The sequence below is a fragment of the Vibrio sp. MOR3 genome, from assembly GCF_001557775.1.
Lineage (GTDB): Bacteria > Pseudomonadota > Gammaproteobacteria > Enterobacterales > Vibrionaceae > Vibrio > Vibrio jasicida.
The window spans coordinates 1-53,068 of sequence record NZ_LNRD01000025.1 but is presented as its reverse complement, the minus strand read 5'-3'; the positions used below and the strand labels follow the sequence as shown (position 1 = coordinate 53,068).

Below are 53,068 nucleotides of genomic sequence, written 5' to 3'. Positions count from 1 at the left end.
TGGTAATGCCTGGCGACAACATCCAAATGGTTGTTGAACTAATCGCTCCTATCGCAATGGACGAAGGTCTACGTTTCGCTATCCGTGAAGGTGGCCGTACTGTAGGTGCTGGTGTTGTTGCTAAGATCTTCGCATAATTCTTAACGAATTGAGCAAAATCTTGCACTCTTCTTCTTCTTGAAGAAAGCGCTAGAAAAAGGGAAGCTAAGGCTTCCCTTTTTTATATCTGCTATTCCTCTTTTCAATATGGTTATAAGCCAGTCATTCTTAGTCATGCGTTTTGTTTATGAAAAACATGACCTTATTTTTACCTAACTTCCTCTTCTTTTTTAGTACCCCTCTAAGTCACTGAAAGCCGCCAAAATCGTTCAAATCGTTATAACAAAACGTTCTGTAATTCGCTTTAATACAACTGGTAACAAGAACGATTCTTGTTTATATTTCATTCCATAGTGAAATTTAAAGGTAGTGAATATGTACGTTTGTCTTTGCCATGGCGTCTCTGACAAGAAAATTAGGAAGTTGGCGATAGATGAAGGCGTAACAGATATAAAAGGAATTAAAAGATGTACGGCATTGGGAAGTCAATGCGGCAAGTGCATCAAGCAAGCGAAAGAAATTTTAGCTGAAACTGAATACCTAATGCTGAAACAAGCTAGCTAAATATTAGCTGAGCCTTTTTGACACCTTCTCATTTGCTTCTACATTTAAATGAAGCCAAAGAGGAGGGCTTTGCCATGAAAGGCGATCCAATCATTATTCAACATCTCAATAAGATACTCGGTAACGAGCTCGTCGCGATCAACCAATATTTTCTGCATGCCCGTATGTATAAAGACTGGGGATTAAAGCATCTCGCAGATAAGGAATACCACGAGTCGATCGATGAAATGAAACATGCTGATCACTTGATCGAGCGTATTCTGTTCCTTGAGGGGTTACCTAATTTACAAGACCTCGGCAAACTTATGATCGGTGAAGATACCAAAGAAATGCTTGAGTGTGACCTTAAACTTGAGATGGCCGCCATTCCAGATTTGAAAGATGCCATCGCTTACGCTGAGGATATTCGCGATTATGTCTCTAGAGATCTGTTTCAAGATATTCTTGAAGACGAAGAAGAGCACGTTGACTGGCTTGAGACTCAACTCGGTTTGATCCAGATGTCAGGTATAGAAAATTACCTACAAGCACAATATGTCGATGAAGAGTGAGATTATATTTCGCTGTTTTCCTATCCAAACCAAGTGATAAAAAGAGCACCTGACCTGTAAACAGGGTGCTCATCACTAATATCTGGTCTAATCTCTTTTATTATCGGCCCTTTTAAGGATATCGCTCGCAATCTAGCCTATGAAGTTTGACTTCTATCCTTTAGAATTTATTCCCCCTTACCGAAAAATAACAAAGAGAAACGATCCATGTCTGAAGACAATCGCCAAGAAGTCACCCCAGAAGAAGAACGCCGCCAACAAGCATTGGATTACCATGCATATCCAACCCCAGGAAAAATTGCCGTAGAGCTAACTAAGCCTGCTGAAACTGCAAATGACCTTGCTCTTGCATACAGCCCTGGTGTTGCAGAACCTGTACGTGAAATCGCACAGAACGCTGACAACGTGTATAAGTACACAGCGAAGGGCAACATGGTTGCGGTTATTTCTAACGGCACGGCTATTCTTGGTCTTGGTAATCTTGGCCCGCTGGCTTCTAAACCAGTAATGGAAGGTAAAGCGCTATTGTTCAAACGCTTTGCTGGTTTAGACTCAATTGATATCGAAGTAAAACACCGCACGATCGATGAATTTGTCGACACAGTAGCAAACATTGCTGATACATTCGGTGGTATCAACCTAGAAGATATCAAAGCACCAGATTGTTTTGAGATTGAAAAGCGTCTGATTGAGCGCTGTGACGTGCCAGTATTCCATGACGATCAACACGGTACAGCGATCGTAACGGCAGCAGGTATGTTGAATGCAATCGAGCTGCAAGGTAAGAAGCTCGAAGACTCAACGATTGTTTGTTTAGGCGCGGGTGCGGCGGCAGTCGCGTGTATGGAGCTGTTGATCAAATGTGGCGCGATGCGCGAGAAGATCTACATGCTGGATCGTAAAGGGGTGATCCACACGCGTCGTGATGATCTCAATGAATACAAACAGCTGTTTGCTAACAACACAGATAAGCGCACGTTGGAAGATGTGATTGAAGGTGCAGATCTTTTCTTGGGTGTATCGGGTCCAAATCTACTACCTGCAGAAGCATTGAAGCTCATGGCAGACAAGCCAGTTGTGTTCGCATGTTCAAACCCAGATCCAGAAATCAAACCTGAATTGGCTCACGAAGTGCGTGATGACTTGATCATGGGTACAGGTCGCAGTGACTACCCGAACCAAGTAAACAACGTATTGTGTTTCCCATTCATCTTCCGTGGCGCATTGGATGTTCGTGCAAGCGAGATCAATGATGAAATGAAACTGGCTGCGGTTGACGCGATTCGTGAATTGGCGAAAGAGCCAGTACCGGAAGCGGTATTAAAAGCAGCTGGCGTCGATAAGCTAGAGTTCGGAACTGACTACATCATTCCAAAGCCAATGGATTCACGCCTACTACCACGCGTGGCAAAAGCGGTGGCTCAAGCTGCGGTTGACTCTGGTGTGGCACGTATTGAAATGCCAGAGAATTACATGGCTCAATAGTGGTAAAGTAAAATTTAAAAATAAAAAAGGGACGCTCTCGCGTCCCTTTTTTTGTTCTTGGAAACCGTCCCCAGCACAGCTTCTATCATCGACGAATTTGTAAGCAATTATTCTTCGTCGAATGCTTCGAATTCGATTCCCATCGCTGTCATGATTGCTTTTGCTTCGGTAGGAATATCGTCTGGACGGTCTTTACGCAAATCTTCATCAGTTGGCAGTGGTTGACCTGTGTAAGCGTGTAGGAACGCTTCACACAGTAGTTCACTGTTAGTCGCATGGCGTAAGTTGTTGATCTGGCGGCGTGTTCGCTCATCAGTCAGCACTTTTAAAACTTTTAGCGGGATTGAGACGGTAATCTTTTTCACTTGTTCGCTTTTTTTACCGTGCTCAGCATACGGGCTAATGTATTCGCCATTCCAGTCAGCCATTGCGCACCTTCATTAATGTAATAAGTTAGAAAAATAAATATAGGTGCTGATTTTAGCTGCATTTACTGCCATAAGCAAAGACATATAGACGTCTAGAAGTGTTGACGTCTCATTTTTAGACAAGTAAAGTGAGGTTAATAGTTAGGGAAGAGTGTTAATCAATTGAGCAATACAAGCTAGATATAGCGCATTCCCATTTAGATGTCACCACCCGTGAAAGGATACACCCATGAGCACCCGTAAGCCTGCGACCATTGCTGTACGCACTGGTATCGAGTCAGACAGCCAATACAACGCTGTTGTACCACCTATTTACCTTTCTACTAACTATGGCTTCCCTGCATTTGGTGAAGTGCCTCAATACGATTATACCCGTTCTGGTAACCCTAACCGAGGCTTACTAGAGCAAGCATTGTACGAGCTTGAATCAGGCAAAGGAGCGGTTGTTACTAACTGTGGTACATCAGCATTAAACCTTTGGGTATCGACGTTTCTTGGTCCTGATGATCTAATTGTAGCGCCGCACGATTGCTACGGCGGTACCTATCGTCTTTTCAATACTCGTGCGAGCAAGGGTGATTTTAAAGTGCAGTTTGTCGATCAGTCGGATCAGCAAGCTCTTGATGCGGCGATTGCGAAAAAACCAAAGCTTATCTTGCTAGAAACACCGTCAAACCCGCTTGTGCGCGTGGTCGATATTGCCGCTGTGTGTGAAAAGGCAAAACAAGTCGGTGCACTGGTTGCCGTGGACAATACCTTTTTGACACCTGTGTACCAAAAGCCTTTGGAGCTAGGTGCGGATTTTGTTATCCACTCTACGACGAAATACATTAACGGTCACTCCGACGTTATTGGTGGTGTGGTGATCACTAAGAGTGAAGAGCATGCAGAAGAGCTGGCGTGGTGGGGCAATTGCATTGGGGCGACGGGAACACCATTCGACAGTTACATGACATTAAGAGGAATTCGTACGCTGGGTGCGCGAATGCGAGTTCATGAAGAAAGTTCTCAAGATGTACTTGCTTACTTACAGACTCAATCGTTAGTTGCACAGATTTATCACCCAAGTTTGCCAGAGCATCCTGGACATGACATCGCCAAGAAGCAGCAATCCGGTTTTGGCTCTATGTTGAGCTTCGAATTCGCAGGATCATTTGAACAGCTCAAAGTGTTTGTAAAAGAGCTGGAATTGTTTTCGTTAGCTGAGTCCTTGGGTGGGGTTGAAAGCTTGATTTGTCATCCTGCATCGATGACACATCGCGCGATGGGGGAAGCGGCATTAGCTGAAGCTGGTGTTTCTCAACAGTTACTGCGCTTATCCGTTGGTCTTGAAGATGCACAGGATTTGATCGCCGATCTTGAGCAAGCATTTTTAAAAGCAGCACAGTAATCGGGAGAGAGAAAAGTCATGAGTGTACAACGTCAGCTGCATAAATTTGGCGGCAGCAGTTTAGCCAACCCCGAATGCTATTTACGTGTGGTTGAAATACTAAAAGAGTATTCAGCCGAAAATGATTTAGTCGTGGTGTCTGCGGCAGGGAAAACCACCAATCGCTTGATCGAGTTTCTTGAAGGTTTAGATAAAGACGGTCGTGTTGCGCATGAAGCATTACAAAGCTTGAGACACTTCCAAACTGAATTGGTAGAAGCTTTGTTAACAGGTGAGGCACAGACGCAACTGCTTGCTTCCCTTCAAGATGAATTCAGTACTCTAGCAGAGTTAACGGCTCCGTTAACAGAAGCTCAAAAAGCCGCAGTGCTTGGACATGGTGAGGTATGGTCTTCACGCTTACTTGCTGCATTGCTGTCGCAGCAGAGTTTGCCTGCGGTTGCACAAGACTCTCGTACCTTTTTACGTGCAGAAGTAGGTACACAGCCAGAAGTCGACCGCGCTCGTTCTTACGCTCTAATTAAAGAAGCATTGGCACAACATAATCATCAGCGAGTGATTATCACAGGTTTTATGGCACAGAATGAGGCGGGAGAGACAGTACTGTTAGGCCGTAATGGTTCTGATTACTCGGCTACGGTCATTGGTGCACTGGCAGAAGCTAGTACTGTTACTATTTGGAGTGATGTCGCAGGTGTGTATAGTGCGGATCCACGTTTAGTCTCTGATGCATGCTTGTTGCCCCTACTGCGTTTAGATGAAGCAAGTGAACTTGCTCGCTTAGCTGCTCCGGTATTGCACAGTCGCACGCTTCAACCTGTTGCTCAAAGTACGATGGATTTGAACCTCAAATGCAGCTATCAACCGGAGTCTGGCTCAACCCGAATTGAGCGTGTATTAGCATCTGGTCGTGGCGCTAAAATCATTACCTCTCTTGATGAAGTGTTACTCGTGCAACTTTCATTTGTGCATGGTCATGATTTTGAGCGAGCGCAGAAAGAAGTGTTGCAAGCGTTAAAGCGCGCTCAATTAGAGCCACTAGCATTTGAAGCGCAAGAAGACCAACAAACATTGCGCTTAGCGTACACGTCCGAGATAGCCGGTGGTGCATTGGCTTACCTTCAAGAGTTGGCGGTTGAAGCTGAAATTAAACTGAAAGAGGGTTACTCACTGCTCGCAGCGGTAGGTGCAGGGGTCACGAAAAACGCCAATCATTGCTTTGGTTTTTATCAGCAGTTAAAAGACTCTCCGGTTGAATTTATCTCAGAGGCACAATCAGGGCTGAGTCTCGTCGCAGTATTACGCCGAGCCGAAGTGGAAGAGTTAGTACAAAGTATTCATAGTCAGCTGTTTCAAGCGCAAAAGCGCGTAGCGGTTGCCTTGTGTGGTAAAGGTAATATTGGTTCAAGTTGGTTATCACTGTTCGCAGAGCAAAAAGAAGAGCTCGAAAAACGCCACGGCATGAGCTTTGATTTAGTGGCGGTGGTAGATAGCCAAACTTACTGGTTTGATGAAAACGGGATTGATGCAGCAACGGTTGCTCAGCGCTTTGATGATGAAAGCATAGAGAATGATAGCAATTGGCTAACTAAGCTCGGTGCGATTCAAAATTTCGACGAAGCGGTGGTACTGGATGTCACTGCGAGTAAAGATCTGGCGGCACGTTATGTAGAAATTGCACAGCAAGGTATTCATCTTATCTCGGCGAACAAGGTGGCAGGTTCAGCTGATAGTCAGTATTACCATCAAGTACAAGATGCTTTCGCTAAGATTGGCCGTCATTGGCTATACAACGCGACGGTTGGTGCGGGGCTACCAATAAATCACACCGTTCGAGATTTGCGTGAAAGCGGTGACGAGATTGTCGCACTGTCGGGTATCTTCTCAGGTACGCTATCTTGGCTATTCCAACAATTTGATGGTTCGGTACCATTTACTGAACTAGTCGACTTAGCATGGCAGCAAGGTTTGACTGAGCCCGATCCTCGCTCAGATTTAGATGGTTCTGATGTGATGCGAAAGTTGGTTATCTTAGCTCGTGAGTCTGGTTTGGATATTGAACCTGAAAGTGTGAAGGTCGAATCGTTGGTACCAGAAGAGTTGCGAGATTTGAGCCTAGACGCTTTCTTTGACCAAGGTGATACCTTAAGTGAAATCCTGCAAGAGCGCCTAACTAAAGCTCAAAGAAACGACCAAGTGCTACGTTATGTCGCCCGTCTCGAGCGTAACGGTAAAGCAACGGTAGGAGTTGAGGCACTATCACGAGAGCATGCTTTAGCGAACTTACTACCGTGTGACAACATTTTCGCAATTGAGAGTAAATGGTACAAAGATAACCCGTTAGTGATTCGTGGTCCAGGCGCAGGACGTGAAGTGACGGCCGGTGCGATTCAATCTGATCTTAATCGCCTAGCTGGCTTATTCTAAATCTTACTAAGCCCAATTTTGCGAACTACCACAAAACCTCGGATGGCTTCCGGGGTTTTTTATTGTCTTGATAATGCCATACTGAATCACAGAGTTAGGCGATGAGGTTGTCACTTAGGAACTTGAACTATCCTAATTATTAACTTGAGAAAAATTCATAATCACAAGGTTGACATTAAATCGTATTCAATACATTCTGGAGACATATAGACGTCTAAACGTCGATTTAAGGATTTTGATTTCGTGGTGGAGTTGCCACAGGGAGAGTAAGATGGGATACACACATGCAGGGCATATCGATGCCTTAAACCAGAATATCGCTGAACTATCAGACAATATCAACGTCTCATTTGAGTTTTTCCCACCAAGCAGTGAAAAGATGGAAGAAACACTGTGGAACTCAGTGCACCGCCTTAAAACTCTTCAACCGAAATTCGTTTCTGTTACTTATGGCGCAAATTCAGGCGAGCGTGACAGAACCCACTCTATCATCAAAGAAATCAAAGCAGCGACGGGTCTTGTTGCTGCGCCTCACCTAACGTGTATCGACGCAACTCGTGATGAATTGATCGACATTGCTGACGATTACTGGAATAACGGTATCAAGAACATTGTTGCGCTGCGCGGTGATATTCCACCAGGTGGTGGTGCGCCAGATATGTATGCGTCAGACTTGGTAGAGCTGCTTAAAGCACGCCATGATTTTGATATCTCAGTGGCAGCATTCCCAGAAGTACACCCAGAAGCGAAAAGCGCACAATCGGATCTGCTTAACTTAAAGCGTAAGGTTGAAGCAGGGGCAAACCGTGCAATTACCCAATTCTTCTTTGATGTGGAATCTTACCTACGCTTCCGTGATCGCTGTGTAGCGGCAGGGATTGATGTAGAAATCGTTCCGGGGATCTTGCCTGTATCAAACTTCAAACAAGCGTCTCGCTTTGCGGCGCAGAACAACGTGAAAGTGCCGGGTTGGATGAGCAAACAGTTTGAAGGTTTGGATGATGATCCTGTGACGCGTCAGCTTGTTGGTGCTAGCCAAGCGATTGATATGGTGCGTGTCTTAAGCCGTGAAGGCGTGAAGGACTTTCACTTCTACACACTTAACCGTGCAGAGATGACTTATGCACTATGCCACACGCTCGGTGTTCGCCCACAAGTCGCAGTAGGCGCTTAATACGTTTTCCCCAGATAGACAAAAGGCTTGCCCATCGGCAAGCCTTTTTCGTTTTATTCAAAGCGACGAATTAGCCAATCACTTCAAGTTCTGTTAGCACTTCTTCTGCCCAGTTAATCCACGCTTCACGTAGCATTAAGTTACGACGAAGTGTTAGACGCTCTAGTCGTGCTTGTTTGTCTAGTGTTGATGGTGTTGCGTAGTACGCGGCTTCAATCTCTTTGTAATGAGAAACCAGTTTACGAGACTCTTCCACAAGTTCAGAAAGTTGGTCACGAAACGGTGTCGCAGGTTGCACTGCACAAGCCATTAGCTTAGCAGAGAACTCATCACGTACTGTTGGGTGTGCTGTTGGTTGATCGAACCACTCACCTAATGCGCCACGGCCAGCGTCAGTAATTGAGTAAACCTTACGGTCAGGTTTGCCTTCTTGCGGTTCAAGTACGCAAGTAACCAGCTCTTTCTCAGCCATTTTGTTTAGTTCACGGTAAACTTGTTGGTGACTTGCTTTCCAGAAGTAACCGATGCTAGCTGAGAATTCTTTAGTGATGTCGTAACCGGTTGCGTCGCGAGTGCTAAGAACAGTTAAAATTACGTGTGGTAATGACATGTCTTCAATCCAAATGGTCAATAAACTTGTAAACAAGCTACTTACACTTTCATTTGCGCTCTTTCTGACGCTTGAGTTTTTTATGTGTAAATAGCACCAACAATGTTGGTCCTGTCACCTTAAAGCCGTTTATCACCTAGAGTGATGGGTGTTTCCATCGAGCTGGAGCCTATTTGATTGGATTTGTGAGCTTCCAGCAGGCAAGTAGTATATAAATAATAAGCATGAAGTGGAATAGTAGGACAAAATTACCCAAAAAAACTAATAAAATACTCAATAGTGTTTTTGTGTAGTGTTTTATGTTGTTTGGTGGGGACTTTTTGTTTTTTTCTTGGATTAAATATCTGGTTGCGTATTGCTCAAATAGTAGAAGTGATTGGTTAGTAGTAACAAAGGCTGAGTATTAACTCAGCCTTTGGTTCTTTATGCGTAGCTTGGTTAGCCTGTGTTACGCATACCAGCTGCAATACCTGCAATGGTTACCATCAGTGCTTCTTCTAAGTTTGCAGAAGATTCTTCAGTCTGGCGAGTACGGTACAGCAATTCAGCTTGAAGCATGTTCAATGGCTCTACGTAGATGTTACGTAGGCGAATGGATTCTAGGCCCCAAGGATCGCTTTGCATCAAGTTCTCGTTGTTTTCTACGTTCAGGACAGACTTAATGTCCTGTTGAAGTTGATCTCGTAAGCGATCACCCAGCGGTTGAAGCTGCTCCTCAACTAAGCGCTGATCATAGTAACGAGAGATATCCATGTTGCACTTGGTGTACACCATCTCAAGCATACCTAGGCGAGTCGAGAAGAATGGCCATTCACGACACATTTCTTCCAGTAGTGCCTGATGGCCTTTGTCTACTGAGTATTGAATCGCTTCACCAGCCCCTAGCCATGCTGGAAGAACCAAACGGTTTTGGCTCCAAGAGAAGATCCAAGGAATCGCACGTAAACTTTCCACGCCACCGTTCGGGTTACGTTTTGCAGGGCGAGAACCTAGAGGCAGTTTACCTAGCTCAAGTTCAGGTGTTGCTTGGCGGAAGTAAGGCACGAAGTCTGGCTCACCACGAACGACGCTACGGTAGGCTTCACAGCTCACCTCGGACAGCACATCCATTAAGTCACGCCACTCTTGTTTAGGCTCTGGTGGCGGCAGTAGGTTCGCTTCTAGGATTGCACTTGCATACAAGTTGAAGCTGTTGACTGCGACATCAGGTAGACCTAGCTTAAAGCGGATCATCTCACCTTGTTCGGTTACGCGCAGACCGCCTTTCAGGCTCTTAGGTGGTTGAGATAGTAGTGCAGCGTGAGCCGGCGCGCCACCACGACCAATTGTACCGCCGCGACCGTGGAATAGTGTGAGTTCAACGCCTTCTTCTTCTGCAACCTTAACCAGTGAGTCCATCGCATGGTATTGCGCCCAACCTGCTGACATTACGCCTGCATCTTTTGCAGAGTCAGAGTAGCCAATCATCACCATTTGGTGGTTTTGGATAAAGCCGCGGTATAGATCAATGCCCATCAGCTGCTTGATTACCGCTTCTGCGTTGTTCAAATCGTCTAGTGTTTCGAACAGTGGACATACGTCCATGCGGTAAGGGCACCCCGCTTCTTGTAGCAGTAGATGCACGGCAAGTACGTCAGAAGCGGTACGTGCCATTGAGATAACGTAAGCACCAAACGCTTCGCGAGGTTGTGCTGCCACAATCTTACAGGTATCCAAAACCTCTTTAACTGGCTCTGATGGCTCCCAGTCGCGAGGTAGAAGAGGGCGCTTAGATGCAAGTTCGTTGGTTAAGAAAGCAATCTTGTCTTGCTCGCTCCACTGCTCATAGTCGCCAATGCCTAGGTAACGAGTCAATTCAGAAAGCACATCAGCATGACGAGTACTTTCTTGACGAATATCGAGACGAACTAGGTGGATACCGAAGGCTTTAACGCGGCGCAGCGTATCCAGCAGTGAGCCGTTGGCAATCACGCCCATGCCACATTCGTTTAGCGATTGGTAACACGCGTAAAGTGGTTCCCAAAGCTGCTCTACTTTTTGCAGAGGTGCTTTGACTGCCAATTTCTGGCCGTGAACTTTCGCGTCTAGAATGTCTTTAGTTTCGTTCAATAGTGAGCGAAGTTGTTTCAGAATCGCACGGTATGGTTCGTGTTGATCTTCACCTGCAAGCTCACGAACTTTATCGTTGCACACTGTCATTGACAGTTCGCTGATCAGTTCGTTGATGTCGTTAAGATATAGGTCAGCTGCTTTCCAGCGAGATAGAAGCAGCACTTCACGAGTCACGCTGTGGGTTACAAATGGGTTACCGTCGCGGTCACCACCCATCCAAGAAGAGAAGTGCACTGGGCGAGCATCAATTGGCAGACCTTCGCCAAGGTAAGATTTCAGGCGGTCGTTCATTTCACGTAAGAAGTCAGGTACGGCTTCCCATAGTGAGTTTTCGACCACTGCAAAGCCCCATTTAGCTTCATCAAGCGGTGTCGGGCGCTGCTGACGGATAACGTCAGAGTGCCAGCTTTGAACGATAAGTTGCTCAAGGCGACGTTCAGTTTTCTTACGCTCTTTGAAAGAGAGATCGCTCAGCTCAAGCTTAGATAGACACTCGTTGATCTTCACCAGCTTATTGATCATGGTTCGACGAGTGATTTCGGTCGGGTGCGCAGTTAGAACCAATTCAATGTTCAGGTCGCGAACCGCTTGTGCCGTGTCTAGCTTGCTCACATCATTTTGCACCAGCTTTGAGAACAGCGAGTTAATTGCGTCAGGTTCGCAGATATGCTCTTCACAATGGCGTGAAATGGTGTGGTATTGCTCAGCAATATTGGTCAGGTTTAGAAATTGGTTGAACGCGCGGGTCACGGGCGTCAATTGCTCATCTGGCAAGCTTTTAATCTCTTCGATTAAGCTGTCTCTGTCAGCATTATTTCCAGCTTGAGCCGATTTGGATAATTTACGAATGGTTTCCACTTTCTCGAAGATTTCTTCGCCGTGGGCATCACGAATTGTGTTGCCCAGTAAGTGGCCCAGCATGCGCACATTGCTTTTGAGTGCGGCGTATTTCTCGTTCATTGTCATCCTGCCTCGTAAAAAAACTACATCCATTGTCCTTGTTAAGACTCCAATCTAGCGAAAAGCACCAGTTCTAGTCAAATAAAGCACGCATAGATTGCAATTATTCCACTTCTCTCCTGATTTAGAGCAAAAATAGGTCAGCTTATCGAAGGAGAAGTGAAAATTAATTACAAAATAACGCTCTAAAAGAAGGATATAGCGTGCTAGAGGGGGGCGTGGCGCAGATAACAAAATGCAACTCAATCGAGCTGCATTGTGAGGAAAGTACAGAATGCGACTAACAACAATATTTCACCATCGCACGTGACAGCACATCGATGGTTGGGTCAATAAAGTCGAAAGAGAGGAATTCATCTGGCTGGTGGGCTTGGTCAATCGAGCCGGGACCTAAAACCAGTGTTGGACACAACTGTTGAAGAAATGGTGCTTCAGTACAATAGTTAACGGTTTCTGAACTGGTTTGGCAGATCTCTTCTACACCACCGATAAATGGGTGGTCGTGTTGGCATTCGTACCCCGGAATTGGCTCGTGCAGGGGAATGATTTCTAATCGCCCTGGCCATTTCGCTTCCACTTCTTTCAAGGCTCCGCGCAGCATGTTCTCTAAACCATCAAGGCTAATACCAGGAAGAGGACGCACGTCATAATGCAGTTCGCAGCAACCGCAAATCCGGTTTGCACTGTCACCGCCATGAATATGACCGAGGTTTAGGGTAGGGCTTGGAATGGCAAAACCAGGGTGGTGGTACTCTTTCACTAGCTTGTCACGCAGTTGCATCATGGCAAACATGACCTCATGCATGATTTCAATGGCGTTGACACCAAGTGCCGGATCCGATGAGTGACCGGATTTACCTGTTACGCGAATAGCATTTGCCACATGTCCTTTGTGACCTCGAATGGGTACAAGGCTGGTGGGTTCACCAATGATGCAGTAATCCGGTTTAAAAGGTGCGTTCTCAGTGAAATGACGCGCACCCAGCATGGTGGTTTCTTCATCACAGGTCGCCAACACATACAGCGGCTTGGTTTGTTTACTCCAGTCGACTTTCTTTACCGCTTCATAAATAAAGGCAAAGAAGCCTTTCATATCCGCAGTACCTAAACCGTAAAAGCGGTTGTCTTTCTCGGTCAGCTTATGTGGGTCAAAACTCCAACGTCCTTCATCAAATGGAACGGTATCACTATGGCCTGCGAGAAGTAAGCCGCCTTCACCTTCACCCATACGTGCGATCATATTGTGTTTGCCTGGTTCCACTTCGATCACTTCAACACTAAAGCCAAGATCTTTAAACCAAGATGCCAGCTTCTCGATCACTTTGGCATTGCCTTGATCCCAACTTGGATCGGTTGAGCTTATCGAAGAGGTACTGATCAGTCCTTCATAGACCTCTAGAAAACTTGGTAATTGCATGGATTCTTCAATTCTCCTGTTGACAGACAGAGCACAAAAATGTAAAACACATATTAAATCATATTTATTGAATAAAAAATCAAAATAAAGCAAAAATTAAATATGAATAGTCATTTTCAGCCTTAAGTATATGGATGTCATGTAATGCTAAAAACCACGATTATCGGAGCCAGCGGCTACACCGGCGCAGAGTTGGCTTTAATGGTCAACAAACACCCTGAACTCACGCTATCAGGTTTATACGTTTCCGCCAATAGCGTAGATGCAGGAAAGAACATTGCTCAATTGCACGGCAAGTTAGCGGGTGTGATTGATATGCCAGTTTCGCCGCTGACTGACCCTGAGCAGGTTGCTCAAGCGTCAGATGTGGTCTTTCTGGCTACAGCACATGAAGTGAGCCACGACTTAGCCCCAATTTTCTTAGAGGCAGGCTGTCAGGTATTCGATTTATCCGGTGCATTCCGTGTGAAAAGCGAAGGCTTCTACAACACCTTTTATGGCTTCGAACATCAATATAACAACTGGCTAGATAAAGCTGCATACGGCTTAGCAGAGTGGAACCAAGAATCAATAAAAACCACTCCTTTGATTGCAGTGGCAGGTTGCTACCCAACCGCTTCACAGCTTGCAATCAAACCTTTATTAGAACACGAATTACTGGATACCAACCAATGGCCTGTGATTAACGCAACCAGTGGTGTATCAGGTGCAGGGCGTAAAGCTTCCATGGTTAACAGCTTCTGTGAAGTGAGCTTGCAACCTTACGGTGTCTTTAACCATCGTCACCAACCAGAGATTGCTCAGCATTTGGGCTGCGATGTGATTTTTACTCCACACCTAGGCAACTTTAAGCGCGGCATTCTTGCCACGATCACCATGAAACTTTCGCAAGGCGTGACGGAAGCACAAGTGGCGAAAGCGTTTGAACAAGCTTACCAAGGCAAGCCTGCGGTTCGTCTTAAAGGTGATGGTATTCCACGTATTCAGGATGTCGAAAATACCCCTTTCTGTGATATCGGCTGGAAGGTTCAAGGCGAACACATCATTGTGATTTCGGCTATCGACAACCTACTTAAAGGTGCATCGAGTCAAGCGATGCAATGTCTCAATATTCATTACGGTTACCCAGAACTGACAGCGTTGCTGTAGTCGTTGAAAGAGGGAAATGCGATGACGCAAACCAATCAAGCTCCTTTAGTCATTAAGCTCGGTGGTGCAGCTCTATCTTGCACTCAAACCTTAAGCCAACTGTTTGCTGCTATTGCGGCATACCAAAAATCAGCGCAGCGACAAATCGTCATCGTTCATGGCGGTGGCTACCTAGTTGATGAGTTGATGGCAAAGCTTCAGCTTGAAACCGTAAAGAAAAACGGTCTTCGCGTGACGCCTTATGAGCAAATTCCTGTGATTGCAGGCGCGCTTGCAGGCACAGCAAACAAATTGCTTCAAGGTCAAGCGATTGCGGATGGTCTGAATGCAGTGGGTCTTAGTCTCGCCGATGGTGGGTTATGTCATGTTGAAGAACTTGATCCAGAGCTAGGCGCTGTAGGCAAAGCATCACCAGGTGATTCAACCCTTTTACAAGCGGTGCTAAGCGCAGGTGCACTGCCGATCATCAGCTCAATTGGTCTGACTGAAAAAGGTCAGATGATGAATGTGAATGCTGACCAAGCTGCGGTTGCCGTAGCAGGTGCATTGGATGCGGAGTTAGTGCTTCTATCCGATGTGAGCGGTGTACTTGATGGCAAAGGGCATTTGATCAAAACGCTATCTGAGCAAGAAGCCGATGCGTTGATCAAAGGGCAAGTAATCACCGACGGTATGATCGTCAAAGTTAAAGCCGCTTTGGAGGCTGCCAATGATCTTGGTCGTCCTATCGAAGTCGCGACATGGCGTTACCCAGAGAAACTGACCCAGCTATTCGCGGGTGAAAGTATTGGAACGCAGTTTCTGCCGCAATAAAGCAGAAGCAAAACAGTTAAAGAATTCAACATTAGGAAGTGGTTGGCACTGACCGCCGAGAGCAGCGCCAGTTAAGTTTGGAGAAAAAACATGAGCAAAGTGAACGTAAATAAAGTGGTAGTCGCATACTCAGGCGGTCTAGATACTTCAGTAATCATCCCGTGGCTAAAAGAGAACTACGACTGTGAAGTGGTAGCTTTCGTTGCCGATGTTGGTCAAGGTGCAGAGGAGCTAGAAGGTATTGAAGCGAAAGCAAAAGCTTCAGGTGCTTCAGAGTGCTACATCGCTGACCTGAAAGAAGAAATGGTCGCAGACTACATTTACCCGACACTAAAAACAGGCGCTTACTACGAAGGTAAATACCTACTAGGAACATCAATGGCGCGTCCAATCATTGCTAAAGCGCAGGTTGAAGTTGCACGTAAAGTTGGCGCAGACGCTCTGTGTCATGGCTGTACCGGTAAAGGTAACGACCAAGTACGTTTTGAAGGTGCATTTGCAGCACTAGCACCAGATCTGCACGTTATTGCGCCTTGGCGTGAATGGGATCTAGTGAGCCGTGAAGAATGTCTGGACTACCTAGCAGAGCGTAACATTCCTTGTTCAGCATCTCTTACTAAGATTTACTCGCGTGATGCGAATGCATGGCACATTTCTACTGAAGGTGGCGTTCTAGAAGATACATGGAATGCGCCAAATGAAGATTGCTGGGCGTGGACTGTAGACCCAGAACAAGCACCGAATGAAGCGGAAACCGTGACCTTGAAAGTAGCGAAAGGTGAAGTCGTTGAGGTAGACGGCGAAGCGATGACACCATACAACGCGTTGGTTTACCTAAACGAAAAAGGTGCGAAGCACGGTGTTGGTCGTATCGATATTGTCGAAAACCGTCTAGTGGGTATGAAGTCTCGTGGTTGCTACGAAACTCCGGGTGGCACTATCATGATGGAAGCGCTGCGTGCAGTGGAGCAACTTGTGCTGGACAAAGCATCATTTGAATTCCGCGAGGAGCTTGGTCTGAAAGCATCGCACCTTGTTTACGATGGTCGTTGGTTCACGCCGCTATGTAAGTCTATTCTTGCGGCTTCTGAAGAGCTCGCGCAAGACGTGAATGGCGAAGTTGTTGTGAAGCTTTACAAAGGCCACGCAACGGTAACGCAAAAACGTTCGGATAACAGTTTGTACTCTGAAGAATTTGCTACTTTTGGTGAAGATGAAGTTTATGACCAAAGCCATGCTGAAGGCTTTATCCGTCTTTACTCGCTATCAAGCCGTATTCGTGCGTTGAACAGCCAGAAAAAATAAACCAATTTAGCGCCTTATAAGATAAGAGACCTGCCACTATTGGCGGGTCTTTTTCGTTTTTGCTGACCTCGTAGGCATAAAGATAAAATAATCATGAATAAATATGTAAAAATATTGAATTTCTACTTTATTTTTATCTGTGATTATCGTAACGTTGAGGCATAAGAAAAAGTGAGCAAATGACCACCGATTTGGTCAACACTTAATGAAGAATACGTTAGCGTAAGCAATAGTCATCAGGAGAAACGCAATGGCATTATGGGGCGGAAGATTTACCCAAGCGGCAGACACCAGATTTAAGGACTTCAACGATTCATTGCGTTTCGATTACCGATTGGCTGAGCAAGATATTGTTGGTTCAATTGCGTGGTCAAAAGCCTTGCTTTCTGTTGACGTATTATCAGCAGAAGAACAACAAAAGCTTGAGCTGGCACTGAATGAGCTCAAGCTTGAAGTCATGGAAGACCCTCAGCAAATCCTACGTTCGGATGCGGAAGATATCCACTCTTGGGTAGAGCAGCAACTGATCAACAAGGTCGGCGACCTAGGTAAAAAACTACACACGGGACGTTCACGTAACGACCAAGTGGCAACCGACCTTAAACTTTGGTGTCGTCAGCAAGGCCAACAGCTGTTGATTGCTTTAGACCGTCTGCAAACACAAATGGTAGGCGTAGCTAAGCAACATCAAGGTACGGTGCTTCCGGGCTACACGCATTTGCAACGTGCTCAGCCTGTTACGTTTGCTCACTGGTGTTTGGCTTATGTTGAAATGTTTGAACGTGACTACTCGCGTCTGAGTGACGCACTTAAGCGTTTGGACACGTGTCCACTTGGTTCTGGAGCGCTTGCGGGCACCGCTTACCCAATCGATCGTGAAGAGTTAGCTCACAATCTCGGTTTCCATCGCGCAACGCGTAACTCATTGGATTCAGTTTCCGATCGTGACCATGTGATGGAATTGATGTCTGTGGCGTCTATCTCGATGTTGCACCTTTCGCGTTTGGCAGAAGATATGATCTTCTACAACTCGGGTGAATCTAACTTTATTGAATTAGCCGATACGGTGACGTCAGGTTCTTCTCTGATGCCACAGAAGAAAAACCCAGATGCACTCGAGCTTATTCGTGGTAAGACGGGGCGTGTGTACGGCGCACTTGCTGGCATGATGATGACAGTGAAAGCGCTGCCACTGGCTTACAACAAAGACATGCAGGAAGATAAAGAAGGTCTGTTCGATGCGCTCGATACATGGAACGATTGCATGGAAATGGCGGCACTTTGTTTTGATGGCATCAAAGTCAATGGTGAGCGTACGCTAGAAGCGGCGAAACAAGGTTACGCAAACTCTACCGAATTGGCAGATTATCTAGTGGCGAAAGGCATCCCATTCCGTGAAGCGCACCATATTGTCGGTGTCGCTGTGGTCGGTGCTATTGCCAAAGGCTGTGCACTAGAAGAGCTGTCGATTGATGAGCTGAAAGCCTTCTCTGAAGTGATTGAAGCGGATGTGTATGACATCTTAACCATCGACTCGTGTCTTGAGAAGCGTTGTGCACTTGGTGGTGTCGCGCCTCAGCAAGTTGCTTTCGCCGTCGATCAAGCAGACAAGCGCCTTTCTCAACGTGATACATCAGCAGTGAAAGTTCGACCTGCTCGTCTAACCGATATTGAAACCGTAGAAGGTATGGTTGCTTATTGGGCGAATATGGGGGAAAACCTACCGCGCTCACGCAATGAGTTGGTACGTGATATTGGCTCCTTCGCGGTTGCCGAGCATCACGGAGAGGTTACTGGTTGTGCATCTTTGTATGTCTATGACTCAGGGTTAGCAGAAATTCGTTCTCTAGGCATTGAAGCTGGTTGGCAAGGCCAAGGGCAGGGTAGTGCGATTGTGAACTATCTGGTTGAGAAAGCACGCCAAATGGCTATCAAGAAAGTCTTTGTGCTGACACGTACGCCTGAATTCTTTATGAAGCAGAGCTTCTTGCCAACCTCGAAGTCGTTGCTACCAGAAAAAGTACTGAAAGATTGCGATCAGTGTCCGCGTCAGCATGCGTGTGATGAAGTTGCACTAGAGATCAACTTGTTCGAACAATTGATCCAGAAAAGTAACGTAGCCTAGGTTGATGATTCTATTAGTATTTAAGAAAATACTAAAAAAATTGGAAAAAAACTTGGAACCTTTGAGAGGAAGCCCGGTCTATTAAAGTACCACTGCTTTTTCTTAGAAGAATCTAAGAGAGCCCCAAGACCGGTATTGGTTTTGGGGCTTTTTTCTATCTGTCATCTGGGTGATGAGCATCCTTACTTTCTTTTCCACGACGGCGCTGCCACGGCAAAACCACGAAGCGCATCCATAGGTGCAAAAACAGTAAGCCGTTAAATGCAAATCCGGCAAAGATCAGCGCGATCGATTCAATACTTTGTGGATCATCTTTAAACGCAAACCACCACACGATCCAACATAAAACAGAAAGTACCGTCAGTTGATCCATGCATCGTTGGCAACGTCCGATCTTTTTCCAAAACCAGTGCTCTTGGCAACTTCGACAAGCCATTGTTCTATCCACACTATCTATTTGTCCCTGATTATAACGGCTAACTCATGTTTGAGTTTCTCTTTGTCTGGTTTCTATGTCGTGTCTATCGAACCAAAAATGGAAAATTAACTTGGTTAAAAATGTGTAGCACGTAATTGGTGTATGGTGCGCTGTCAGCCTGACAATAGGAAAAATTATAATGTCGACAGAACTTAAAGTAGCACTAGGCCTTGCTGGTGGTTTCTTCACAATTGGTTTTACTGCCATTGTGCTTGTTAGCCGTTACGCAATGATGACTGCATAAACAACCACTTTGCTCAGTTTGAACTGATAGAGTTGGAATGAGAAAGCCTCGTCTATGACGAGGCTTTTGTTTGTCTGGGAGAGGTAAAGAGAGTGAGCGTTAGCAACCAGGTCCACAATCAAGACAATGTTTGATCATCTCAGGACCTAAGTGGAGCTTCGCATTCAAATCTCGTAGCGCAGTGCGAACGCCTTCTTCAATCACAGGGTGGTAAAATGGCATATCAAGCATTTCAGATACTGTCATTTTATTTTGGTGTGCCCAAGCAAGCAGGTGGGCTAGGTGTTCGGCGTTTGGTCCCATCATTTCTGCGCCCAAGAAGCGACCAGTACCTTGTTCCCCATAGACATGCAGAATGCCTTTATTTCGAAGCATAACGCGTGAGCGACCTTGATTTTCAAACGATACTTGACCGGTAGCGAAACAGCCACATGTGCCAAAACGCGTTTCTAGTTGCTTGAAGGTTTCTCCTACCATAGCAATTTGTGGATCAGAGAACACTGCTGAGATTGACGAGCGGCGCAGGCCTGCACGAATATCAGGGAAACGACCTGCGTTGTCGCCAGCAATACGCCCCTGATCTGCCGCTTCGTGTAATAATGGAATTTGATTGCTTGCATCACCCGCGATAAAGATGCTCTCTACCGAGGTTTGCAGAGTGTAATGATCCGCCGTTGGTACGCCGCGCTCATCCAGTGCCACATTGGTGTTTTCAATCGCTAGCTTGTCGACATTCGGGCGACGACCAGTTGCTGCCAATACGTAATCAACAATAAAGGTTTCTAGTTCACCATCGTGGTTGATGAATTGGATTTCGACCTTATCTTCACCGTCATTTTCTGGTGAAGTAATACGTTTCATGCTTTCGATTTTTACATCGGCATCAAGGTAGAACTCTTCTTTGAAGGCTTTATCGGCATACGCCATCACTTCAGGGTCGGTCAATGGTCCTACTTGACCACCAAGACCAAATAGCTTCACATTTACACCTAAGCGATGCAACGCTTGACCCAATTCAAGACCAATCACACCCGGACCAAATACGGCAACAGATTCTGGCAAGTCATCCCAATCGAACACATCATCGTTAATCACTAAGCGGTCGCCGAGTTCATTCCATACGGCAGGGTAAGCAGGACGCGAACCGGTTGCGATCACAATACGCTTAGCTGTGATTTGAGTGTGATCATCAACGATTAACGTGTTGTCGTTGGTAAACTTAGCATAACCCGACACTTTATCTTCAACAGGAATCTCATCGACGCCTTCCAACACAAAGTCTACAAAGCGGTCACGTTCTCGCTTTACTCGGTCCATGACTTCACGACCATTAATGTAAATGTCGCCTTGTGGATGTACACCAAAGCCCGGTGCTTTCTCGATTTGGTGTACGCTTTCAGCGGCGGCGATCAAAAGTTTCGACGGCATGCATCCGACACGAGCACATGTTGTGCCGTAAGGGCCACCTTCAATCATCACAACACTGTCTGTGTGTGCTTTCGCTGCGCGGTAGGCGCCAAGACCTGCTGTACCACCACCAATAATTGCTACGTCGACATTTAACTGTTTCATAATGGATTCTCGTTTTTCCCAAACGTAGTTGAAGTGACTAAGTCGGGATGAGTGAATTTGAGTTCATTAATCTTGATAACTGGTCGAACGGTGAAGACGACCAGTTATCAAGACTAAGCATAGGAAGTGATTGAGAGGGATGGTCTCCCGGGCGAGGGATGCTCCGGGAGACCTAGGGCTGAGTTCTAGACAGCGAGATTGCCAACCCAAGCCCATTAGGCAAATTATTAACCTAGGTACGTTTCTAGCTCTTCGCTACCGCCGATGTGTTTACCACCGATGAACACTTGAGGTACCGTTGTGCGACCAGAGATTGCACGTAGACTTACTGTTGTTGCGTCTTTACCCAGAATCACTTCTTCATATTGAAGACCGTGGTCAATCAAGTTTTGTTTCGCCTTCATACAGAAAGGGCAACCTGGTTTAGTGAATACGGTGATTGATTCTTGAGTTTTGTACTCAGGAGCGATGTAATTCATCATCGTATCTGCATCAGATACTTTGAACGGGTCGCCTGGCTCGTTTGGTTCGATGAACATTTTTTCTACTACGCCGTTTTTCACTAGCATGCTGTAACGCCATGAACGCTTACCAAAACCAATGTCGTTTTTATCTACAAGCATACCCATACCGTCTGTAAACTCACCGTTACCATCTGGGATGAAAGTGATGTTTTCAGCTTCTTGGTCGGCTTTCCATGCGTTCATTACGAATGTATCGTTTACGGAAACACATAGAATCTCATCCACGCCATGTTCTTTAAATACAGAGAACAGTTCGTTGTAACGTGGTAGGTGGCTTGATGAGCACGTCGGAGTAAAAGCACCAGGCAAGCTAAATACGATAACCGTTTTGTCTTTGAACAAGTCTTCCGTGGTTACATTCACCCATGCGTCACCTTTACGGATAGGAAAAGTAACTTGTGGTACAGCTTGACCTTCTTTTGATGCAAACATGATGATTTCCTTTTAAATCTATGAATAATTCATTATCGAGCTTAGCGTTATTTAGCGCTCAGTTTCGTTTTCTTGAGCTCATTATTGAAAAAAAACTTTGATAGCTCTAATCGTTTAATGCTATGGTTTTGATAGATTATTTCTATCGCCAAACAAGAAGCGAATCGTACGTTATGAATATTCGAGATTTTGAGTACTTGGTGGCGCTTGCGGAGCACAAGCATTTTCGAAAAGCAGCGGAAGCCTGTTTTGTCAGCCAACCGACGTTAAGTGGCCAGATTCGTAAACTAGAAGACGAGTTAGGCACTGCCCTGCTTGAAAGAAGCAGTCGTCGCGTGTTGTTTACTGACTCTGGTTTACAATTGGTTGAGCAAGCAAAACGTATTTTGAGTGAAGTAAAAACCTTCAAAGATATGGCGAGCGGTCAAAGTGGTGCCATGACTGGCCCAATGCACATTGGCTTTATCCCAACAGTTGGTCCTTACCTCCTACCTAAAATAGTTCCTCACCTTAAAGAAGAGTTTCCAGATTTGGAGCTGTTTTTACATGAGGCGCAGACCCACCAATTGGTCCGTCAATTAGAAGATGGCAAGTTAGATTGTCTTGTTTTAGCATCGGTTGATGAGACTGCGCCCTTTAAAGAAATTGAGGTGTACAACGAGCCTTTAAGTGTTGCGGTACCTTGTGATCACGAATGGGCTGGGTTAGATCATATTGATATGCTCGACCTCAATGGCAAGACGGTGTTGTCTTTGGGTGATGGTCATTGTTTACGAGACCAAGCTCTGGGTTTCTGCTTTGCTGCAGGAGCGAAAGATGATGAGCGCTTTAAAGCGACTAGCCTAGAAACACTGCGTAACATGGTGGCGGCGGGAGCAGGGATTACTCTGTTGCCACAGTTGTCTGTGCCGCATGAAAAGAAAAAAGATGGCGTGTGTTACGTGCCAGCAATGAACCCAACACCATCACGCAGCATTGTGTTGGTTTACCGTCCTGGCTCTCCATTGCGTACGCGTTTTGAAACCTTAGCAGCGACCATCAAAAACATTCTTGAAGCGAAAGAAGCACCAATTGCAGCCTAGCTTTGAGATGCTGATATAAACAAAAGGGAGCCAATCGGCTCCCTTTTTCTTTGTTAGTATTGCGTGGTATTAGAACAGTTCTTCTGCACCGCCGCTACCACCAGAGTAGATGCTGTCTTCCAGGCTGTTGCCGACATACTCGGTTGGTTCTGTGCCTTTTTCGAAGTATTCGAACATGGATGAACCATCAACTTTATGAGTCAGTAGGCCACTATCACGATCGATACGAACTCGAACGATATCGTCTGGAATATTCTTACCTTGTTGAGGCACTCCGTCTAGTGCAGCACGCATGAAATCAATCCAAGCTGGTTCTGCCGTTTTCGCGCCAGATTCTGCACCAGAAATTTGGCCTTTCCCTAGGTTACTGTTCACAGTGGTACGGCCTAACGTGCGAGAGTGATCATCAAAACCAACCCATGCAATAGCCACAATACCCGGACCGTAACCGTTATACCAAGTGTCTTTTGAGTCGTTGGTTGTGCCCGTTTTACCACCGATATCACGACGCTCCAGTTTCTGTGCTCGCCAGCCGGTACCGTTCCAACCTGTACCATCACGCCAGCTGCCACCACCCCAGATATTGCTGTACATCATCTCGCGCATGATGAATGCATTTTGAGCAGAGATAACTTGTTTTGCATATTGTGGTGTGTCGTTTTCTAGAGCGTTATCAGGGGCAATGTTTTCCGTTGTTACATCTTGCTCACCAAATTCGGCTGCAAACTTATCTTCAGGCTGTACTGGCATTTGAGGGCAGTCGTGCTGACAAATCACTTTTGGGTTTGCCTTAAACAGTACTTCACCAAATGAGTTTTCAACGTGGTCAATGTAAAACGGTTCTACATAGTAGCCACCATTTGCAAATACAGAGTAGCCTTGCGCGACTTTCATTGGTGTTAAGCTACCAGCACCCAATGCGATCGTTTCTGAACGAGGCACTTGGTCAATATCAAACCCAAAGCGAGTTAGGTATTCACGTGTTTCATCTAGGCCAACTTCACGTAGTGTACGTACGGCCATTACGTTTTTCGACTGCGCTAAACCGATACGTAGGCGAGTTGGGCCAACGTAAGTCGGCGGTGAGTTCTTTGGACGCCATGCCGAACCTGAACCTGCATCCCACTTGTTGATTGGCGCATCGTTTACTAGTGAAGCAAGGGTTAAGCCCTTATTGATTGCTGCCGAATATATGAATGGTTTGATACTCGAACCAACCTGACGAATAGACATGGTTGCACGGTTAAACTTGCTATGAACAAAGTTAAAGCCACCAACTAGAGACAGTATTGCACCGTTTTCTGGGTTCATTGCCACAAACGCTGTATTTGCGCTTGGTACTTGGCTTAGCTTCCAGTTATTGATGGTTGTGCCTTCTTTATCTGTCGTACTGATTTCACGTACCCAGATTTGTTGGCCTACAGCTAAGATCTCTTTGGCTGATTTCGGTGCTCTACCTTGACGTTGATCAGTCAGGTACTTACGAGCCCAATTCATACCAGTCCAAGCGATGGTTTGCTCTTCGTTATTTTTCACCCAAACTTGCGCGGCTTTGTCATCGACTTTAGTGACAATAGCAGGATAGAGCTGGCCATAGGTCGGTTGTTTCTTCAGATGCTTTTCAATTTGTTCTGAATCCCAAGCCGTTTCGCCTTCTTTCCACAGTACTTTTTCCGCGCCGCGGTAGCCGTGACGTTCATCGTACGCAAGGATGTTATTGATGGATGCGGTATTTGCGGCATCTTGCAGTTTTGAATCTACCGTCATGTAGATATTCAAGCCTGACGTGTAAGCCTGCTCCGCACCGTATTCTTTTACTGCCCATGAGCGTGCTAACTCTGCAACGTATGGAGCAGAGAGTTCAATCTCAGCACTGTGGTAGCGAGCAACAATCGGCTCTGAACGTGCTTCATCGTACTGTTCTTGAGTGATGTATTTCTCATCTAGCATACGCATCAAAACCACGTTACGACGGTTTGTTGCGCGCTCTAGTGAGTAAAGCGGGTTCATGGTTGATGGCGCTTTTGGCATACCTGCCAGTGTTGCGATTTCACTCAAGGTCAGTTCATTTAAGCTCTTACCAAAGTAAACTTGAGCTGCTGCGCCGAAACCGTAAGAGCGGTAACCAAGGAAGATTTTATTGACATACAGCTCCATGATTTCTTGTTTAGAAAGCAGCTGCTCAATATGAATGGCGATGAAGATTTCTTTAATTTTACGCATGATCTTCTTCTCGTTAGATAGGAAGAAGTTACGCGCTAGCTGCTGAGTAATAGTACTCGCACCTTGTTTTGCTGAACCCGATAACGCAACAACAACAGCTGCACGCGTAATGCCGATTGGGTCAATACCTGGGTGCTCGTAAAAACGGCTATCTTCGGTTGCGATCAGCGCATGAATTAAATCTTGCGGAATTTCGTCGTAGGTAACAGGAATTCGACGCTTCTCGCCAAACTGTGCGATCAGTTTCCCGTCTTGACTAAATACCTGCATAGGTGTTTGTAATTCAACATTTTTTAGTGTTGCAACATCTGGCAATTCAGGCTTCACGTATTGATAGAAGCCAAAAATTGTGGTGACTCCAAGAATTATGCAAATCAATGTTAAAAATAATAAACGCTTTATGAACTTCACCGGAGAATCCCTGATTGGTTGAGGCTGTGTAACGGCAAACCCTTGTACTCTTAGGTCAAAAATTTAGCACATAAGAGATATTAACTCTTATTTGGATGCTAATAACAACCTTTGCACGAAGAAAATTCTCTGGGTGCTAATGACACTGGCACACAGGAATTTCGGAGCGAGAGTAGAGATGGATAAGCTATTAGTTACGGGCATAGATATCGGCCATAACAGCCTCAAAGCCGTGGTACTTAAACCCAATGGCAACAGTTATGCCTTACTGGGTTACAAAGAAATAATACTTAAAGAAGGTATTGTCGCTGAAAATAACACCATAAATCATCAAGAAATTGTAAAGACCCTAAAAGAGATGAAAAAAGACCTCCCTTTTAGGGCTAATCGAGTCGCGATTTCAGTTCCTGACAATGCGGTGATCAGCAAAAAACTGCAAATCGAACAAAGTTTAGAGGAAAGTGAAAAAGAGTTTGCCGTCGTACAGGCTTTTTCTCATCAATCGCCGTTCCCTGTAGAAGAGCTTAGTCTTGATTTTGTATTAGTGGAATCTGATGAGCAAATGCGTGGGACAGAAAGCTATCAAGTTTTCGCAACACGTAAAGACGTGGTGGAAACCCGCGTAGAAGCATTGCAAAAATCTGGTCTAAAAACCGTGCTGGTGGACGTGCATTCCCAAAGTCTTGGGCATATCTGGAAGTTAACCACGGAACGCTACCCTGACAAAAGCAAATACTGCCTACTGGACATCGGGGTATTAAATAGCTCGTTCACTATGTTTACCGAGCAAGGTGAGTTATTCCATAAAGAGTTTGTGTGTGGCACTCGTGCCGCTAGTGGCCTTTTGCACGACAACCCGCTTTCTGATGATGCTCAAGTCATGACAGAACAATTCAACCGTCAAGTTGTGGATCGCGTGAAACGTCAAATGCAACTCTATACCTCTATTAATGGTTCTCAAGATATTAAAGGTATTTGGCTCTCCGGTGAGGGGGCGTCCACCCCAATGTTAGCTGAAGAGCTCTCCAGTCAACTGGCGCTCGAATGTGAGTTGCTTAACCCACTGGGCTTATTTGAAATGAAAGTTTCTAAGCGCAAGCGCCGCGCCGCAGATTGGCAGCACTTCACTACCGCTGCGGGTTTGGCAGTTCGTGGTATCCAGTGGCTGGGAGGTCATCATGCTCTATCACATTAACCTGCTCCCTTGGCGTGAAAATCAGCGTGAAGAACACCGCCGCCGTTTTGTCGGTTTGATTGTGCTTGGTGTTATTGCGGCGCTGGGTGTGCAGTGGGGAATCGGTAAATACTACCAGTATCAACAAGATCAGCAGCAACAGCGTTTGGACTACCTAGCACACTATATATCTCAGTTGGATAAACGCATTGAGGCAATGAAGATTGCAGAGCAAGAGCACGGCAAAATCCTAGAGCGTTTGAAAACGGTGGAAGGTTTACAAAACGGACGTAACAAAACCACTGAGTTTATGAACTTGATGCCGTCGGTGATTCCGGATGGTGTCTACGTCGACAAAATCAAAATGAACGATTTTGAGATTGAAATCTCTGGTATTTCAGACAGCACACCACGTTTGGCGACGATGTTAGACAATATGGAACGCTCTGCGAAGTTACTTGATGTAGAGATGCATTCTATCGTTCATGGTAAAGCGCGTTTTGGTAAAGAGTTCCAAACGTTCAAAGTCTCTTTCATGTTTAAAGAAGCGGAAGGAGAGCAACGTGGTTAATTGGCAAGATCTTGATATGGATGAAATTGCTGAGTGGCCAGTGCTGCCTCAGTTAGTGGTCATCTTATTAATGGTGCTTTTAATCCAAGGTTTTGGGTATTGGTTTTACTTAAAGCCCGAAGAGGAGCGCTTGAATACGTTGATTCAAGAAGAGCAAACCTTGAAAGTCGCGTTGCGCATCAAAGCTAACAAAGTTGCGGCCTTACCCCAGCTACAATCTCAACTCGATGAGTTAACCACGCGCTACGAGTTGTTGCTTCAGCAATTACCTGCGCAAAAAGAACTGGCAACTATGTTGGCCTCAGTCAACGAACTCGGTATTGATAACAAACTGACTTTTACTCGGATTGACTGGGGTAAAAAACAATCTGAACACTTCCTTTATCGGTTACCGCTCAATATCGAGTTAACGGGAGACTTCCACGACATTGGTCGTTTTTCACAAGCGATAGCGACATTACCTCGCATCATCACATTTAAAGACGTGACTTGGCAGCGTGTCAGCCAAGAAAGTGAGACGTTGCACTTCCGTGTTAAGGCGAATACATACCAGTTCAAACCAGAGGAACAGAAAGATGCGAAATAGTTCTTTGCTGATGGTTTGTATGGTCACGTTGCTAACGGGTTGCCAAGCCAATGATGAGTCGCTTACCGGTTTTATTCGTGATGTAGAAAACCAAGCTCGACGTGACGTCTCCAAGCTCAAGCCCGCCGAAGAATATGTGGTGGTCAATTACGACCCTCAAATCATGCGAGCACCGTTTGAGCTGCCGAAGGAGGCGACTATCGCCACCCAACCGGTTGCCAGAGAAGACTGTTGGCAACCACCTTCAAGGAAGCGAACTGGCAAGTTAGAGCGTTTTCCTCTTGGGCAATTGCGTTTGAAGGGCGTAATGGGAATGGGAAGTAGCGTATCTGGGTTAGTCCAAGCGCCGAATGGCACTGTTTATAAAGTAAAACCGGGCCAATATTTAGGGCGCAACAACGGCAAGGTCACCCATGTATCCCACAACTATTTATTGATTAATGAAACTCTGCCAGACGGTCTGGGTTGTTGGCAAAAACGCAAAGTTAAGTTGGCGTTGAGATAGGCATAGCTGCATTTATTTTTGATATTGAGTAATGATGAAAATGAGACAAGGATTAACACGTATACCAAGGAAGCTAATAGGGCTCTTCTCTTTTTGGTTGTTTTTATTTTTAGCCCCTTTCGCAGTCGCGAACGAAGTTCAGTCTAATGCCTTCAAAAGCATTGATTTCCGTACCAATAAAGACAAAGACGCGGTGATCGTGGTTGAGCTTGCTTCGCCTGCTGCCATTGTGGACATCAAGCGCGTGCAAGAAGGCTTGAGTATCGATTTGCTCAATACGTCAGTTAAAGATGATCAGCTTTATCTTCTTGATGTAAAAGACTTCTCTACCGTAGTGGAAAGTGTCGAGATATTTCGTGATACCTCGACAACGCGCCTCGTGGCTTATATTGATGAAGACTATACCCATGATTACCGTCTGACAGGGCGATACTTGGAAGTTAAAGTGGGTAAGCTCAAGCCGAACGAAAAGGTGCCAGACAAAAGTATTCTGGAAAAAGAAGGCAAGTTGATTTCGATTAACTTTCAAGACATCCCAGTGCGTAACGTTCTGCAACTTATCGCGGATTATAACCAGTTCAACTTAGTTGTTTCTGACTCAGTAGAAGGCAATCTCACATTGCGTCTTGACGGTGTGCCTTGGCAGCAAGTACTCGATATCATTCTGCAAGTAAAAGGCTTAGACAAACGCGTGGATGGCAACGTTATTCTGGTCGCACCAAAAGATGAGCTGGACTTGCGTGAGAAGCAGCAGTTAGAGAAGCAGAAGCTTGAGCAAGAGATGGGAGATCTTTCTTCGGAGATCATCAAAGTGAACTTTGCGAAAGCCTCTGATATCGCAGAGATGATCAATGGTGAAGGTAATATCAGCATGTTGTCGGACCGCGGCAGTATGACGATTGATGAACGCACCAATTCTCTGCTGATTCGAGAGCTTCCTAGTAACATTGAAGTGATTCGTGAAATCATAGAGTCTCTCGATATTCCAGTGAAACAGGTTCAAATTGAAGCGCGTATCGTTACCATCAATGAAGGTAATATGGACGAGCTGGGTGTTCGTTGGGGCTTTACTTCTATTAATGGTAGTCACACGGTGGGTGGTTCTATCGAAAACAACCTTGCCACTATCGGCCTTTATGATGGCGGAGGTGGTGACGGCGAAGGTGACGACGGTGGTGGTAGTGTCGGTATCGATGACTTCCTTAACGTCAACTTGGCAGCAACCAGTCCAAATGCAACCAGCCTTGCCTTTCAAGTGGCTAAGCTAGGCTCTGACACCTTGTTGGATTTAGAGCTGTCTGCACTGCAACAAGAATCAAAAGCTGAAATCATTTCAAGTCCACGTCTCATTACCACTAACAAAAAACCGGCCTATATAGAGCAAGGTACAGAGATCCCTTATTTAGAGTCGTCATCCAGTGGTGCAACTTCTGTGACCTTTAAAAAAGCCGTGCTTAGTTTGAAGGTGACACCGCAGATTACTCCTGACAACCGTTTGGTGCTGGATTTAAGTGTTACGCAAGATAGACCAGGGCAAGTGGTAAAAACGGGCACTGGTGAGGCGGTAGCGATCGATACTCAACGTATTGGTACTCAAGTGTTAGTGAATAACGGAGAGACCGTCGTACTCGGTGGTATTTTCCAACATAGTATTACCAACTCCGTCGATAAGGTGCCTTTATTAGGTGATTTACCGCTGTTAGGAGCGCTTTTCCGCCGAAGTTACGAAAATGTAGGCAAAAGTGAGTTGTTGATTTTTGTTACACCGAAGGTCGTTATTCAGTAAGACAGAATCAGCAAAAAAACGATTAGATCAAAAATAAAGTTGCATTAGTGGCACCATGCTTGGATAATTTCGGGTCTTATCACGAATTATCTGTGAGGAATTGGTGCCACAAGCCTTGTGAAACAGCACTTTGGCTGTGTTTTCTTGTGGCGATCTTATTGAATTAACGTTGTAAATTACCGCTAAATATGGCTGAGAAACGTAATATTTTTCTTGTTGGCCCAATGGGTGCCGGCAAAAGTACAATTGGTAGACATCTAGCACAGCAGCTGCATATGGAGTTCGTGGACTCTGATACAGTGATCGAAGAACGTACCGGTGCAGATATCTCTTGGGTTTTTGATGTAGAAGGTGAAGAAGGCTTCCGTAAGCGTGAAGAAACGGTGCTTGAAGACTTAACTCAAGAGCAAGGCATCGTGCTAGCGACTGGTGGTGGCTCTGTAATGAGCAAAGAAAACCGCAATCGCCTTTCTGCTCGTGGTGTTGTTGTTTACCTAGAAACAACTATCGAAAAGCAACTTGCACGTACAAACCGTGACAAGAAGCGTCCATTACTTCAAACGGACAATCCTCGTGAAGTGTTGGAATCTTTGGCAGGCGAACGTAACCCACTATACGAAGAAGTAGCGGATTACACAGTTCGTACTGACGATCAGAGTGCAAAAGTGGTAGCCAACCAGATCGTAAAAATGCTAGAAGAGAGATAAGCATTTATCTTTTTCAAATTGGAGCACACCGATGGAACGGATTACGGTCAATCTAGCAGAGCGTAGCTACCCAATCTCTATTGGCGCCGGGTTATTTGAGGACCCGGCGTACCTTTCTCAAGTTCTCTCAAATAAAAACGCAAATCAGAAGGTTGTCGTGATCAGTAATGTCACGGTCGCGCCTCTGTACGCGGACCAAATTCTTAGTCAACTAAAGCAGCTTGGTTGTGATGCCTCTTTGCTTGAATTACCCGATGGTGAGCAATACAAAAGCCTAGAAGTATTTAATCAAGTCATGAACTTCCTGCTAGAGGGAAGCTATGCACGTGACGTTATGATTATTGCACTGGGCGGTGGCGTGATCGGTGATTTAGTTGGTTTTGCTTCCGCTTGTTATCAACGTGGGGTGGATTTTATTCAAATCCCGACCACCTTGTTGTCTCAAGTTGATTCTTCAGTTGGTGGTAAAACTGCGGTTAACCATCCGCTGGGCAAAAACATGATTGGCGCTTTCTACCAACCTAAAGCGGTCATCATTGACACCAATTGCTTATCTACACTGCCAGAGCGTGAGTTCGCCGCTGGTATTGCTGAAGTGATCAAGTACGGCATCATTTATGACGGTGCGTTTTTCGATTGGTTAGAAGAGAATCTCGATCGCCTCTATGCCCTTGAAGAAGAAGCACTGACTTACGCGATTGCACGTTGTTGTGAAATTAAAGCGGAAGTCGTTGCTCAAGACGAAAAAGAATCGGGTATCCGAGCGTTGCTCAACTTGGGTCATACTTATGGTCATGCTATTGAGGCTGAGCTAGGTTACGGCAATTGGTTACATGGTGAAGCCGTTTCTTCTGGCACCGTGATGGCTGCGAAAACGTCACATCTTCGTGGGCTTATCACTCAAGAACAGCTTGATCGCATTATTGCGATTCTGCGTCGTGCGAAATTGCCAGTCCACACTCCAGAAAGCATGACTTTTGATGATTTTATGACGCACATGATGCGTGATAAAAAAGTGCTTTCAGGTCAGCTTCGTTTAGTTTTACCTACTGGGATTGGTAGTGCAGAAGTCATTGCCGATACTCCTCAAGATGTGATCAAACAAGCTATCGACTTCGGTCGCGATATTTAACCTTGTAATGACGTCTTCGGGCGTCATTCTTGTTGTTTATTAAGGTTATTAGATGAGTTTTGCTCACGTTCTGGAATTGGATTCTCAAACCGAGTTATTGGATCGATTAGGATTGTTAACCAACTTTGGCTCTAATCTTATCGCGATTAATGGCCATGCGGGATATGGCAAATCTTGGTTAGCGCAACGATATCTTGAGCTTGGTGCAAGTAACAAAAATCAATGTTTGCTACTTTGTCATGCCAATCAAGATGATGTTCAACGTCGAATGCTCATCTTGAGCCAGATCGTTTCGGATGCTTTATTTAACCAACAAGATACCTTGGTTGACAGTCTTGAAAGAATCTTGGGTAACGAGGCATGCGACATCGCTATTGTTGTCGATGATGCACATCTTCTCAGTGAAACGTTAGTTTCGGAGCTTTGGACGTTAGTACTTGCAGCGCAAGTGAATCCGAAGTGGAAAATAAACATCTTGTTATTCACTCAAGCTGGTCGATTGGAATCATTATTGTCACGTATTAGTTACGGACAAGAGCACAAACCAGTAGAGCTTGATGTAGAAATGCTCTCAGAAGTGGAAGCGCGTCGTTTCTTTGAATCCTTGGTGATTCGGTACGTTGATGATGAATCCGAAAAGCGCGTTCGAGATGCATTTAAAAAAGTCGACCCTGTACCGGGCGACATCATGGCGTTAGGAGAAATGAAAGTGGAAAAAAGGATCATTATCCGCTCAATTGTTGGCTCACCACTAAATATCGCATTGGTGGTGCTGGTTCTATTACTGTTAGCAGCGGGTGGGTACTGGTGGATGTTCAATCAACCAAGTGCTGACGATAAAGCTCAGCTGATCACTGGTAGTATTGAACAAACGGCCATTCCAACCTTAACGACCCCAGAATCAAAAGTCAGTGGTGCAGATTCTGCAACCGCGCAAAATGATACCAATGAGCAAGCGGATCTAACTAAGGCAACGGACGATTCTGATTCACTGCCTCCAGCGGTAACGGATGAAGTGGCAAGTGTTGGCTCTGAAGATAAACAGCAACGCGTTGTGATTGAATCTGACGTCGTGGATGCGCTGTTGGAAGGAAAGCCAGAGGAAGCCAATACAGATGACATCAAACAAGTGGTTGAAGAGTCTGTTCCTCAAGCGAAAACTAGCGCTGCTTCGTCATTGATTAATGTGGTTCAAAAAGAGCAGGTTGCATCAACAGAACCGAGCCCTTCCAGCAAGCCGATCGTAAAATTCTCTTTTGCGCGAAAAGAGCTCAAAGCGATTTCGCCAAGAGCGTATACCTTGCAGCTAGCCGCAATGACGTCAATGGAAGATGTGCAAGCTTTTTTGGATGAACACCAACTTAGCCAACAAGTGAGAATCTACCCAACCGTGCGCAGCGGGACGGAATGGTACATTGTGACCTATAAAGATTATCCGACTATCCAACTTGCACGCGATGCGGTGGAAAGTTTGCCAGAATCACTGAAATCGTTGAGTCCTTGGGCAAAATCTTTAGGTCAGGTGCATCGTGAAATTGATCGCGTGAAATAATCCTGAGCTTCGTTGAAAAATATGTTACATTCCGCAGCCTTAATTTTTGGTCGATAGATAGAGCAGTAGATGAAAAAGCAACGAGCCTTTCTTAAGTGGGCAGGAGGAAAATACGGTCTGGTTGAAGACATCCAACGTCATTTGCCACCTGCTCGAAAGCTAGTTGAACCTTTTGTTGGTGCAGGTTCAGTATTTCTAAATACTGATTATGACCAATATCTATTGGCCGACATCAACCCTGATTTGATCAATCTCTACAACTTACTGAAAGAGCGTCCTGAAGAGTACATCTCAGAAGCGAAACGCTGGTTTGTTGCTGAGAACAATCGTAAAGAAGCGTATTTAAGTATTCGTGCTGAGTTCAACAACACAGACGATGTGATGTATCGATCACTGGCCTTCTTATACATGAACCGTTTTGGTTTTAATGGCCTTTGTCGCTATAACAAAAAAGGCGGCTTCAACGTGCCTTTTGGCTCATACAAGAAGCCGTACTTTCCAGAAGCTGAAATGGAATTCTTTGCTGAAAAAGCGAAGAAAGCCACTTTCGTTTGTGAAGGCTATCCTGAGACATTCAGTCGAGCACGTAAGGGCAGTGTGGTTTACTGTGATCCACCTTATGCCCCACTATCGAACACAGCAAACTTTACCTCTTACGCTGGAAATGGCTTTACGCTTGATGACCAAGCCGCATTGGCGGACATCGCAGAGAGGGCAGCGACTGAACGCGGCATTCCTGTTTTGATTTCTAACCACGATACGACACTCACGCGCCGCTTGTATCATGGTGCTGATCTGAGCGTTGTTAAAGTTAAGCGTACTATTAGCCGTAATGGCAGCGGCCGAAACAAAGTCGATGAGTTACTGGCTCTTTTTAATGCGCCGAACTCGGATACTTCTGCCTCATAATTCTCACACTATTACGTCTAAGTAGTGGATCTCCCCACTGGCTTCGGTAGAATTGCGCGCAACATTATTTGTTGTTTGCTCGCCACTACTGAGGTCAGGTATGAAAGATTTTCTTATTGCTCCATCCATTTTATCGGCTGATTTTGCTCGTCTCGGTGAAGACGTGGAAAAAGTACTCGCAGCGGGTGCGGATGTGGTGCATTTCGATGTAATGGATAACCACTACGTACCAAACCTGACTTTTGGTGCGCCAATCTGTAAAGCACTTCGTGACTATGGCATCACGGCTCCAATCGATGTTCACCTAATGGTGAAACCCGTAGACCGCATCATTCCAGACTTCGCGAAGGCGGGTGCATCGATGATTACCTTCCACGTTGAAGCATCAGAGCACGTTGATCGTACATTGCAGTTGATCAAAGAACATGGCTGTCAAGCTGGTGTAGTACTTAACCCAGCTACACCGCTGTCACACCTTGAATTCATCATGGATAAAGTTGACCTAATTCTTCTAATGTCAGTAAACCCTGGCTTTGGTGGTCAATCATTCATCCCTCATACGCTGGATAAATTGCGCGCTGTACGTAAGATGATTGATGAGTCTGGCCGTGATATTCGCCTTGAAATTGATGGTGGTGTGAAAGTCGATAATATTCGTGAAATTGCGGAAGCTGGCGCGGACATGTTTGTCGCAGGTTCTGCAATTTTCGGTCAGCCAGACTACAAGCAAGTGATCGACCAAATGCGTGAAGAGCTAGCAAAAGCAAAATAAGCATTGAAGTCTTAAGCTTCCAAGGCTGTCACTTTGCTGGCAGCCTTTGTCGTATCTAGGGCTAGAGCGAAGAAAATATCGTCTGAGTGACGCAAATAATCACTTGCCTATTTTGCTTCCTTTCTGTACTATCCGTCTTCCTTAATTCTCGGTCAATTTTCTTTAGTTCCTTGCTTCCTCTGGACGACCGAGCCAATCGTGGAAGCTAATAATCCGTAAGGAGCAACCAATGCGTCATTACGAAATCGTATTCATGGTGCACCCTGATCAAAGCGAGCAAGTTGCTGGCATGATCGAGCGTTACACTGGTTCAATCACTGAAGCTGGCGGTAAAATCCACCGTCTAGAAGACTGGGGCCGTCGTCAACTGGCTTACCCAATCAACAAGCTTCACAAAGCTCACTACGTTCTAATGAACGTTGAAGCTGACCAAGCTGTAATCGATGAGCTAGAAACTGCTTTCCGTTTCAACGATGCAGTTCTACGTAACATGATCATGCGTACTAAAGCGGCTATCACTGAGCAATCTATCATGCTTAAGCAGAAAGAAGAGCGTGCAGAGCGTGCTCCTCGTCGCGAAGAGCGTGCTGAAGCTAAGCCAGAAGCAGCTGCTGAGTAATATTTCTTATGACCAATCGAATGGAGCTGAGTGGCACCATTGCCAAGCCGCCCATTCGTAGTAAAAGCCCTGGTGGCATTGAACACTGTCGATTTTGGCTAGAGCATTGCTCTACCGTTATCGAAGCTAATCTACCTCGACAAGTATATTGTCGAATGCCGGTAGTGGTTAGTGGGCTTGGGTCACAAGCATTAACTCAGAATTTAGTACAAGGCAGTAACATTAAGGTAGGCGGTTTTGTCGCTTATCAGACCGGCCGAAATGGCGTTGGGAAATTAGTGTTACACGCCGACAACATTACTCAAATTTAAGATCAGGAGATAGCCCATGGCTCGTTTCTTCCGTCGTCGTAAATTCTGCCGTTTCACTGCAGAAGGCGTACAAGAGATTGATTACAAAGACGTAGCAACTCTTAAAAACTACATCACTGAAGCTGGTAAAATCGTACCTAGCCGTATCACTGGTACAAGCGCTAAGTACCAGCGTCAACTAGCTCGCGCTATCAAGCGTTCTCGCTACCTAGCTCTACTACCGTACACTGACAAGCATCAGTAATCGGTTCGTTTTATTAAGAAAGAGGATTAAACAATGCAAGTTATTCTACTTGATAAAATCGGTAACCTAGGTGGTCTTGGCGATACAGTAAACGTTAAGTCTGGCTACGCTCGTAACTTCCTTATCCCTCAAGGTAAAGCAGTTATGGCAACTAAAGGCAACGTTGAAATGTTCGAAGCTCGTCGCGCTGAACTAGAAGCTAAAGTTGCTGAGCAACTAACTGCTGCTGAAGCACGTGCTGAGAAAGTTAACGCTCTAGAAGCAGTTGTTATCGCTTCTAAAGCTGGTGACGAAGGTAAACTGTTCGGTTCTATCGGTACTCGTGACATCGCTGACGCTATCACAGCTGCAGGCGTTGAAGTTGCTAAGAGCGAAGTTCGCCTTCCTGAAGGTGCTCTACGTAACACTGGTGAGTTCGAGATCAGCGTTCAACTTCACTCTGAAGTTTTCGCTACTGCGAACGTACAAGTTGTTGCTGCTGAGTAATTCAGTACCAAGACGAAATATTAAAAAGCACCTCTTTTGAGGTGCTTTTTTTATGTCTGATTTTCAGAGAAAAAAGTGAGAATTAGAAGGCGAACAGTAAGTTTACAGAGAATACACTGTCTGCTTTACTGAGCCCCTCTGGCACTTTATCGTGGTATTGACGCGAGTGTGCCAACTTTAAGGCGATATCTTCAGTGATGTCGTTAGTCACGCTGAGATCACTATCGACACGCGTGTTGCTTTTACCACTTACTAAGGTAATGTCGGCAGAAAAACTTAAGTTATCCAAAGCATGCCACGTGGTATTGATATTCCCACGGAAAATGCCTTCTCGAACGATATCAGGAAAGACGATATCGTCATCGTCTATCTCATCAAGGTTTGGTTCTTGATAACGAAAGCCAGGGCCGATCTCCGCCTCTAGCGTGAAATTCTCTGTATAGGCGAACTGGTAACCCAGACCGCCAGAAAGTGTGTAGTCTTTAAAGTAAGCACTGTAGCGCGAATCAACCCCTTTAAAACTGCCGTACAAATAAGTCTTTGAGCCTAACTTGTAGTCACTTTGCGCGGTGTAGGTCGAAGAACGCTTGTCTTCTTCACCATCTTTATAAAGGTTGTAATACTTCCATTCACCGTTTGAACGGTGTCGGCCAGAAGTATATTCAGCACTCAGACGAGCATTCAGGGAACGAGAGTCCGTGTTACCTGTGTGAGCTTGATAGCCGAACTCGACCTCAGTAAGTAGAGGATCGGGCACTTCAATTTCTTGCTCTGGCTGTACTGATTCTTCAGCGAACGATGCTCCCGTGCAAAGTAAGCTAAAGCCAAGTAACCAGTATCGGGACACAAATACCTCGAACGTAATTAAAAAAGGAGGGGCATGATACTGATACAGATATTTTATTGGGTCAATGGTAGGTTAAATTTTATTAGACCTAAACGTAAGAACCAAGGTGTAGGCTCCCTCTCGAACGACTAAACTTAGTGAACTATCTGTTTCACTACGGATAAATCGATTCTAACTAAATCACAAAAGTTAACTGCGATGAAAAGCAGATTGTTAGTCATTCACTTGTTGAATTCTTAACAAGTAATTGTCGCATCGGGGAAGCATCTTGGTTGGGTTTAAGGTTATAATCTTGGGTCATTAGTAGTTATCGAGCAAAGTCATGGCGGAAAACAGAAATCGCAAACCTTCAGACAGTCAGGTAGACGCAATCAAAGTGCCACCTCACTCACTGGAAGCCGAGCAATCAGTGATTGGTGGTCTCTTACTGGACAATGAACGTTGGGACACCGTTGCAGAGCGTGTTGTCAGCAGTGATTTCTATAGCCGTCCACACCGTCTTATTTTCGAAGGCGTGAAAACCACACTAGAAGCGGGTAAGCCTCTCGACTTAATCACACTTTCTGAACATCTTGAGCGTCATGAACAGCTTGAAGATGTGGGTGGCTTTGCTTACCTTGCCGATCTGGCCAAAAACACACCAAGTGCTGCGAATATTAATGCTTATGCCGATATCGTTGCTGAACGCGCGATTGTGCGCGGTTTAATTGGTGTAGCCAATGAGATTGCGGATGCAGGTTACGATCCTCAAGGTCGTAGCTCTGAAGACTTAATTGACCTAGCCGAGAGTAAAGTTTTTGCAATTGCAGAGGCTCGTACCAGTGAGAATGAAGGCCCACAAAACGTGGATAACATTCTTGAAAAAACACTTGAACGTATCGAGATTCTGTACAAAACACCACAAGATGGTGTGACAGGTGTCGATACTGGTTTTACTGATCTCAACAAGAAAACGGCTGGCCTACAAGGCTCTGACTTGGTGATTGTTGCTGCGCGTCCATCGATGGGTAAAACGACCTTTGCGATGAACTTGTGTGAAAATGCCGCGATGCAGCAAGAAAAGCCGGTGCTTATTTTCTCGCTAGAGATGCCAGCAGAACAGTTGATGATGCGTATGCTTGCGTCTCTTTCTCGTGTTGACCAAACCAAGATCCGTACTGGTCAGCTAGACGATGAAGATTGGGCGCGTATTTCTTCTACCATGGGTATCCTGATGCAGAAGAAGAACATGTACATTGATGACAGCTCAGGTCTAACTCCAACAGAAGTTCGCTCGCGAGCACGTCGTATCGCTCGTGAACATGGTGGTCTATCAATGATCATGGTCGACTACCTTCAGTTGATGCGTGTCCCAGCAATGTCGGATAACCGTACTCTTGAGATTGCAGAGATCTCACGTTCACTTAAAGCATTAGCAAAAGAGCTGAACGTGCCAGTTGTCGCACTATCGCAGCTTAACCGTTCCCTAGAGCAACGTTCTGATAAACGCCCAGTTAACTCGGACTTGCGTGAATCAGGCTCTATCGAGCAGGATGCAGACTTGATTATGTTCATCTACCGTGATGAGGTTTATCACCCAGATAGCCCATATAAAGGCACCGCAGAAATTATCTTGGGTAAACAACGTAATGGTCCTATCGGTTCAGTACGCTTGACCTTCCAAGGACAACACTCGCGCTTTGATAATTACGCGGGTCCAGCATTTGATATTGATGATGAGTAATGCAATGAGTTACAAGAAAGCCGCGATGGCATGCATTGACTTGTCTGCGTTGCAATACAACCTGCAACGTGTAAAAGAGCAAGCACCAGACAGCAAAGTGATGGCGGTGGTCAAAGCCAATGGCTACGGCCATGGTCTACGTCATGTCGCGAAGCATGCGACACACGCCGATGCCTTTGGTGTTGCACGAATTGAAGAAGCGCTGCAATTACGCGCTTGTGGTGTGGTAAAACCCATTCTGCTGCTAGAAGGTTTTTACTCACCAGGTGACTTACCTATTTTAGTGACCAACAACATTCAAACGGTTGTGCACTGTGAAGAACAGCTTGTTGCTCTGGAGCAAGCAGAGCTGGAAACCCCTGTGGTCGTTTGGCTTAAAATCGACAGCGGTATGCATCGCTTGGGGGTTCGTCCAGAGCAATACGACGAATTCGTTTCACGCTTAAAAGAGTGTTCAAACGTAGCGAAACCACTCCGTTACATGAGTCATTTCGGTTGTGCAGATGAGCTAGACAGCAACATCACTCCTGAGCAGATTGAACGTTTTATGTCTTTGACTGCTGGTTGTCAGGGAGAGCGCTCTCTTGCAGCTTCAGCTGGTCTACTTGCTTGGCCACAAAGTCAATTGGATTGGGTTCGTCCGGGGATCATCATGTACGGTGTTTCACCATTCAATGATAAAACGGCGCAAGAACTTGGCTATCAACCGGTCATGACACTAAAATCGCACTTGATCGCAGTTCGTGAGGTGAAGAAAGGCGAAAGTGTTGGCTATGGTGGTATGTGGACCAGCGAGCGTGATACCAAAGTAGGGGTCATTGCGGTTGGCTATGGCGATGGTTACCCACGAACTGCCCCGAATGGCACACCCGTTTTGGTCAATGGTCGCAAAGTGCCTATTGCCGGTCGAGTCTCAATGGACATGTTGACTGTTGATCTCGGCCCTGATGCGACAGATAAGGTCAGTGATGAAGCAATACTGTGGGGGAAAGAACTCCCTGCAGAAGAGGTGGCAAGCCACATTGGCACCATTGCTTATGAGTTAGTGACTAAACTGACTTCTCGTGTCGAAATGGAATATTCGAAGTAACCCATGAAGAAAATATTATTTTCAGTGCTGGCATTCTCTGCCAGCCTTTTTTTATCTCCACAGACGCTTGCGAAAGAGAAAGATTCAGCATTTGTTCCTTTCTATTTCAGTACGGATACCATGGGTAGCACCGTCGGTTTAGCCGGGGTTGCGAAAGGTGTCGGTCAGCCTCAAGCGGCTTTATTCGGAATGGGACTTTACTCTGAGAAAGATAGCTATGTCGGTTTTCTTTCTGCCTTCAATTACGCTCTATCTTCAAACCTGTTGTTCAGTACGCAGATGTACCAAGCACGTTTTAACGATAATCCGTACTACTTAGGCAACCAAGGCTCGAATGACTCTTCAACGGAAGAGAAAACCGTGACTAATGGAGACGAAGATAACTATAAGCTTGAATTCAAGTACTTACTGCCTTGGGGGAATGTCCGTGAACATGGGTTACTTGGCGCATTCCAACCAGTTCGAGATGTTAGCTTTGCTTCTCCAATTGACTCGGGAGTGAGCTCCATCATCTTCACGCCTTTTTACTCGTCTCGAGAGTTGGATATCTACAATGATAAAAAGGAAGAAGCGACGGGCTTTACTCTGACCTTTGATTGGGATAACCGAGACAGTGTACGTAACACGACGCGTGGCTCTCATACCTCTTTCGACCTAACCACTGGCGCGGACAGTTTGCAATCAGAGGATCTGTGGTTAAAGTGGGAATTTCAAAACAGCCAATATTATTCATTGGGGCCGTTAGGGGATTGGTTCGATCAACAAGTGCTCGCCTTTGATTTTTTCACTGCAGATACGCCAACGTGGGAGCAATGTGATGGTGCAGTGTGTAGTCGTCCACCAGAACAAGAACAAGTTCGTTTAGGCGGTTTGTATCGTCTACGTGGTTATACAGCTGGTCGTTACCATGGACGCAGCGCGATTCACTACTCTGCTGAGTATCGTGTATTGCCAGATTGGCAACCGCTCGATGATATTCCATTGATTAACTACTACGACTTACCATGGTGGCAGTGGGTAGCTTTTGTCGAAGTGGGTAGAGTTGCAGATGAATACAATCTTAAAACATTACATGAAGACATGAAGTGGAACATCGGTGGTGCAGTGCGCTTCCAAGTCGAGGGTATTGTTGTTCGTGCTGAAATGGCCAAAGGTGCTGATGAAGGCACCTTCCGAGTAATGATCAATCAGCCCTTCTAAATTGAGATAAAACAAAGGCTAACCAGTTGGTTAGCCTTTGTTTTATCTGAACTATTCACCGTTGATGGTTGCGATGACACGACGGCTTCCGCCATAATCGCGGTGCTCACCCAAGTAAATACCCTGCCATGTTCCTAACGCTAATTGACCGTTTTGGATGGGAATTGTCACACTACTGCCAAGTAAAGACGCTTTAATATGGGCTGGCATATCATCATCACCTTCATAAGTGTGTTGGTAGTACGGGGCACGCTCAGGAACAAATTTGTTGAAGTGGGCTTCCATATCCATGCGTACTGTTGGGTCGGCATTTTCATTCAAGGTCAAACTGGCCGAAGTGTGTTGAATAAACAGGTGTAACAAACCTACTGAAAGCGATTGGATTTGTGGTAATTGTTGTTCAATTTCATCAGTGATGAGATGAAAGCCACGGCTACGCGCTTTTAATTGCAGTGTTTTTTGTGCCCACATATGCGTTCCTTTGGAAAAATTCGATTTGGCGTCTATCCTAATCCAATTAGAGCCTATCATGAGTAGATGATATGATTCCCGACATCTTAAATGAATTGTTCAAATTCGAAACAGGGAACGTGACCTAACTCAATGTGAGTGTAAAGGCACTCGGTCATAATTGATGATTGAAAAAAAATTACAAAGCCTTGTTTTGTGGCAATTCGCCCAAACATCTAATTTATATTCTTTTTGCTAAATCGGGGATTCCACAGTTTTCGCTAGACTGTAAGGAATGGAACCTACTGTAACATCGGGATAAAGACCATGTTGAAAAATATCAACCCAACGCAAACACAAGCTTGGAAAGCGCTAACTGCGCATTTCGAATCTGCACAAGATATGGATCTGAAAGAGCTATTTACTCAAGACGCGGCGCGTTTCGACAAATACTCTGCACGCTTCGGCGCAGACATCCTAGTCGATTACTCAAAGAACCTAATCAACGAGGACACTCTGAAGCACCTTTTCGCTCTTGCTAACGAGACTGAGCTTAAGTCAGCAATTGAAGCGATGTTCAGTGGTGAAGCGATCAACAAAACAGAAGATCGCGCTGTTCTTCACACTGCATTGCGTAACCGTTCTAACAAGCCAGTAATGGTTGGCGGCGAAGACGTGATGCCTGCGGTAAACGCAGTTCTTGAGAAAATTAAATCATTCACTGATCGCGTAATTGGCGGTGAGTGGAAAGGTTACACAGGTAAAGCAATCACAGACATCGTAAACATCGGTATCGGTGGTTCTGACCTTGGTCCTTACATGGTGACTGAAGCACTAGCACCATACAAAAACCACCTAAACCTGCACTTCGTTTCTAACGTTGATGGTACTCACATCGTTGAAACTCTGAAGAAAGTCGATCCAGAGACAACACTATTCTTGATCGCGTCTAAGACATTCACGACTCAAGAAACCATGACAAACGCGCACTCTGCTCGTGATTGGTTCCTAGAAACTGCTGGCGATCAAGCACACGTTGCTAAGCACTTCGCAGCGCTTTCTACTAACGCTCCTGCGGTATCTGAATTTGGTATCGACACAGACAACATGTTTGAGTTCTGGGACTGGGTTGGTGGTCGTTACTCACTATGGTCAGCAATCGGTCTTTCAATTGCATTGGCTGTAGGTTACGACAACTTTATCGAGCTTCTAGACGGTGCTCACGAGATGGATAACCACTTCGTGTCGACAGATCTAGAAAGCAACATCCCTGTGATTCTTGCTTTGATCGGTATTTGGTACAACAACTTCCACGGCGCTGAGTCTGAAGCAATCCTACCTTACGACCAGTACATGCACCGTTTCGCGGCGTACTTCCAGCAAGGTAACATGGAATCTAACGGTAAGTACGTTGACCGTGAAGGTAACGCAGTGACTTACCAAACTGGTCCAATCATTTGGGGTGAACCAGGCACAAATGGTCAGCACGCGTTCTACCAGCTGATTCACCAAGGTACTAAACTGATCCCATGTGACTTCATTGCTCCAGCAATCAGCCACAACCCTGCAAGTGATCACCACCAAAAACTGATGTCTAACTTCTTTGCACAAACAGAAGCTTTGGCATTTGGTAAGCCTGCAGAAACAGTGCAAGCAGAATTTGCGAAAGCAGGTAAGAGTGAAGAAGAAATGGCGTCTCTAGTACCGTTCAAAGTATTTGAAGGTAACCGCCCAACGAACTCTATCCTAGTTAAGCAAATCACACCTCGCACGCTAGGTAACCTGATCGCAATGTACGAGCACAAAATCTTCGTTCAAGGCGTTATCTGGAATATCTTCAGCTTCGACCAATGGGGTGTTGAGCTAGGTAAACAACTAGCAAACCAAATCCTACCTGAGCTAGCTGACGGTTCTGAAATCAGTTCACACGACAGCTCTACAAACGGTCTAATCAACGCATTCAAAGCTTTTAAAGCTTAATGTTTGAATAGATAGAAAAAGAAAAGGTCAGCAAGTGCTGACCTTTTTTATTGTCTGAGACAGAAACAAATAGGTTGGCATTTACCAACTTATTTATTCTCTATTATTCGAAGCAAATCTCGATGAAGGCATTTCCCCACTGTGAAGAGAAAGGCATGATGATGATTGAGCCTTCACACTTGTGGCGAATGGTATGGCCTCTACCTGATACCACAACTGGCGTTGCCATATCAAAGTCGAACCCACTTTCCGCTAGAATACGTTTCGCACCACCAGTCACCATGTTAGTGATCTCACCAACCATGTCAGTCACTTCCTCGTTCAGTCCGTTTGGACGTTCTCCAAGCATGTTTTGCATGATTTCTAGTGCTAACGCTTCATCAAAGGTAATCGACATTGAACCACGAGTTTGTGGGCCAACCATACCAATAAGACCAGAAACGTCACCTCGTGCGATCTCATCTTTCTTGATTCGCGGTTTTTGTGGCTTCAGTTCTAGCGAAGCCATAGTTTTTAGAACATTCATTAAAGAAGCTAAAAACGGGTTTACAAATTCAGCGCGCATAACGTTCTTCTATCTTTCTTCTTTCGTCTCCGAGGAACACGCCTGGCATTCGCCATGGGTTTCGATAACTTGATTCGTTAGCTTGAATCCATGTTTCTCGGCGTTATTGGCTAATAAGGATATCAGCGTCTCGTCTTCGAGTTCAACGACATCGCCACATTTATCGCAAATTAACAGTTGGAAAAAATGCTGTTGAGTATTGAACGAACAACAAGTAATAAAACTGTTCGTTGATTCCACTCGATGAATAAAGCCTTGTTCTAGAAGAAAATCTAATGCTCGATAAACAGTCGGTGGCTTAGCCTGAGGCTCACTCTCTTTCAGTTGCTCCAATAGCTCATACGCACTAGAGGCGCGGCGATTAGAACAAATTAGCTCAAAAACGCGTCGGCGCTGCGGCGTCAATCTTACTCCGCGCTCAGCGCAGATTTGTTCAATTTGTTCAAGGATTGTTGGGTCCAAATCTTTCACCATAACTATCGGACGTGCTTTATGATAAACCATTTCTATACGAAGTTCGTTTAGAAATACTGCATTTTACCTACTATCAGACCGAAAATCATGAACTAAAGCAAGTCGATGAAGAGTAGAGTGAGCAACGGATATCACAGAACGAGATACCAATGCCGAAATAGGGTGTTGGGGCGGCGATTCACAGCGCTCGCATCCATTGCACGGTGGGTATACAATACCCGACTTAATTTTTGGGGCGCAACGCCGCGCTCTACCTTGGCAACGTAAAAACGGGTGTTTATATCATGACTCATTCTTGCAGGCTCTCTGTAGCACCAATGTTGGATTGGACGGATCGTCATTGTCGCTACTTCCATCGCTTAATGACCAAAGAAACCCTGCTGTACACCGAAATGGTAACAACAGGTGCGATCATTCATGGAAAAGGAGATTTCCTAGCTTATAACGAAGAAGAGCACCCGTTAGCCCTTCAACTTGGCGGTTCAAACCCAGCTGATTTGGCAACGTGCGCTAAGTTAGCCCAAGAGCGTGGCTATGATGAGATTAACCTAAACGTGGGTTGCCCATCTGATCGTGTTCAAAATGGCCGTTTCGGCGCGTGCTTAATGGCCGAGCCACAGTTGGTCGCTGACTGTATCGCATCGATGAAAGATGTGGTTGATATTCCTGTTACGGTAAAGACGCGTATTGGCATTGACGACCAAGATTCTTATGAGTTTTTAACTGACTTCGTATCGATTGTGTCGGAGAAAGGTGGCTGTGAACAATTTACTATTCATGCGCGTAAAGCATGGTTAAGTGGTTTAAGCCCGAAAGAAAACCGTGAGATTCCACCGTTGGATTACCCACGCGCTTACCAGTTGAAGAAGGATTTCTCTCACCTGACTATCGCTGTGAACGGTGGCGTAAAGTCATTAGAAGAAGCGAAAGAGCATCTACAACATTTAGATGGTGTGATGATTGGTCGTGAAGCTTATCAAAGCCCCTACTTGCTAGCATCTGTTGACCAAGAATTGTTTGGTTCAACCGCACCAGTGAAGAAGCGCAGTGAGATCGTTGAAGAGATGTACCCATATATCGAAGCACAACTTGCAAAGGGTGCTTACATTGGCCATATCACTCGTCATATGTTGGGCTTATTTCAAAGTATGCCTGGTGCTCGTCAATGGCGTCGCCACATCAGTGAGAATGCACACAAGCCAGGTTCTGGTTTAGAGGTGTTGCAAGATGCACTGGCGAAGATTCCAAAAGAATTGAACGTGTAAATTTCACCAGTGGTTGGTGAAAATTACCAACTCACAAATAGAAAAGCCAGAGTGCAGAAATGTCTCTGGCTTTATTTTTACTTATAGATCATGGTTTTATTCTTGTTTTAATAAGTTGGTACAGAACCTGCTCTAGTAAAACTAAAACAAAGGAGAAGTGATTATGTTGGAGCTGATCTTTATTTTAGTATTTGCGGCAACTTTGCTCGTGACTGGTATTACGATGGTGACTGTATTTGCTGCGACTGGCATTGCATTGGTGGTGATGTTCTTATTGGGCATGGTTGGAGCTGTGCTAAAACTATTGCCCTGGTTAATTGTGATAGCACTTGGTATATGGTTTTTCAAAAACTTCGTTGCCCAGCCGCGCTATAAGTAACGGATTGTAGAGATTTAGTTGATAGAGGGCAGTGAGAGTATGATAATATTTCTCACATGCCCCTTAATGTTGAAATCAGCTATCTCGGAGTAAAAATTACATGACATATAAAGCGACCATCGCTTTAACGACACTATCGTTGGCAGCGTCTTATCCTTGTTTTGCAAATGAAGAAGCTTCTTCTTTTACTACCACTGTAGGTGCAGAAGTTTGGGTGGCAGATACTAAAGTTAATGAAGTAAGAAGAGATAGCAATACAACTGGTTCTTTCTATGCTGCGGTTGAGCACGACATAAAATACGTGCCAAATGCTCGCCTTCGTTATTCTAACGTTGATGCAGATTACATGGGTTTCGACAAATTAGATCTCACTCTTTACTACCAAATTCTTGAACATGACTTACTGCATTTCGATGCGGGTCTGACCTTTAGTAATTTGAGTGACACTAAGTATGTGGATGCGGGTACAAATGCCCGTACGGAAGAGTTTGATGAACTTATCTGGGCTTGGTATGGCTACGCAGAAATCACCGTACCTAATACCAACTTCGATGTGATTGGTGAGATGAACTTCGGCGATAGCAAAGGCATCAAGAGCACCGACCTAATGGCTGGTGTTCAGTACCGTATCCCTTTCCAGGAATCTGAATTGACCTTCCGTGGTGGCTACCGTGTGATTGACCTTGAGTCAGAAGAGTTCTTATCGAGCTTAGGTAAAGAGTTCATTTTTGCTGATGGCTTCTTTGTTGGTGCTCAATACTCTTTCTAAACATAATTAACTTATTCCTTTAAAACGTCGCCTTATAAGCGGCGTTTTTTTATATCACTTCATTATATTCAATCGAATTAATCGCCCAAGTTTTCAGACTTCGACCATGCTTATTTAGGAGCAATGTATAAAAGTTGGAGCAAGGATTGCGATGACAATAAATGAATTGAGACATCTATTTCGTGATAACCAGCTGGTAGAAGCCATTATCGAACCTTCAATACAAGAAGGAGGTTGGGTTGTTGAGTTTAGGCATGCCCGTGGTGGTTTTGTCTGTCTTACCGATACTCATGGGGAAGAATGTCTCTATGATGACCTCGATACGGCCTCTAAATCGGCCATGGCAGTCGGCTTTCAACAAGTTCGGATTGAAGATCGTTGACCCTAACTTTGATTTTCTTACTTCCAAAAAGTTATAAAACATTCACATCTATTCTTTCTTGTTATTAGGGAGAGTGGTTAATCTATCGTCACGCAATGAATAGGGATGTCGTGACAATGTCTTTTCAAAAGAATGAGTCTTACAAGAATGTGTCGGAAGAAAATAATGGGCAAGGTGGAAAACCACCAATCGCAAGCCCTCTGAATGACCAGCAATTTAGTTCACTCCAGCAAACTGTCTCTGAGTTATCTTCACAACAACTCGCTTGGGTCAGTGGTTATTTTTGGGGTTTAGCGCAAAACCAACCAAGTTCAGCAGCTGCAGGCCCAATAGCACAGGCTGCTGCTTCTGTCGCTGCAAAACCAGCAGGCAAGCTAAGCATCATTTTTGCTTCTCAAACCGGCAATGCGAAAGGTGTTGCTGAAGCACTAGAGCAAGAAGCCAAAGCAGAAGGCATTGTTGTAGAGCTATTTGATGCTAGTGATTACAAAGGCAAAAATCTTGCTAAAGAGACGCATGTAATCATCGTTGCGTCCACTAATGGAGAGGGTGAAGCGCCAGATAATGCCATTGAGCTGCATGAATTCCTTCAATCAAAGAAAGCGCCTAAGCTACCAAACCTGCAATATGCGGTGATCGCTCTTGGTGATTCTAGCTACGAATTTTTCTGCCAAACGGGTAAAGACTTCGATACTTACTTATCTAAGCTAGGTGCAACTGCCTTCATCGATCGCATTGATTGTGATGTGGATTACGAAGCGCCGGCCGCAGAGTGGCGTAAACAAGCGCTTGAGCAAGTAAAAGAAGCGCTTTCTTCTGGTAACGAAGCGGAAGTGGTTCAACTTCCTGTTGGTCAAGCCGCTCCTGGTCACTCTGCTTATAACAAGCAAAACCCATATACCGCAACGTTACTGACTAGCCAGAAAATCACGGGTCGTGATTCGGGCAAAGATGTTCGCCACGTAGAGATTGACCTCGAAGACTCAGGTTTAACTTATCAAGCCGGCGATGCTTTAGGTGTGTGGTTCGATAATAGTTCAGAATTAGCCAATGCCATCTTAGCTAAGGCTGGTCTATCCGGTGTAGAAAGTGTAGAAGTGGATGGTGAAAGCCTTTCTATTCATAGTGCATTGGTTAGCAAATATGAAATCACCGCATCAAACCCTCAGTTTGTCACCAAATTTGCAGAGCTATCTGGTAGTAAGAAACTACAAAAGCTAGTGGAAGATAAAGACAAACTTCGTGAGTACGCAGCAAACACTCAAGTCGTAGATGTGCTTGCGGAGAAGAAGACCAAGCTAAGTGCAGAAGAGTTGGTTGGTTTACTTCGTCGATTGACACCTCGTCTATATTCTATCGCTTCAAGCCAAACCGAAGTTGATGAAGAGGTTCACCTAACCGTAGGATTAGTTGAATACGATAAAGGTGATGAGAAGCGCTATGGCGGAGCATCAGGTTTCCTCGCTCAACGTCTGGAAGAAGGTGGTGAAGTGAAAGTGTTTGTTGAGCACAACAATAACTTCAAACTGCCACAAGATGACAACACAGCAATCATCATGGTTGGCCCTGGTACCGGTATTGCGCCTTTCCGTAGTTTTATTCAAGAGCGTGATAACCGTGACGCGGAAGGCAAGAACTGGTTGTTTTTTGGTGACCGTACCTTTACTCAAGATTTCCTTTACCAAGTTGAATGGCAGAAGTACCTCAAGTCAGGTTTGCTGACTCGCCTTGATGTTGCGTTTAGTCGCGACCAAGCAGAGAAGGTTTATGTTCAACATCGCATCCTAGAAAACGCTGAACAAGTGTGGCAATGGATTCAAGATGGTGCCTACATCTATGTATGTGGTGATGCCACTCGTATGGCAAAAGATGTTCACGATGCGCTGGTATTTGTAGCTGAGCAACAAGGCAAGCTATCTCGTGAAGAAGCAGAAGCATTTATCAACGATCTACGTAAAGCGAAACGTTACCAAAGGGATGTGTACTAATGAGCGCGAATGAACAATCAAACAGCCAAGAAGTATTAGGTGAGGTACTTGGTCCACTCTCGGATAACGAGCGCCTTAAAAGAGAAAGTAACTTACTACGTGGAACGATTGAACAAGATCTACAAGACCGCATTACCGGTGGTTTTACTGCAGATAACTTCCAGTTGATTCGTTTCCACGGAATGTACCAGCAAGATGATCGCGATATCCGTAATGAGCGTGCTAAGCAAAAGTTGGAGCCGTTGCACAATGTCATGCTTCGTGCACGTATGCCGGGCGGCATCATTACGCCAAAGCAATGGCTAGCGATCGACAAGTTTGCAACTGAGCACTCTTTATATGGAAGTATTCGTCTTACGACTCGTCAAACGTTTCAGTTCCACGGCGTGCTAAAACCAAATATCAAGTTGATGCACCAAACGCTCAACAGCATTGGTATTGATTCGATTGCCACCGCGGGTGATGTTAACCGTAACGTGTTGTGTACCACTAATCCAGTGGAGTCGGAGCTACACCAAGAGGCTTACGAGTGGGCGAAGAAGATCAGTGAACATCTATTACCGAAGACACGCGCTTACGCAGAGATTTGGTTAGACGGTGAAAAAGTAGAAAGCACGGAAGAAGACGAACCGATTCTAGGTAAGAACTATCTACCACGTAAGTTTAAAACCACAGTGGTTATCCCACCGCAAAATGACGTAGACGTACACGCTAACGATCTTAACTTCGTAGCGATTGCAGATAACGGCAAGCTGGTTGGTTTTAACGTGCTCGTTGGTGGTGGTCTCGCGATGACGCATGGCGATACATCAACTTATCCACGCAGAGCGGATGACTTTGGTTTTATCCCATTAGAGAAAACGCTTGATGTTGCGGCTGCTGTAGTAACGACGCAACGTGATTGGGGTAACCGTTCGAACCGTAAGAATGCAAAAACGAAGTACACATTAGATCGTGTCGGAAGTGATGTCTTTAAAGCAGAAGTAGAAAAGCGTACTGGTGTTAAGTTTGAGCAAAGTCGCCCTTATGAATTCACAGAACGTGGTGACCGTATTGGTTGGGTTGAAGGGATTGATGGTAAGCATCACCTAGCACTCTTCATCGAAAACGGTCGTCTGTTGGATTTCCCGGGTAAACCACTTAAGACAGGTGTTGCTGAAATTGCCAAAATCCACAAAGGCGATTTCCGCATGACGGCAAACCAAAATTTGATTGTTGCTGGTGTACCAAAAAGCCAAAAATCGAAGATCGAGAAGATTGCTCGTGAACATGGCTTAATGAATGATGGTGTGAGTGAGCAGCGTAAGAACTCGATGGCGTGTGTCGCATTTCCTACTTGTCCGCTCGCGATGGCTGAGGCTGAACGATATCTTCCTCAGTTTGTTACTGATGTTGAAGATATTCTAGAAAAGCATGGTCTATCGGAAGAAGACAATATCATTCTTCGTGTAACAGGGTGTCCAAATGGCTGTGGCCGAGCAATGTTGGCAGAAATCGGCTTAGTTGGTAAAGCTCCGGGTCGATACAACTTATACCTAGGTGGTAACCGCGGCGGTACTCGAGTACCGAAGATGTATAAAGAGAACATTACGGATAAGCAAATCTTAGAAGAGATTGATCAGCTGGTGGCTCGTTGGGCTGCCGAACGTGAAGAAGGCGAAGCATTTGGCGATTTCACGATTCGAGCTGGCATTATCCAAGAAGTGTTTATATCAAAGAGGGATTTCCATGCTTGATTCTGTAGCGTCCAACACGGAGCTAGCAGAGTTACTGACATTAACTAAGACGGAGCAAATCCTCCGTCTTGCTCAAATCAATGTCGAGCTCGAACAGCTTTCGGCACAAGAGAGAGTAAAGTGGGCATTGGAGAATTTGGAAGGGGAGTTCGCAGTCTCATCCAGTTTCGGTATCCAAGCAGCAGTGATGCTCCATCTTGTGACACAACAAAAGCCGGACATTCCAATCATCCTAACGGACACTGGATATCTATTTGCGGAGACTTATCAATTTATTGACCAGTTGAAAGCGCAACTGAGCCTCAACCTTAAAGTATACCGAGCAAAAGAAAGCGCCCATTGGCAAGAAGCACGTTACGGAAAACTTTGGGAACAAGGTATAGAGGGAATTGAAAAGTACAACAAGATAAACAAAGTAGAACCAATGCGACGGGCTCTGCGTGAGCAAAATGTCGGTACTTGGTTTTCAGGATTGCGTCGAGAGCAAAGCCAATCTCGTGCAGGTCTACCAATCTTGTCGATTCAAAATGGTGTATTTAAATTCTTACCAGTGATCGACTGGACGAATAAAGATGTGCATTACTACCTAAAAGAACATGGTTTAAGTTATCACCCTTTATGGGACCAAGGATATCTTTCGGTAGGTGATACTCATACAACAAGGAAGTGGGAACCAGGCATGTCAGAAGAAGAAACCCGCTTCTTCGGTTTAAAACGAGAGTGTGGTCTTCATGAAGATGAGGGCGCAGAACAAGATGGTTCTGGCATCTAGTCATTTAGACGCCGAAACACACGTATCGGCAAAATAAAGAAAGCTGCTGTAAAGCAGCTTTCTTTATTTACAGTAAGTAAAAATGGGCAAAAAAGGATAACTCTGTGGATAAGTTGTTTAACTCTTTGGGGTAAAGTTGGATAAATAAGCCTTTGAATGAAAAGTCGACGTTTAACCATTATTTTTGCAATTTTTGCAAAATAACACTTGCCAACGTGAGCGCGATCTCTATAATGCCACCTCATCGACAGGGCAAGCGCTCACAAGGGTTCAAGCAACGTCGATAAGGTCAGAAAGAAAAGCGAAATAATTTGAAAAAGTGTTTGACACTCTCAATTATCTCGCTAGAATGGCCGCCTCTTCCGAAGTGATGTGAGTCACAAAGAAGAATCGCTCTTTAAAAATATAGACCTATCAATCTGTGTGGGCACTCGTTGATGATAATCCAATTAGAAATTTCTCTTAATAAAGAGCGGTTTCAAATTAGGTTTCAATGAACTGAGTGACCAATCAAGTCTT

48 protein-coding genes and 1 pseudogene are annotated in these 53,068 nt (G+C 45.2%); 37 read left to right on the top strand and 12 right to left on the bottom strand.

All coding sequences use genetic code 11. The features are described 5' to 3' along the window. The 4 genes and pseudogenes from tuf to ATB76_RS25925 form a co-directional block, all read left to right on the top strand. A pseudogene (gene tuf / locus ATB76_RS27820) lies at positions 1-137 on the top strand (elongation factor Tu); the annotation flags it as partial. 337 nt (positions 138-474) lie between these two features. Beyond that, entirely contained in the window at positions 475-663 is a 189-nt protein-coding gene (locus ATB76_RS25935; RefSeq protein WP_038873712.1) for a bacterioferritin-associated ferredoxin, read from the top strand. A gap of 74 nt (positions 664-737) precedes the next feature. Next, complete coding sequence (gene bfr / locus ATB76_RS25930; protein WP_038873709.1) at positions 738-1,214, top strand: bacterioferritin; 477 nt, start codon at positions 738-740, stop codon at positions 1,212-1,214. A gap of 207 nt (positions 1,215-1,421) precedes the next feature. Further along, complete coding sequence (locus tag ATB76_RS25925; RefSeq protein WP_038873706.1) at positions 1,422-2,699, top strand: malic enzyme-like NAD(P)-binding protein; 1,278 nt, start codon at positions 1,422-1,424, stop codon at positions 2,697-2,699. A gap of 107 nt (positions 2,700-2,806) precedes the next feature. On the opposite strand, the gene metJ is transcribed toward ATB76_RS25925, so the two are convergent. Beyond that, positions 2,807-3,127: a met regulon transcriptional regulator MetJ gene (gene metJ, locus ATB76_RS25920; RefSeq protein WP_038873704.1), complete on the bottom strand. Its 321-nt coding sequence runs from the start codon at positions 3,125-3,127 to the stop codon at positions 2,807-2,809. A 229-nt stretch (positions 3,128-3,356) separates the two neighbouring features. Between metJ and ATB76_RS25915 the strand changes: the two genes are divergently transcribed. The 3 genes from ATB76_RS25915 to metF all read left to right on the top strand — a co-directional run bounded on the left by ATB76_RS25915 (position 3,357) and on the right by metF (position 8,118). Continuing rightward, entirely contained in the window at positions 3,357-4,517 is a 1,161-nt protein-coding gene (locus ATB76_RS25915; RefSeq protein WP_038876053.1) for an O-succinylhomoserine (thiol)-lyase, read from the top strand. A gap of 18 nt (positions 4,518-4,535) precedes the next feature. Continuing rightward, complete coding sequence (locus ATB76_RS25910; RefSeq protein WP_038873699.1) at positions 4,536-6,944, top strand: bifunctional aspartate kinase/homoserine dehydrogenase II; 2,409 nt, start codon at positions 4,536-4,538, stop codon at positions 6,942-6,944. A 271-nt stretch (positions 6,945-7,215) separates the two neighbouring features. Beyond that, a complete protein-coding gene (metF, locus tag ATB76_RS25905; RefSeq protein WP_038873696.1) occupies positions 7,216-8,118 on the top strand; it encodes a methylenetetrahydrofolate reductase in 903 nt (300 codons plus the stop codon). 70 nt (positions 8,119-8,188) lie between these two features. Here metF and ATB76_RS25900 read toward each other — a convergent pair whose 3' ends face one another. The 3 genes from ATB76_RS25900 to argE all read right to left on the bottom strand — a co-directional run bounded on the left by ATB76_RS25900 (position 8,189) and on the right by argE (position 13,217). Next, positions 8,189-8,728 carry a PadR family transcriptional regulator gene (locus ATB76_RS25900; protein WP_038873693.1) on the bottom strand — a complete coding sequence of 180 codons (540 nt, stop codon included), beginning with the start codon at positions 8,726-8,728 and terminating at the stop codon, positions 8,189-8,191. A 438-nt stretch (positions 8,729-9,166) separates the two neighbouring features. Further along, the gene (gene ppc, locus ATB76_RS25895) at positions 9,167-11,800 is read right to left on the bottom strand and encodes a phosphoenolpyruvate carboxylase (protein WP_038873715.1); all 2,634 of its coding nucleotides are present in this window, start codon (positions 11,798-11,800) and stop codon (positions 9,167-9,169) included. 280 nt (positions 11,801-12,080) lie between these two features. Further along, positions 12,081-13,217 (bottom strand): acetylornithine deacetylase, encoded by a 1,137-nt coding sequence (gene argE / locus ATB76_RS25890; RefSeq protein WP_038876055.1) that lies wholly within the window; start codon positions 13,215-13,217, stop codon positions 12,081-12,083. A 144-nt stretch (positions 13,218-13,361) separates the two neighbouring features. Between argE and argC the strand changes: the two genes are divergently transcribed. The 4 genes from argC to argH all read left to right on the top strand — a co-directional run bounded on the left by argC (position 13,362) and on the right by argH (position 18,609). After that, positions 13,362-14,366: an N-acetyl-gamma-glutamyl-phosphate reductase gene (gene argC / locus ATB76_RS25885; RefSeq protein ID WP_038876056.1), complete on the top strand. Its 1,005-nt coding sequence runs from the start codon at positions 13,362-13,364 to the stop codon at positions 14,364-14,366. Between the two features lie 21 nt (positions 14,367-14,387). Continuing rightward, on the top strand, positions 14,388-15,179 hold the full coding sequence (gene argB / locus ATB76_RS25880; RefSeq protein ID WP_038876058.1) for an acetylglutamate kinase: 792 nt from the start codon (positions 14,388-14,390) through the stop codon (positions 15,177-15,179). A 90-nt stretch (positions 15,180-15,269) separates the two neighbouring features. Then, positions 15,270-16,484 carry an argininosuccinate synthase gene (locus tag ATB76_RS25875; protein WP_005451488.1) on the top strand — a complete coding sequence of 405 codons (1,215 nt, stop codon included), beginning with the start codon at positions 15,270-15,272 and terminating at the stop codon, positions 16,482-16,484. Positions 16,485-16,734: 250 nt separating this feature from the next. Beyond that, positions 16,735-18,609 carry an argininosuccinate lyase gene (argH, locus tag ATB76_RS25870; protein ID WP_038881650.1) on the top strand — a complete coding sequence of 625 codons (1,875 nt, stop codon included), beginning with the start codon at positions 16,735-16,737 and terminating at the stop codon, positions 18,607-18,609. A gap of 154 nt (positions 18,610-18,763) precedes the next feature. Here argH and ATB76_RS25865 read toward each other — a convergent pair whose 3' ends face one another. From ATB76_RS25865 to ATB76_RS25855, 3 genes are all read right to left on the bottom strand, one after another. Then, the gene (locus ATB76_RS25865; RefSeq protein ID WP_038865512.1) at positions 18,764-19,045 is read right to left on the bottom strand and encodes a DUF3624 domain-containing protein; all 282 of its coding nucleotides are present in this window, start codon (positions 19,043-19,045) and stop codon (positions 18,764-18,766) included. Positions 19,046-19,430: 385 nt separating this feature from the next. Continuing rightward, on the bottom strand, positions 19,431-20,903 hold the full coding sequence (locus ATB76_RS25860; RefSeq protein ID WP_061036330.1) for a dihydrolipoyl dehydrogenase: 1,473 nt from the start codon (positions 20,901-20,903) through the stop codon (positions 19,431-19,433). Positions 20,904-21,130: 227 nt separating this feature from the next. Next, the gene (locus ATB76_RS25855; protein WP_038865508.1) at positions 21,131-21,859 is read right to left on the bottom strand and encodes a redoxin family protein; all 729 of its coding nucleotides are present in this window, start codon (positions 21,857-21,859) and stop codon (positions 21,131-21,133) included. Between the two features lie 173 nt (positions 21,860-22,032). Between ATB76_RS25855 and oxyR the strand changes: the two genes are divergently transcribed. Beyond that, entirely contained in the window at positions 22,033-22,941 is a 909-nt protein-coding gene (oxyR, locus tag ATB76_RS25850; RefSeq protein ID WP_038865506.1) for a DNA-binding transcriptional regulator OxyR, read from the top strand. A 69-nt stretch (positions 22,942-23,010) separates the two neighbouring features. Here the strand turns inward: oxyR and ATB76_RS25845 are convergent, their stop codons facing one another. Further along, positions 23,011-25,575, bottom strand: coding sequence for a PBP1A family penicillin-binding protein (locus ATB76_RS25845; protein WP_038881654.1), 2,565 nt, complete (start codon positions 25,573-25,575; stop codon positions 23,011-23,013). Positions 25,576-25,753: 178 nt separating this feature from the next. On the opposite strand from ATB76_RS25845, the gene pilM reads away from it, so the two are divergent. From pilM to rplI, 14 genes are all read left to right on the top strand, one after another. Continuing rightward, positions 25,754-26,770, top strand: a complete 1,017-nt coding sequence (gene pilM, locus ATB76_RS25840) for a type IV pilus assembly protein PilM (RefSeq protein WP_038865502.1) — start codon at positions 25,754-25,756, stop codon at positions 26,768-26,770. Then, complete coding sequence (locus tag ATB76_RS25835; RefSeq protein WP_038865500.1) at positions 26,754-27,320, top strand: PilN domain-containing protein; 567 nt, start codon at positions 26,754-26,756, stop codon at positions 27,318-27,320. The genes pilM and ATB76_RS25835 overlap by 17 nt, the downstream gene beginning before the upstream one ends. After that, on the top strand, positions 27,313-27,906 hold the full coding sequence (pilO, locus tag ATB76_RS25830) for a type 4a pilus biogenesis protein PilO (protein WP_038865498.1): 594 nt from the start codon (positions 27,313-27,315) through the stop codon (positions 27,904-27,906). Before ATB76_RS25835 ends, pilO begins: the two co-directional genes overlap by 8 nt. Next, the gene (locus ATB76_RS25825; protein WP_038865496.1) at positions 27,896-28,411 is read left to right on the top strand and encodes a pilus assembly protein PilP; all 516 of its coding nucleotides are present in this window, start codon (positions 27,896-27,898) and stop codon (positions 28,409-28,411) included. Before pilO ends, ATB76_RS25825 begins: the two co-directional genes overlap by 11 nt. A 34-nt stretch (positions 28,412-28,445) precedes the next feature. Continuing rightward, a complete protein-coding gene (locus tag ATB76_RS25820; RefSeq protein WP_038865494.1) occupies positions 28,446-30,197 on the top strand; it encodes a type IV pilus secretin PilQ family protein in 1,752 nt (583 codons plus the stop codon). A 188-nt stretch (positions 30,198-30,385) separates the two neighbouring features. Continuing rightward, positions 30,386-30,904: a shikimate kinase AroK gene (aroK, locus tag ATB76_RS25815; protein WP_038865492.1), complete on the top strand. Its 519-nt coding sequence runs from the start codon at positions 30,386-30,388 to the stop codon at positions 30,902-30,904. A gap of 31 nt (positions 30,905-30,935) precedes the next feature. Beyond that, positions 30,936-32,036, top strand: coding sequence for a 3-dehydroquinate synthase (gene aroB / locus ATB76_RS25810; protein WP_038881655.1), 1,101 nt, complete (start codon positions 30,936-30,938; stop codon positions 32,034-32,036). Positions 32,037-32,088: 52 nt separating this feature from the next. After that, positions 32,089-33,588 (top strand): AAA family ATPase, encoded by a 1,500-nt coding sequence (locus ATB76_RS25805; RefSeq protein WP_042602608.1) that lies wholly within the window; start codon positions 32,089-32,091, stop codon positions 33,586-33,588. Between the two features lie 69 nt (positions 33,589-33,657). After that, on the top strand, positions 33,658-34,497 hold the full coding sequence (locus tag ATB76_RS25800) for a Dam family site-specific DNA-(adenine-N6)-methyltransferase (protein WP_038865486.1): 840 nt from the start codon (positions 33,658-33,660) through the stop codon (positions 34,495-34,497). A 100-nt stretch (positions 34,498-34,597) separates the two neighbouring features. After that, positions 34,598-35,269 carry a ribulose-phosphate 3-epimerase gene (gene rpe, locus ATB76_RS25795; RefSeq protein ID WP_038865484.1) on the top strand — a complete coding sequence of 224 codons (672 nt, stop codon included), beginning with the start codon at positions 34,598-34,600 and terminating at the stop codon, positions 35,267-35,269. 229 nt (positions 35,270-35,498) lie between these two features. Beyond that, a complete protein-coding gene (gene rpsF / locus ATB76_RS25790) occupies positions 35,499-35,888 on the top strand; it encodes a 30S ribosomal protein S6 (RefSeq protein ID WP_010443890.1) in 390 nt (129 codons plus the stop codon). Positions 35,889-35,896: 8 nt separating this feature from the next. Further along, positions 35,897-36,199, top strand: coding sequence for a primosomal replication protein N (gene priB, locus ATB76_RS25785; protein ID WP_061036329.1), 303 nt, complete (start codon positions 35,897-35,899; stop codon positions 36,197-36,199). 16 nt (positions 36,200-36,215) lie between these two features. After that, the gene (gene rpsR, locus ATB76_RS25780) at positions 36,216-36,443 is read left to right on the top strand and encodes a 30S ribosomal protein S18 (protein ID WP_000090472.1); all 228 of its coding nucleotides are present in this window, start codon (positions 36,216-36,218) and stop codon (positions 36,441-36,443) included. Positions 36,444-36,476: 33 nt separating this feature from the next. Further along, a complete protein-coding gene (gene rplI, locus ATB76_RS25775; RefSeq protein WP_038865482.1) occupies positions 36,477-36,929 on the top strand; it encodes a 50S ribosomal protein L9 in 453 nt (150 codons plus the stop codon). 82 nt (positions 36,930-37,011) lie between these two features. Here the strand turns inward: rplI and ATB76_RS25770 are convergent, their stop codons facing one another. Then, positions 37,012-37,776, bottom strand: coding sequence for a DUF481 domain-containing protein (locus ATB76_RS25770; RefSeq protein WP_038865481.1), 765 nt, complete (start codon positions 37,774-37,776; stop codon positions 37,012-37,014). A 322-nt stretch (positions 37,777-38,098) separates the two neighbouring features. Between ATB76_RS25770 and ATB76_RS25765 the strand changes: the two genes are divergently transcribed. From ATB76_RS25765 to ATB76_RS25755, 3 genes are read left to right on the top strand one after another with little or no spacing between them, the layout of a single operon-like run. After that, positions 38,099-39,499, top strand: coding sequence for a replicative DNA helicase (locus tag ATB76_RS25765; protein ID WP_038865480.1), 1,401 nt, complete (start codon positions 38,099-38,101; stop codon positions 39,497-39,499). A 4-nt stretch (positions 39,500-39,503) separates the two neighbouring features. Beyond that, positions 39,504-40,589: an alanine racemase gene (gene alr, locus ATB76_RS25760; RefSeq protein ID WP_038865520.1), complete on the top strand. Its 1,086-nt coding sequence runs from the start codon at positions 39,504-39,506 to the stop codon at positions 40,587-40,589. Positions 40,590-40,592: 3 nt separating this feature from the next. Then, the gene (locus tag ATB76_RS25755; protein ID WP_061036328.1) at positions 40,593-41,789 is read left to right on the top strand and encodes a hypothetical protein; all 1,197 of its coding nucleotides are present in this window, start codon (positions 40,593-40,595) and stop codon (positions 41,787-41,789) included. Between the two features lie 51 nt (positions 41,790-41,840). Here the strand turns inward: ATB76_RS25755 and ATB76_RS25750 are convergent, their stop codons facing one another. Beyond that, positions 41,841-42,260 carry a secondary thiamine-phosphate synthase enzyme YjbQ gene (locus tag ATB76_RS25750; protein WP_038865477.1) on the bottom strand — a complete coding sequence of 140 codons (420 nt, stop codon included), beginning with the start codon at positions 42,258-42,260 and terminating at the stop codon, positions 41,841-41,843. 306 nt (positions 42,261-42,566) lie between these two features. Here ATB76_RS25750 and pgi point away from each other — a divergent pair, with 306 nt between their 5' ends. After that, positions 42,567-44,219, top strand: a complete 1,653-nt coding sequence (gene pgi, locus ATB76_RS25745; protein ID WP_061036327.1) for a glucose-6-phosphate isomerase — start codon at positions 42,567-42,569, stop codon at positions 44,217-44,219. Between the two features lie 103 nt (positions 44,220-44,322). Here pgi and ATB76_RS25740 read toward each other — a convergent pair whose 3' ends face one another. Both ATB76_RS25740 and zur read right to left on the bottom strand, forming a co-directional pair. After that, positions 44,323-44,784: a chemotaxis protein CheX gene (locus ATB76_RS25740; RefSeq protein WP_005381269.1), complete on the bottom strand. Its 462-nt coding sequence runs from the start codon at positions 44,782-44,784 to the stop codon at positions 44,323-44,325. A 9-nt stretch (positions 44,785-44,793) separates the two neighbouring features. Beyond that, positions 44,794-45,258, bottom strand: coding sequence for a zinc uptake transcriptional repressor Zur (gene zur / locus ATB76_RS25735; RefSeq protein ID WP_038865518.1), 465 nt, complete (start codon positions 45,256-45,258; stop codon positions 44,794-44,796). A gap of 284 nt (positions 45,259-45,542) precedes the next feature. Between zur and dusA the strand changes: the two genes are divergently transcribed. The 7 genes from dusA to ATB76_RS25700 all read left to right on the top strand — a co-directional run bounded on the left by dusA (position 45,543) and on the right by ATB76_RS25700 (position 52,549). Beyond that, positions 45,543-46,523 carry a tRNA dihydrouridine(20/20a) synthase DusA gene (gene dusA / locus ATB76_RS25730; RefSeq protein WP_061036331.1) on the top strand — a complete coding sequence of 327 codons (981 nt, stop codon included), beginning with the start codon at positions 45,543-45,545 and terminating at the stop codon, positions 46,521-46,523. Between the two features lie 163 nt (positions 46,524-46,686). After that, positions 46,687-46,902: an envelope stress response protein PspG gene (pspG, locus tag ATB76_RS25725; protein WP_005438463.1), complete on the top strand. Its 216-nt coding sequence runs from the start codon at positions 46,687-46,689 to the stop codon at positions 46,900-46,902. A 100-nt stretch (positions 46,903-47,002) separates the two neighbouring features. After that, the gene (locus ATB76_RS25720) at positions 47,003-47,671 is read left to right on the top strand and encodes a TIGR04219 family outer membrane beta-barrel protein (RefSeq protein ID WP_038865474.1); all 669 of its coding nucleotides are present in this window, start codon (positions 47,003-47,005) and stop codon (positions 47,669-47,671) included. Positions 47,672-47,822: 151 nt separating this feature from the next. Then, on the top strand, positions 47,823-48,053 hold the full coding sequence (locus tag ATB76_RS25715) for a hypothetical protein (RefSeq protein ID WP_038865472.1): 231 nt from the start codon (positions 47,823-47,825) through the stop codon (positions 48,051-48,053). Between the two features lie 116 nt (positions 48,054-48,169). Beyond that, on the top strand, positions 48,170-50,041 hold the full coding sequence (locus tag ATB76_RS25710; protein WP_061036326.1) for an assimilatory sulfite reductase (NADPH) flavoprotein subunit: 1,872 nt from the start codon (positions 48,170-48,172) through the stop codon (positions 50,039-50,041). Next, positions 50,041-51,777, top strand: a complete 1,737-nt coding sequence (gene cysI / locus ATB76_RS25705; RefSeq protein WP_061036325.1) for an assimilatory sulfite reductase (NADPH) hemoprotein subunit — start codon at positions 50,041-50,043, stop codon at positions 51,775-51,777. The genes ATB76_RS25710 and cysI overlap by 1 nt, the downstream gene beginning before the upstream one ends. Continuing rightward, positions 51,770-52,549: a phosphoadenylyl-sulfate reductase gene (locus ATB76_RS25700; protein ID WP_061036324.1), complete on the top strand. Its 780-nt coding sequence runs from the start codon at positions 51,770-51,772 to the stop codon at positions 52,547-52,549. The genes cysI and ATB76_RS25700 overlap by 8 nt, the downstream gene beginning before the upstream one ends. Positions 52,550-53,068: the final 519 nt, after the last annotated feature.

Coding starts and splice junctions, on each gene's coding strand:
- pgi (WP_061036327.1), top strand. CDS start 42,567: ATGTTGAAAAATATCAACCCAACGCAAACACAAGCTTGGAAAGCGCTA.
- ATB76_RS25915 (WP_038876053.1), top strand. CDS start 3,357: ATGAGCACCCGTAAGCCTGCGACCATTGCTGTACGCACTGGTATCGAG.
- ATB76_RS25875 (WP_005451488.1), top strand. CDS start 15,270: ATGAGCAAAGTGAACGTAAATAAAGTGGTAGTCGCATACTCAGGCGGT.
- cysI (WP_061036325.1), top strand. CDS start 50,041: ATGAGCGCGAATGAACAATCAAACAGCCAAGAAGTATTAGGTGAGGTA.
- ppc (WP_038873715.1), bottom strand. CDS start 11,800: ATGAACGAGAAATACGCCGCACTCAAAAGCAATGTGCGCATGCTGGGC.
- ATB76_RS25825 (WP_038865496.1), top strand. CDS start 27,896: ATGCGAAATAGTTCTTTGCTGATGGTTTGTATGGTCACGTTGCTAACG.
- ATB76_RS25865 (WP_038865512.1), bottom strand. CDS start 19,045: ATGGCTTGTCGAAGTTGCCAAGAGCACTGGTTTTGGAAAAAGATCGGA.
- ATB76_RS25765 (WP_038865480.1), top strand. CDS start 38,099: ATGGCGGAAAACAGAAATCGCAAACCTTCAGACAGTCAGGTAGACGCA.
- ATB76_RS25755 (WP_061036328.1), top strand. CDS start 40,593: ATGAAGAAAATATTATTTTCAGTGCTGGCATTCTCTGCCAGCCTTTTT.
- ATB76_RS25820 (WP_038865494.1), top strand. CDS start 28,446: ATGAAAATGAGACAAGGATTAACACGTATACCAAGGAAGCTAATAGGG.
- metJ (WP_038873704.1), bottom strand. CDS start 3,127: ATGGCTGACTGGAATGGCGAATACATTAGCCCGTATGCTGAGCACGGT.
- pspG (WP_005438463.1), top strand. CDS start 46,687: ATGTTGGAGCTGATCTTTATTTTAGTATTTGCGGCAACTTTGCTCGTG.
- oxyR (WP_038865506.1), top strand. CDS start 22,033: ATGAATATTCGAGATTTTGAGTACTTGGTGGCGCTTGCGGAGCACAAG.
- priB (WP_061036329.1), top strand. CDS start 35,897: ATGACCAATCGAATGGAGCTGAGTGGCACCATTGCCAAGCCGCCCATT.
- aroK (WP_038865492.1), top strand. CDS start 30,386: ATGGCTGAGAAACGTAATATTTTTCTTGTTGGCCCAATGGGTGCCGGC.
- metF (WP_038873696.1), top strand. CDS start 7,216: ATGGGATACACACATGCAGGGCATATCGATGCCTTAAACCAGAATATC.
- rpe (WP_038865484.1), top strand. CDS start 34,598: ATGAAAGATTTTCTTATTGCTCCATCCATTTTATCGGCTGATTTTGCT.
- ATB76_RS25925 (WP_038873706.1), top strand. CDS start 1,422: ATGTCTGAAGACAATCGCCAAGAAGTCACCCCAGAAGAAGAACGCCGC.
- ATB76_RS25900 (WP_038873693.1), bottom strand. CDS start 8,728: ATGTCATTACCACACGTAATTTTAACTGTTCTTAGCACTCGCGACGCA.
- ATB76_RS25800 (WP_038865486.1), top strand. CDS start 33,658: ATGAAAAAGCAACGAGCCTTTCTTAAGTGGGCAGGAGGAAAATACGGT.
- pilM (WP_038865502.1), top strand. CDS start 25,754: ATGGATAAGCTATTAGTTACGGGCATAGATATCGGCCATAACAGCCTC.
- ATB76_RS25855 (WP_038865508.1), bottom strand. CDS start 21,859: ATGTTTGCATCAAAAGAAGGTCAAGCTGTACCACAAGTTACTTTTCCT.
- argH (WP_038881650.1), top strand. CDS start 16,735: ATGGCATTATGGGGCGGAAGATTTACCCAAGCGGCAGACACCAGATTT.
- rpsF (WP_010443890.1), top strand. CDS start 35,499: ATGCGTCATTACGAAATCGTATTCATGGTGCACCCTGATCAAAGCGAG.
- ATB76_RS25700 (WP_061036324.1), top strand. CDS start 51,770: ATGCTTGATTCTGTAGCGTCCAACACGGAGCTAGCAGAGTTACTGACA.
- alr (WP_038865520.1), top strand. CDS start 39,504: ATGAGTTACAAGAAAGCCGCGATGGCATGCATTGACTTGTCTGCGTTG.
- argC (WP_038876056.1), top strand. CDS start 13,362: ATGCTAAAAACCACGATTATCGGAGCCAGCGGCTACACCGGCGCAGAG.
- ATB76_RS25910 (WP_038873699.1), top strand. CDS start 4,536: ATGAGTGTACAACGTCAGCTGCATAAATTTGGCGGCAGCAGTTTAGCC.
- zur (WP_038865518.1), bottom strand. CDS start 45,258: ATGGTGAAAGATTTGGACCCAACAATCCTTGAACAAATTGAACAAATC.
- ATB76_RS25720 (WP_038865474.1), top strand. CDS start 47,003: ATGACATATAAAGCGACCATCGCTTTAACGACACTATCGTTGGCAGCG.
- ATB76_RS25715 (WP_038865472.1), top strand. CDS start 47,823: ATGACAATAAATGAATTGAGACATCTATTTCGTGATAACCAGCTGGTA.
- ATB76_RS25710 (WP_061036326.1), top strand. CDS start 48,170: ATGTCTTTTCAAAAGAATGAGTCTTACAAGAATGTGTCGGAAGAAAAT.
- ATB76_RS25750 (WP_038865477.1), bottom strand. CDS start 42,260: ATGTGGGCACAAAAAACACTGCAATTAAAAGCGCGTAGCCGTGGCTTT.
- ATB76_RS25935 (WP_038873712.1), top strand. CDS start 475: ATGTACGTTTGTCTTTGCCATGGCGTCTCTGACAAGAAAATTAGGAAG.
- ATB76_RS25835 (WP_038865500.1), top strand. CDS start 26,754: ATGCTCTATCACATTAACCTGCTCCCTTGGCGTGAAAATCAGCGTGAA.
- argE (WP_038876055.1), bottom strand. CDS start 13,217: ATGCAATTACCAAGTTTTCTAGAGGTCTATGAAGGACTGATCAGTACC.
- ATB76_RS25740 (WP_005381269.1), bottom strand. CDS start 44,784: ATGCGCGCTGAATTTGTAAACCCGTTTTTAGCTTCTTTAATGAATGTT.
- ATB76_RS25805 (WP_042602608.1), top strand. CDS start 32,089: ATGAGTTTTGCTCACGTTCTGGAATTGGATTCTCAAACCGAGTTATTG.
- aroB (WP_038881655.1), top strand. CDS start 30,936: ATGGAACGGATTACGGTCAATCTAGCAGAGCGTAGCTACCCAATCTCT.
- ATB76_RS25860 (WP_061036330.1), bottom strand. CDS start 20,903: ATGAAACAGTTAAATGTCGACGTAGCAATTATTGGTGGTGGTACAGCA.
- argB (WP_038876058.1), top strand. CDS start 14,388: ATGACGCAAACCAATCAAGCTCCTTTAGTCATTAAGCTCGGTGGTGCA.
- bfr (WP_038873709.1), top strand. CDS start 738: ATGAAAGGCGATCCAATCATTATTCAACATCTCAATAAGATACTCGGT.
- rplI (WP_038865482.1), top strand. CDS start 36,477: ATGCAAGTTATTCTACTTGATAAAATCGGTAACCTAGGTGGTCTTGGC.
- dusA (WP_061036331.1), top strand. CDS start 45,543: ATGACTCATTCTTGCAGGCTCTCTGTAGCACCAATGTTGGATTGGACG.
- rpsR (WP_000090472.1), top strand. CDS start 36,216: ATGGCTCGTTTCTTCCGTCGTCGTAAATTCTGCCGTTTCACTGCAGAA.